At 68.0% G+C, this 55,275-nt stretch carries 60 protein-coding genes, 1 tRNA gene and 2 pseudogenes (1 of these 63 only partly in view); 42 read left to right on the top strand and 21 right to left on the bottom strand.

The genetic code is table 11. The annotated features are described in order from the left end of the window. Together COA17_RS14085 and epsC are read right to left on the bottom strand one after the other, a co-directional pair. Positions 1-97, bottom strand: the start of a protein-coding gene (locus COA17_RS14085) for a DUF2794 domain-containing protein (protein ID WP_096613295.1). The gene continues 248 nt to the left of window position 1, outside the view; only the first 97 of its 345 coding nucleotides appear in the window; its start codon is at positions 95-97; its stop codon lies beyond the left edge, outside the window. Continuing rightward, complete coding sequence (gene epsC, locus COA17_RS14080; protein WP_096613293.1) at positions 97-792, bottom strand: serine O-acetyltransferase EpsC; 696 nt, start codon at positions 790-792, stop codon at positions 97-99. The genes COA17_RS14085 and epsC overlap by 1 nt, the downstream gene beginning before the upstream one ends. Positions 793-1,003: 211 nt before the next feature. Here epsC and COA17_RS14075 point away from each other — a divergent pair, with 211 nt between their 5' ends. Next, complete coding sequence (locus COA17_RS14075) at positions 1,004-1,774, top strand: sulfite exporter TauE/SafE family protein (protein ID WP_066489513.1); 771 nt, start codon at positions 1,004-1,006, stop codon at positions 1,772-1,774. A 12-nt stretch (positions 1,775-1,786) separates the two neighbouring features. Here the strand turns inward: COA17_RS14075 and ahpD are convergent, their stop codons facing one another. Both ahpD and COA17_RS14065 read right to left on the bottom strand, forming a co-directional pair. Further along, positions 1,787-2,308 carry an alkylhydroperoxidase, AhpD family gene (gene ahpD, locus COA17_RS14070; protein ID WP_066489527.1) on the bottom strand — a complete coding sequence of 174 codons (522 nt, stop codon included), beginning with the start codon at positions 2,306-2,308 and terminating at the stop codon, positions 1,787-1,789. A gap of 150 nt (positions 2,309-2,458) precedes the next feature. Continuing rightward, positions 2,459-3,004 (bottom strand): peroxiredoxin, encoded by a 546-nt coding sequence (locus tag COA17_RS14065; protein ID WP_066489512.1) that lies wholly within the window; start codon positions 3,002-3,004, stop codon positions 2,459-2,461. A gap of 153 nt (positions 3,005-3,157) precedes the next feature. Here COA17_RS14065 and COA17_RS14060 point away from each other — a divergent pair, with 153 nt between their 5' ends. Further along, positions 3,158-4,057, top strand: a complete 900-nt coding sequence (locus tag COA17_RS14060) for a hydrogen peroxide-inducible genes activator (RefSeq protein WP_096613291.1) — start codon at positions 3,158-3,160, stop codon at positions 4,055-4,057. Between the two features lie 109 nt (positions 4,058-4,166). Then, entirely contained in the window at positions 4,167-5,489 is a 1,323-nt protein-coding gene (locus tag COA17_RS14055; RefSeq protein WP_096613289.1) for a dicarboxylate/amino acid:cation symporter, read from the top strand. A 272-nt stretch (positions 5,490-5,761) separates the two neighbouring features. On the opposite strand, the gene COA17_RS14050 is transcribed toward COA17_RS14055, so the two are convergent. Next, entirely contained in the window at positions 5,762-7,270 is a 1,509-nt protein-coding gene (locus COA17_RS14050; RefSeq protein WP_096613287.1) for a YifB family Mg chelatase-like AAA ATPase, read from the bottom strand. Positions 7,271-7,362: 92 nt separating this feature from the next. Between COA17_RS14050 and COA17_RS14045 the strand changes: the two genes are divergently transcribed. From COA17_RS14045 to yihA, 6 genes are all read left to right on the top strand, one after another. Beyond that, positions 7,363-7,650, top strand: coding sequence for a hypothetical protein (locus COA17_RS14045; protein WP_231738866.1), 288 nt, complete (start codon positions 7,363-7,365; stop codon positions 7,648-7,650). Between the two features lie 85 nt (positions 7,651-7,735). Continuing rightward, positions 7,736-7,870: a 50S ribosomal protein L34 gene (gene rpmH, locus COA17_RS14040; protein ID WP_028056723.1), complete on the top strand. Its 135-nt coding sequence runs from the start codon at positions 7,736-7,738 to the stop codon at positions 7,868-7,870. Positions 7,871-7,896: 26 nt separating this feature from the next. Beyond that, positions 7,897-8,256 (top strand): ribonuclease P protein component, encoded by a 360-nt coding sequence (gene rnpA / locus COA17_RS14035; protein ID WP_096613285.1) that lies wholly within the window; start codon positions 7,897-7,899, stop codon positions 8,254-8,256. Continuing rightward, positions 8,253-8,465 (top strand): membrane protein insertion efficiency factor YidD, encoded by a 213-nt coding sequence (yidD, locus tag COA17_RS14030; RefSeq protein WP_066489505.1) that lies wholly within the window; start codon positions 8,253-8,255, stop codon positions 8,463-8,465. The genes rnpA and yidD overlap by 4 nt, the downstream gene beginning before the upstream one ends. Before the next feature lie 19 nt (positions 8,466-8,484). Continuing rightward, positions 8,485-10,188 (top strand): membrane protein insertase YidC, encoded by a 1,704-nt coding sequence (yidC, locus tag COA17_RS14025; protein WP_066489504.1) that lies wholly within the window; start codon positions 8,485-8,487, stop codon positions 10,186-10,188. A 26-nt stretch (positions 10,189-10,214) separates the two neighbouring features. Then, on the top strand, positions 10,215-10,865 hold the full coding sequence (gene yihA / locus COA17_RS14020; protein ID WP_096613448.1) for a ribosome biogenesis GTP-binding protein YihA/YsxC: 651 nt from the start codon (positions 10,215-10,217) through the stop codon (positions 10,863-10,865). 21 nt (positions 10,866-10,886) lie between these two features. Here the strand turns inward: yihA and COA17_RS19450 are convergent, their stop codons facing one another. Next, complete coding sequence (locus COA17_RS19450; protein ID WP_156445806.1) at positions 10,887-11,054, bottom strand: hypothetical protein; 168 nt, start codon at positions 11,052-11,054, stop codon at positions 10,887-10,889. Positions 11,055-11,225: 171 nt separating this feature from the next. Between COA17_RS19450 and COA17_RS14015 the strand changes: the two genes are divergently transcribed. Then, the gene (locus tag COA17_RS14015) at positions 11,226-11,888 is read left to right on the top strand and encodes a glutathione S-transferase family protein (RefSeq protein WP_096613283.1); all 663 of its coding nucleotides are present in this window, start codon (positions 11,226-11,228) and stop codon (positions 11,886-11,888) included. Between the two features lie 8 nt (positions 11,889-11,896). Here the strand turns inward: COA17_RS14015 and COA17_RS14010 are convergent, their stop codons facing one another. Further along, positions 11,897-12,331 carry a cupin domain-containing protein gene (locus tag COA17_RS14010; protein WP_096613281.1) on the bottom strand — a complete coding sequence of 145 codons (435 nt, stop codon included), beginning with the start codon at positions 12,329-12,331 and terminating at the stop codon, positions 11,897-11,899. A 14-nt stretch (positions 12,332-12,345) separates the two neighbouring features. Here COA17_RS14010 and dapE point away from each other — a divergent pair, with 14 nt between their 5' ends. Further along, positions 12,346-13,470 (top strand): succinyl-diaminopimelate desuccinylase, encoded by a 1,125-nt coding sequence (gene dapE, locus COA17_RS14005; protein WP_096613279.1) that lies wholly within the window; start codon positions 12,346-12,348, stop codon positions 13,468-13,470. Here the strand turns inward: dapE and COA17_RS14000 are convergent. The 4 genes from COA17_RS14000 to COA17_RS13985 all read right to left on the bottom strand — a co-directional run bounded on the left by COA17_RS14000 (position 13,445) and on the right by COA17_RS13985 (position 17,676). Further along, on the bottom strand, positions 13,445-15,064 hold the full coding sequence (locus COA17_RS14000) for a putative bifunctional diguanylate cyclase/phosphodiesterase (protein ID WP_176484924.1): 1,620 nt from the start codon (positions 15,062-15,064) through the stop codon (positions 13,445-13,447). The two genes, dapE and COA17_RS14000, sit on opposite strands and share 26 nt — an antisense overlap. Before the next feature lie 94 nt (positions 15,065-15,158). Beyond that, positions 15,159-15,707, bottom strand: a complete 549-nt coding sequence (locus COA17_RS13995; RefSeq protein WP_096613446.1) for a Smr/MutS family protein — start codon at positions 15,705-15,707, stop codon at positions 15,159-15,161. Then, the gene (gene mltA, locus COA17_RS13990) at positions 15,682-16,998 is read right to left on the bottom strand and encodes a murein transglycosylase A (RefSeq protein ID WP_096613275.1); all 1,317 of its coding nucleotides are present in this window, start codon (positions 16,996-16,998) and stop codon (positions 15,682-15,684) included. The genes COA17_RS13995 and mltA overlap by 26 nt, the downstream gene beginning before the upstream one ends. A gap of 33 nt (positions 16,999-17,031) precedes the next feature. After that, positions 17,032-17,676, bottom strand: coding sequence for a Tim44/TimA family putative adaptor protein (locus COA17_RS13985; protein WP_141397107.1), 645 nt, complete (start codon positions 17,674-17,676; stop codon positions 17,032-17,034). A 157-nt stretch (positions 17,677-17,833) separates the two neighbouring features. Here COA17_RS13985 and secB point away from each other — a divergent pair, with 157 nt between their 5' ends. The 5 genes from secB to COA17_RS13960 all read left to right on the top strand — a co-directional run bounded on the left by secB (position 17,834) and on the right by COA17_RS13960 (position 22,131). Then, complete coding sequence (gene secB, locus COA17_RS13980) at positions 17,834-18,343, top strand: protein-export chaperone SecB (protein ID WP_066489488.1); 510 nt, start codon at positions 17,834-17,836, stop codon at positions 18,341-18,343. Between the two features lie 27 nt (positions 18,344-18,370). Continuing rightward, positions 18,371-19,960 carry a murein biosynthesis integral membrane protein MurJ gene (murJ, locus tag COA17_RS13975; protein ID WP_096613271.1) on the top strand — a complete coding sequence of 530 codons (1,590 nt, stop codon included), beginning with the start codon at positions 18,371-18,373 and terminating at the stop codon, positions 19,958-19,960. 5 nt (positions 19,961-19,965) lie between these two features. Continuing rightward, on the top strand, positions 19,966-20,973 hold the full coding sequence (gene trpS, locus COA17_RS13970) for a tryptophan--tRNA ligase (protein WP_066489520.1): 1,008 nt from the start codon (positions 19,966-19,968) through the stop codon (positions 20,971-20,973). A 125-nt stretch (positions 20,974-21,098) separates the two neighbouring features. Then, positions 21,099-21,653: a DUF922 domain-containing protein gene (locus COA17_RS13965; protein WP_096613269.1), complete on the top strand. Its 555-nt coding sequence runs from the start codon at positions 21,099-21,101 to the stop codon at positions 21,651-21,653. 187 nt (positions 21,654-21,840) lie between these two features. Continuing rightward, positions 21,841-22,131: a PspC domain-containing protein gene (locus tag COA17_RS13960; protein WP_096613267.1), complete on the top strand. Its 291-nt coding sequence runs from the start codon at positions 21,841-21,843 to the stop codon at positions 22,129-22,131. Positions 22,132-22,147: 16 nt separating this feature from the next. Here COA17_RS13960 and dnaA read toward each other — a convergent pair whose 3' ends face one another. The 3 genes from dnaA to mutM all read right to left on the bottom strand — a co-directional run bounded on the left by dnaA (position 22,148) and on the right by mutM (position 25,198). Beyond that, positions 22,148-23,572 (bottom strand): chromosomal replication initiator protein DnaA, encoded by a 1,425-nt coding sequence (gene dnaA / locus COA17_RS13955; protein WP_096613265.1) that lies wholly within the window; start codon positions 23,570-23,572, stop codon positions 22,148-22,150. Between the two features lie 449 nt (positions 23,573-24,021). Continuing rightward, complete coding sequence (gene rpsT, locus COA17_RS13950) at positions 24,022-24,285, bottom strand: 30S ribosomal protein S20 (RefSeq protein WP_066489475.1); 264 nt, start codon at positions 24,283-24,285, stop codon at positions 24,022-24,024. A gap of 97 nt (positions 24,286-24,382) precedes the next feature. Beyond that, positions 24,383-25,198, bottom strand: coding sequence for a bifunctional DNA-formamidopyrimidine glycosylase/DNA-(apurinic or apyrimidinic site) lyase (mutM, locus tag COA17_RS13945; RefSeq protein ID WP_096613263.1), 816 nt, complete (start codon positions 25,196-25,198; stop codon positions 24,383-24,385). Positions 25,199-25,244: 46 nt separating this feature from the next. Here mutM and COA17_RS13940 point away from each other — a divergent pair, with 46 nt between their 5' ends. From COA17_RS13940 to COA17_RS13905, 8 genes are all read left to right on the top strand, one after another. After that, entirely contained in the window at positions 25,245-25,976 is a 732-nt protein-coding gene (locus COA17_RS13940) for a class I SAM-dependent methyltransferase (protein WP_066489470.1), read from the top strand. After that, positions 25,973-27,511 carry a 2-polyprenylphenol 6-hydroxylase gene (ubiB, locus tag COA17_RS13935; protein ID WP_096613261.1) on the top strand — a complete coding sequence of 513 codons (1,539 nt, stop codon included), beginning with the start codon at positions 25,973-25,975 and terminating at the stop codon, positions 27,509-27,511. Before COA17_RS13940 ends, ubiB begins: the two co-directional genes overlap by 4 nt. Before the next feature lie 13 nt (positions 27,512-27,524). Beyond that, a complete protein-coding gene (locus COA17_RS13930) occupies positions 27,525-28,556 on the top strand; it encodes a hypothetical protein (RefSeq protein WP_096613259.1) in 1,032 nt (343 codons plus the stop codon). After that, the gene (coaBC, locus tag COA17_RS13925; protein WP_096613257.1) at positions 28,553-29,740 is read left to right on the top strand and encodes a bifunctional phosphopantothenoylcysteine decarboxylase/phosphopantothenate--cysteine ligase CoaBC; all 1,188 of its coding nucleotides are present in this window, start codon (positions 28,553-28,555) and stop codon (positions 29,738-29,740) included. The genes COA17_RS13930 and coaBC overlap by 4 nt, the downstream gene beginning before the upstream one ends. Positions 29,741-29,801: 61 nt before the next feature. Further along, the gene (locus COA17_RS13920) at positions 29,802-30,191 is read left to right on the top strand and encodes a VOC family protein (RefSeq protein ID WP_342746882.1); all 390 of its coding nucleotides are present in this window, start codon (positions 29,802-29,804) and stop codon (positions 30,189-30,191) included. 24 nt (positions 30,192-30,215) lie between these two features. Then, positions 30,216-30,662 carry a dUTP diphosphatase gene (gene dut, locus COA17_RS13915; protein WP_096613442.1) on the top strand — a complete coding sequence of 149 codons (447 nt, stop codon included), beginning with the start codon at positions 30,216-30,218 and terminating at the stop codon, positions 30,660-30,662. Continuing rightward, positions 30,659-31,033: a hypothetical protein gene (locus COA17_RS13910; RefSeq protein WP_066489869.1), complete on the top strand. Its 375-nt coding sequence runs from the start codon at positions 30,659-30,661 to the stop codon at positions 31,031-31,033. The genes dut and COA17_RS13910 overlap by 4 nt, the downstream gene beginning before the upstream one ends. Beyond that, positions 31,030-31,806: a HesA/MoeB/ThiF family protein gene (locus tag COA17_RS13905; protein ID WP_096613255.1), complete on the top strand. Its 777-nt coding sequence runs from the start codon at positions 31,030-31,032 to the stop codon at positions 31,804-31,806. The genes COA17_RS13910 and COA17_RS13905 overlap by 4 nt, the downstream gene beginning before the upstream one ends. A 9-nt stretch (positions 31,807-31,815) precedes the next feature. Here the strand turns inward: COA17_RS13905 and galU are convergent, their stop codons facing one another. Then, positions 31,816-32,685 carry a UTP--glucose-1-phosphate uridylyltransferase GalU gene (gene galU, locus COA17_RS13900; RefSeq protein ID WP_096613253.1) on the bottom strand — a complete coding sequence of 290 codons (870 nt, stop codon included), beginning with the start codon at positions 32,683-32,685 and terminating at the stop codon, positions 31,816-31,818. Between the two features lie 149 nt (positions 32,686-32,834). Here galU and COA17_RS13895 point away from each other — a divergent pair, with 149 nt between their 5' ends. The 3 genes from COA17_RS13895 (at position 32,835) to COA17_RS13885 (ending at position 35,185) form a co-directional block, all read left to right on the top strand. After that, positions 32,835-33,596 carry a metallophosphoesterase family protein gene (locus COA17_RS13895; protein WP_096613251.1) on the top strand — a complete coding sequence of 254 codons (762 nt, stop codon included), beginning with the start codon at positions 32,835-32,837 and terminating at the stop codon, positions 33,594-33,596. Between the two features lie 170 nt (positions 33,597-33,766). Further along, entirely contained in the window at positions 33,767-34,012 is a 246-nt protein-coding gene (locus COA17_RS13890) for a hypothetical protein (protein ID WP_066489883.1), read from the top strand. 330 nt (positions 34,013-34,342) lie between these two features. Further along, a complete protein-coding gene (locus COA17_RS13885; protein WP_245857816.1) occupies positions 34,343-35,185 on the top strand; it encodes a gliding motility protein GldB-related protein in 843 nt (280 codons plus the stop codon). Positions 35,186-35,474: 289 nt separating this feature from the next. Here the strand turns inward: COA17_RS13885 and COA17_RS13880 are convergent, their stop codons facing one another. The 3 genes from COA17_RS13880 to COA17_RS13870 form a co-directional block, all read right to left on the bottom strand. Continuing rightward, positions 35,475-36,032, bottom strand: coding sequence for an FKBP-type peptidyl-prolyl cis-trans isomerase (locus tag COA17_RS13880; RefSeq protein WP_096613249.1), 558 nt, complete (start codon positions 36,030-36,032; stop codon positions 35,475-35,477). Positions 36,033-36,137: 105 nt separating this feature from the next. Beyond that, a complete protein-coding gene (rpsU, locus tag COA17_RS13875) occupies positions 36,138-36,344 on the bottom strand; it encodes a 30S ribosomal protein S21 (RefSeq protein ID WP_007404630.1) in 207 nt (68 codons plus the stop codon). A 103-nt stretch (positions 36,345-36,447) separates the two neighbouring features. Next, positions 36,448-37,281 (bottom strand): carbon-nitrogen hydrolase family protein, encoded by an 834-nt coding sequence (locus COA17_RS13870; protein ID WP_066489891.1) that lies wholly within the window; start codon positions 37,279-37,281, stop codon positions 36,448-36,450. A gap of 68 nt (positions 37,282-37,349) precedes the next feature. Here COA17_RS13870 and cysS point away from each other — a divergent pair, with 68 nt between their 5' ends. From cysS to COA17_RS13825, 10 genes and pseudogenes are all read left to right on the top strand, one after another. Next, positions 37,350-38,789, top strand: coding sequence for a cysteine--tRNA ligase (cysS, locus tag COA17_RS13865; protein WP_096613247.1), 1,440 nt, complete (start codon positions 37,350-37,352; stop codon positions 38,787-38,789). Positions 38,790-38,886: 97 nt separating this feature from the next. Continuing rightward, positions 38,887-39,825 (top strand): D-2-hydroxyacid dehydrogenase, encoded by a 939-nt coding sequence (locus tag COA17_RS13860; RefSeq protein WP_066489895.1) that lies wholly within the window; start codon positions 38,887-38,889, stop codon positions 39,823-39,825. A gap of 167 nt (positions 39,826-39,992) precedes the next feature. Then, positions 39,993-40,133: a hypothetical protein gene (locus tag COA17_RS19445; protein WP_176484923.1), complete on the top strand. Its 141-nt coding sequence runs from the start codon at positions 39,993-39,995 to the stop codon at positions 40,131-40,133. A gap of 12 nt (positions 40,134-40,145) precedes the next feature. After that, positions 40,146-40,475 (top strand): EamA family transporter, encoded by a 330-nt coding sequence (locus COA17_RS20125; RefSeq protein ID WP_342746887.1) that lies wholly within the window; start codon positions 40,146-40,148, stop codon positions 40,473-40,475. 119 nt (positions 40,476-40,594) lie between these two features. Further along, positions 40,595-41,374 (top strand): SDR family oxidoreductase, encoded by a 780-nt coding sequence (locus COA17_RS13850; protein ID WP_096613245.1) that lies wholly within the window; start codon positions 40,595-40,597, stop codon positions 41,372-41,374. Between the two features lie 70 nt (positions 41,375-41,444). Continuing rightward, a complete protein-coding gene (locus COA17_RS13845; protein ID WP_096613243.1) occupies positions 41,445-42,815 on the top strand; it encodes a class II 3-deoxy-7-phosphoheptulonate synthase in 1,371 nt (456 codons plus the stop codon). Positions 42,816-42,997: 182 nt separating this feature from the next. Continuing rightward, positions 42,998-43,073: transfer RNA gene (locus tag COA17_RS13840), tRNA-Glu, on the top strand. 156 nt (positions 43,074-43,229) lie between these two features. Next, a pseudogene (locus COA17_RS20155) lies at positions 43,230-43,280 on the top strand (hypothetical protein); the annotation flags it as partial. A gap of 475 nt (positions 43,281-43,755) precedes the next feature. Next, positions 43,756-44,052, top strand: a complete 297-nt coding sequence (locus COA17_RS13830; RefSeq protein WP_096613239.1) for a hypothetical protein — start codon at positions 43,756-43,758, stop codon at positions 44,050-44,052. Between the two features lie 165 nt (positions 44,053-44,217). Beyond that, on the top strand, positions 44,218-45,009 hold the full coding sequence (locus COA17_RS13825) for a site-specific integrase (protein WP_176484922.1): 792 nt from the start codon (positions 44,218-44,220) through the stop codon (positions 45,007-45,009). A gap of 252 nt (positions 45,010-45,261) precedes the next feature. Here COA17_RS13825 and COA17_RS13820 read toward each other — a convergent pair whose 3' ends face one another. After that, positions 45,262-46,656, bottom strand: coding sequence for an aminotransferase-like domain-containing protein (locus COA17_RS13820; protein ID WP_096613235.1), 1,395 nt, complete (start codon positions 46,654-46,656; stop codon positions 45,262-45,264). An 88-nt stretch (positions 46,657-46,744) separates the two neighbouring features. Continuing rightward, positions 46,745-46,900: a hypothetical protein gene (locus COA17_RS19440; RefSeq protein WP_176484921.1), complete on the bottom strand. Its 156-nt coding sequence runs from the start codon at positions 46,898-46,900 to the stop codon at positions 46,745-46,747. Between COA17_RS19440 and COA17_RS13815 the strand changes: the two genes are divergently transcribed. From COA17_RS13815 to COA17_RS13795, 5 genes are all read left to right on the top strand, one after another. Then, on the top strand, positions 46,887-49,544 hold the full coding sequence (locus tag COA17_RS13815; protein WP_176484920.1) for a M16 family metallopeptidase: 2,658 nt from the start codon (positions 46,887-46,889) through the stop codon (positions 49,542-49,544). The genes COA17_RS19440 and COA17_RS13815 overlap by 14 nt on opposite strands. Positions 49,545-49,616: 72 nt before the next feature. Next, a complete protein-coding gene (locus COA17_RS13810) occupies positions 49,617-51,914 on the top strand; it encodes a TonB-dependent siderophore receptor (RefSeq protein ID WP_176484919.1) in 2,298 nt (765 codons plus the stop codon). 16 nt (positions 51,915-51,930) lie between these two features. After that, positions 51,931-53,733 carry an ABC transporter ATP-binding protein/permease gene (locus COA17_RS13805; protein ID WP_245857814.1) on the top strand — a complete coding sequence of 601 codons (1,803 nt, stop codon included), beginning with the start codon at positions 51,931-51,933 and terminating at the stop codon, positions 53,731-53,733. A gap of 39 nt (positions 53,734-53,772) precedes the next feature. After that, positions 53,773-54,099, top strand: a complete 327-nt coding sequence (locus COA17_RS13800) for a thioredoxin family protein (RefSeq protein ID WP_245857832.1) — start codon at positions 53,773-53,775, stop codon at positions 54,097-54,099. After that, positions 54,096-54,935, top strand: coding sequence for a hypothetical protein (locus tag COA17_RS13795; RefSeq protein ID WP_096613227.1), 840 nt, complete (start codon positions 54,096-54,098; stop codon positions 54,933-54,935). Before COA17_RS13800 ends, COA17_RS13795 begins: the two co-directional genes overlap by 4 nt. 16 nt (positions 54,936-54,951) lie before the next feature. On the opposite strand, the pseudogene COA17_RS20150 reads toward COA17_RS13795, so the two are convergent. Then, positions 54,952-55,038, bottom strand: a pseudogene (locus tag COA17_RS20150) (IS5 family transposase); the annotation flags it as partial. Positions 55,039-55,275 lie beyond the last annotated feature (237 nt).

Raw genomic sequence — 55,275 nt, 5'->3', positions numbered from 1 at the left:
GGCCGTACAGGTCGAGGATGCGGGTCAACTCGATCCGGTCGAAACCGATCTGGCCGGGTTGATGCCCGTTCGCGGGGAAAGGGGTGACGATGCCCATCAGGCGCGGTCGCGAACCTCTTCATCGGGCGCCGCGCCCTGCTCGCCCAGCAGCGCGTCAAGCCGCCGCTTCATCGCCTCCAGTTCGCAACGCAGCAGCTCGACCTTCTGCGTCTGCGGATCGAACGTCTCGCTGCACGGCGTACCATAAGGAACGAAGCGCCGCTCCGGGGCCGCCCCGCCCTCCACGATCGTCGGCCGTGCGGGGATACCGACCATCACGGCACCCGCCGGCACGTCGCGCGTCACCACCGCATTGGCGCCGACGCGCGCGCGCGGGCCGACGGTGATCGGGCCGAGCACCTGCGCGCCCGAACCGATGATCGCCCCGTCCGCGATCGTCGGATGCCGCTTGCCCGGCACGCCATCGTCCGGACTGGTCCCGCCCAGCGTCACGCACTGATAAATGGTGACATCGTCACCGATCTCCGCGGTCTCGCCGATCACGACGAAGCCGTGGTCGATGAAGAAATTGCGCCCGATCTTCGCCCCCGGATGGATGTCGATCGCGGTGGTCGCGCGCGAGAAGTGGTTGACGATCCGCGCCAGCAGGTACAGCCGCGACCGGTACAGCCGGTGCGCGACGCGATGCCACGCCAGCGCCCACACGCCCGGGTAGCTCAGGATTTCCAGCCGTGAATGCGGCGCCGGGTCGCGCGATCGGATCGAATCGAGATAGTCGGTCAGTCGCGACATAGCGTGCCCCATGTTCCTGCGCCCACCTTCCCATGCGTGGTTCGCGCATCCGCCGGCACCCGCCGGTCGTGTCCATCTGCCGCCATGTAATCATGGCAGGCGACGGTTTCCATAAGCAACGCTTTGCCGCGCTAAACCGTATTTCCCTATCGCGTTCGTGGGGTATGCCGCATGAACGCGAAACGGGCATGTCCGCCCGCCGGAGACCTTCATGCCGACGTTCGCCGACATCGATCTGTCCGCGCTGCTGCCGTTCATCGCCGTGGGGTTCGGTGCGCAGGTGGTCGACGGCGCGCTGGGCATGGCATTCGGCGTCATCTGCAACACGCTCCTGGTGGCGGTGATCGGGCTGCCGCCCGCGCGCGCCTCGGCGAACGTACATATCGTGGAAACCTTCACGACCGCGGTATCGGGGATCAGCCACGCGCTGCACGGCAATATCGACCGGAAACTGTTCCTGCGCCTGCTGGTGCCCGGCGTGATTGGCGGGGTCACCGGCGCCTATGTGCTGACCAACATCAACGCCGCGACGGTCAAGCCGTTCGTGCTCGCCTATCTGGTCGCGATCGGCCTCTACCTGCTGATCCGCGGGCTGCTGTTCCCGCCCAAGACGCAAAAGCCGCGGGTGGTGGAGCCGCTGGGGCTGATCGGCGGGTTCATGGATGCGGCGGGCGGCGGCGGCTGGGGGCCGATCGTCACCTCGAACCTGCTGGTGCAGGGGGTGGAGCCGCGCAAGGTGGTCGGCACCGTCAATTCGGTGGAATTCTTTCTGACCGCCACCGTGTCGGCGGCGTTCATCTATCACTTGGGGCTACGGGATTTCGCTACCGCGACGATCGGCCTGCTGATCGGCGGCGTGCTGGCCGCGCCGCTGGGGGCGTTCATGGCCAAGCGGATCCCGACCAAGGTCATGCTGGTCATGGTCGGGATCGTCCTGACGGTCACCAGCACCTACGGCTTCATCCGTGCGGTGCTGATGTAACCGGCCGGTGCGTCAGGCGACGGCGGCGTGGACCGTCGCCACGGCCTTCATCACCGATGCGATCCGCACCGACGACTGGATCACCTCGGCGGTGACGCCCGCCTTCTTCAGCACCTGTTCGTGGCTGTCGATGCACATGCCGCAGCCGTTCATCGCGCTGACCGCCAGGCTGAACAGCTCGAAATCGACCTTGTCGATGCCCGGCGCGCCGATCACGTTCATCCGCAGCTTGGCGGGCATCCGGCTGTATTCCTCGTTCCCGGCCAGGTGGGTGAAGCGATAATAGACGTTGTTCATCGCCATCACCGCCGCCGCGGCGCGCGCGGCATTGGCAGCTTCCGGCGACAGCTTGTCGGCGACTTCCGCCTCGGTCGCCTCGACCAGCGGCTTATGGCCCGAACCGTGCGCGCAGGCGAGCAGCAACCCGTACTTGCGCTGGTCGTTCAGCACCGTCTCGTTCAGCAGCGAGCCGACGTTGAGGCGAATGTCCTTGGCGAAATCGGGCAGCGTGCCTGCGAATTCCTTGAGCGCCATCATCATTCCTTCAGGCGAAAAGCGTCACCCCAGCGGAAGCTGGGGTCTCCCGGTTATGGAGAGACCCCAGCTTCCGCTGGGGTGACGACGGGACGTATGGGTGACGTAAGATTGAACGGGGCGGGAGCCGCTGCCCCCGCCCCGCTCGGATCAGGCCGCGACCTTCAGCACGTCGTCGCCCTTGTTCCAGTTGCACGGGCACAGTTCGTCGGTCTGCAGCGCATCGAGCACGCGCAGCGTCTCGGCCGGGTTGCGGCCGACGTTCAGACCGTTGACCTGCACCGCCTGGATGACGTTGTCCGGATCGACGATGAAGGTGGCGCGGAACGCGACATGCTCGTTCTTGTCGAGGATGCCCAGCGCCTCGGCCAGCTTCGCGCCATTGTCGGCCAGCCACGGGAAGTCGGCGGCGGCGAGGTCCGGGTCCGACTTGCGCCATGCCAGGTGGACGTGCGCGGTGTCGGTCGACGCGCCGATCAGCACCGCGTCGCGATCCTCGAAATCGCCCTTGATCTGGCTGTAGCCGACGATCTCGGTCGGGCAGACGAAGGTGAAGTCCTTCGGCCAGTAGAACAGCACCTTCCACTTGCCCGGATAGGCGGTGGTCAGGTCCAGCGTCTCGCCGGCCGGCAGCGCGTCGGTGCCCTGCTGGACGGGAACGGTGATGGCGGGGAAGGTATCGCCGATGGTCAGCATCGAATGGCTCCTCTTGGAAAACGGGTTTCCAGCCATCCTCTCCGCTCGGCGGCGCCGTTCGTGCGGCATCGTCCTTGTCATACGGGGATATAGGGATTTGGCCTGATTGATCCAATCGACTATGACAAGACTAGTGATCGACCGGAGCGATGAATGGCCACCTACCTTCCGACGTTGAAACAGCTGCAATATCTCGTCGCGCTCAAGGACCACGGTCATTTCGGCCGCGCGGCGGAGGCATGTTTCGTCACGCAATCGACGCTGTCGGCGGGGCTGCGCGAACTGGAAACGCTGATCGGCGTGACGCTGGTGGAGCGGACGCGCCGCGTCGTCCGCTTCACGCCGCTGGGCGAACAGATCGCCGCCAAGGCGCGCGTCGTCCTGCGCGAGGCGGAGGAACTGGGCGACATGGCGCGCGCCGCCGGGCGTCCTTTGTCGGGGGAAATGCGGATGAGCGTCATCCCCACGATCGCACCGTTCCTGCTGCCGCGCATCCTGCCGCGCCTGCGCCGCGACTATCCCGACCTGAAGCTGTTCCTGCGCGAGGAGCCGAGCGGCCCGGCATGCGAATCGCTTCACAACGGCCGCACCGACTGCGTGCTGCTGGCGCTGCCCTATGCCTGCGGCGAGGTGACGTCGATGAAGCTGTTCGACGATCACCTGTTCCTCGCCTTTCCCGAGGGCGAGATGCCCGCCGATCCCGCGCCGGTGCGCCCCGCCGATATCGACGAGACGCGGCTGCTGCTGCTGGAGGACGGCCATTGCCTGAAGGAACATGCGCTGGCGGCGTGCAACCGCGCCGAATTGCGCGCGGAAGCGACGATGCTGGGCACCTCGCTCCACACGATGGTGCAGATGGTCGACAACGGGCTGGGGGTGACGATGCTGCCCAAGATCGCGCTCGACGCCGGCATCCTCGATCACACCAATGTCGTCGCCCGCCCGCTCGCCGCCGATCATCCCAGCCGCACGCTGGCGCTGGTCTGGCGCCGCGCCTCCCCGCGCGAACGCGATTTCCGGCTGCTGGGCGAGGTGCTGACGGCCGCGGCGTGAGGGGCCGCGCCGCGCCTGCGTCATGATGACAAGCGGCAAACCGTCGACAGGCGCTTGACCGCGCCCGCGCAATCTCCTTTCCCTCGCACGCATCAAGCGGGAGCATCGAATGGCCAAGCGGCTGACCTTGTACATCCTTGCCGGGCTGGCGCTCGGCCTCGTCACCGGCCTCATCCTCAACGGCTGGCTCGACGATGGCTCGCCCGCGGGCAAGGAACTGGTGACGCGGATCGCGGGCTATTTCTCGATCATCACCACGATCTTCCTGCGCCTGATCAAGATGATCATCGCGCCGCTGGTCTTCGCCACCTTGGTGTCGGGGATCGCGCAGATGGGCGATACGGCCGCGCTGGGGCGGATCGGCGCACGCAGCCTGGGCTGGTTCATCGCCGCCAGCCTGCTCTCGCTGTCGCTGGGGCTGCTGATGGTCAACCTGTTGCAGCCCGGCGTCGGGCTGGGGCTGGCGCTGCCCGCGGCCAACAGTTCGGCGGGGCTGGAAACCGCCGCGTTCAACCTGAAGGATTTCTTCGCGCATATCGTCCCCGCCTCGATGATCGACGCGATGGCGAAGAACGAGATCCTGCAGATCGTCGTCATGTCCGTCTTCGTCGGCGTCGCGATCACCGCGGTCGGGGAAAAGGCCGCGCCGCTGGTCCGCGCGGTCGACGCGCTGGTGCATGTGATGTTGCAGGTCACCGATTACGTCATGCGCGTCGCCCCGCTGGCGGTGTTCGCCGCGGTCGCGGGCACGCTGACGGAGCGCGGGCCGGCGGTGATCGGGCAGCTGGCCTATTTCATGGGCAGCTTCTACCTCGCGCTGATCTGCCTGTGGGCGATCCTGCTGACGATCGGCTTCCTGTTCATCGGGCCGCGCATCCGCGACTTGATCCGCTACGTGCGCGAACCGTTGCTGGTCGCCTTCTCGACCGCCTCGTCGGAGGCCGCCTATCCGCGGATGCTGGAGGCGCTGGACCGGTTCGGCGTGCCGCCGCGCATCGCCAGCTTCGTGCTGCCGCTGGGCTATTCGTTCAACCTCGACGGGTCGATGATCTACATGACCTTCGCGTCGATCTTCATCGCCCAGGCCTATGGCATCGACATGTCGCTGGGGCAGATGGTGACGATGCTGCTGGTGCTGATGGTCACGTCGAAGGGGATCGCGGGCGTGCCGCGCGCCAGCCTGGTGGTGATCGCCGCGACGCTGCCGATGTTCAATCTGCCGGAGGCCGGGCTGCTGCTGATCCTGGCGATCGACCATTTCCTCGACATGGGCCGCACCGCCACCAACGTGATCGGCAATGCGGTCGCCAGCGCGGTGATCGCCAAATGGGAAGGCGGGTTCGACACGAAGGAACCCGTCGCGATCGAACCGCCCGCAGCGCCATCGGGCGCCGGCCCGGCCCGCGACGTCGACAGTTTTCGCAAGCTTTAGGGTTCGCCAGAGCTAAGAAGAAGGTTGGCGCGAGCAGCGACGCGAAGGCGCACAGGCGTTGCGAGTGGGGCCAGGGTGCGAGCCGTCAGCAGCGGCTCGCCGGTATGGCCGGTGACGTGAGACACGCGCTGCGCGTCGGGCACGACATCTGCGCCTCCGCGTCTCTGCGCGAACCCACCTTCTTTCCGCCCAGCCAGATCGACGATCGTAGGCGCTACACACAGCATAGTTGCGTAGATAAGCAACGGCCGAGGTTGGGGCCGACGCGGCCATCAGTTCGTTGGAGGTCGGCGCCGATAGCTCAAAGCCTCCGCAACATGGATCCGCATAACCTGCTCGGAACCGGCCAGATCCGCGATCGTCCGCGCCACCCGCAGGATCCGCGTATAGCCCCGCGCCGACAGCTTCATCGCCGCTGCCGCCTGCGCCAGTAGCGCGCGCCCGGCCTCGTCCGGCGACGCGAAGCGCTCCAGCACTTCCCCCTCCAGTTCGGCATTGGTGCGCGCGCCCGTCCCCGCCAGCCTCGCCGACTGCACCGCGCGCGCCGCCGCGACGCGCGCGGCGACCTCGGCCGATCCTTCCGCCGCCGGCGGCAGCGTCAGGTCTAGCGCGCTCACCGCCTCCACCTCGACATGCAGGTCGATGCGATCCAGCAGCGGCCCCGACACCTTCGCCTGGTAATCCGCCGCGCAGCGCGGCGCCCGCGCGCACGCCAGCGACGCATCGCCCAGATGCCCGCAGCGGCACGGGTTCATCGCCGCGATCAACTGCACCCGTGCCGGATAGGTGACATGCGCATTGGCACGCGCGACGCTGACCGTCCCCGTCTCCAGCGGCTGGCGCAGCGAATCGAGCACCGCGCGCTGGAATTCGGGCAGTTCGTCGAGGAACAGCACGCCCATATGCGCCAGGCTGACCTCGCCCGGCTTCACCTTCAACCCGCCGCCGGTCAGCGCTGCCATGCTGGCCGAATGGTGGGGGCTGCGGAACGGCCGCGTCCGCGTCAGCGTGCCGCCCGGCAACGCGCCCGCCACCGACTGCACCATCGACACTTCCAGCGCCTCCGCCGGATCAAGCGGCGGCAGGATGCCCGGCAGGCACGCCGCCATCAGCGATTTGCCCGCCCCCGGCGGCCCGACCATCAGCAGGTTGTGCGATCCCGCCGCGGCGATCTCCAGCGCGCGCTTGGCGACCTCCTGCCCCTTCACCTGGCGCAGGTCGGGGCCGGCGGCACCCTCGCTCACCGCGCCCGGTTGCGGCGCGGCGAGCAGCCCCTGCCCCTTCAGATGGTTGAGCAGCCCCAGCAGGTCGGGCGCGGCGACCACCTCGATCCCGCCGCTCCACGCCGCCTCCGGCCCCTGCGCCGCGGGGCAGATCAGCCCCTTGCCCTCCGCCCCGGCGTGGATCGCGGCCAGCAGCACGCCCGGCGACGGCGCCAGCCGCCCGTCCAGCCCCAGTTCGCCGACGATCACGTAATCGGCCAGCGCCTCGGCATCCACCACGCCCATCGCCGCCAGCAGGCCGAGCGCGATCGGCAAGTCAAAATGCGATCCTTCCTTGGGCAGGTCGGCGGGCGACAGGTTCACCGCGATCCGCTTGGGCGGCAGCGACAGTCCCATCGACGCGATCGCGCCGCGCACCCGCTCGCGGCTCTCGCCCACCGCCTTGTCCGCCAGCCCGACGACATTGAACGCCGGCAGGCCGGGGATCAGCTGCACCTGCACCTCGACGCTGCGCGCCTCCAGCCCCAGATAGGCTACCGTCGATACGATCGCGACCATGTTCCCCCCCCGTCACGCATCGTTCATAGCCGCTTTGGCAGGGTTGGGAATGTCGCCCGAACTGTCTTGCGGGTTTAACACACGTATACCACATGGACGCCATGGCCGTTCGCCACCCCGTTTCCCGCTATGCGCAACTGTCCGCCGGCATCCTGCTGATGCTGGCCGCACCGATCGTCGCGCCGCTGCCGGGGCCGGCGGGTACGCTGGCTTTTGCGGGCGGACTGGTGCTGGTACTGCGCAATTCGCACGCCGCGCGAGTGCGGTTCGCGCGGATCAAGCGGCGCTGGCCGCGCGCCGGTCGGCTGGCCGATCGGGCGATGCGGCGGCGCAGCGCGCTGCGGCGGCGCGCGCGCGACCGGGCGGCGGCGGCGCGTTGACTTTGGCCGGCACTTCGCTTAGGCGCCGCCATCTACAGGCCGTCCTTGTGGCGGCCTTTTGACATTTGAATTCGGGATATGAACCATGAAGCGGACCTTTCAGCCGAGCAATCTGGTGCGCGCCCGCCGTCACGGCTTCCGCGCGCGGATGGCGACGGTCGGCGGCCGTGCGGTGATCCGGGCGCGTCGCGCACGCGGTCGCAAGAAGCTGTCGGCGTAATTCGGCGTCCGGCCGTGATCGGCCGGATGACGAAGCGATCGGATTATCTGGCCGCGAATGCCGGGCGTCGGTCTCCGATGCCCGGCTTCGTGCTTCTGGTGCGCCCGCGCGAGGACGACGATCCCGCGATGCGCATCGGCATCACCGTCACCAAGAAGATCGGCAACGCCGTGGTGCGCAACCGCATCAAGCGGCGGTTCCGCGCGCTGGCGCGCGACGTGCTGCCGACGGCGGGCATGGCGGGCGCGGATCATGTGCTGATCGGCCGGGCGGCGGCGCTGGACCGGGACTGGTCGGCGCTGGTCGCCGATCTCGGCAAGGCGCTGGCGCGTGCAATCTCCGGCGATCTGCCGCCGCGCCGCCCGCCGGGCGCGCGCAAGCGATGATCGCCCGCCTGCTGATCCTCCTGGCGCGGGCATGGCAATTGGGGCCGTCGCTGGTCCTGCCGCCGTCGTGCCGGTTCCAGCCGTCATGTTCCGCCTATGCAATAGAGGCGCTTGGCCGCTATGGCGCGATAAAGGGTGGATGGCTGGCCGCGCGGCGTATCGCGCGCTGCCATCCATGGGGCGGGCACGGCCACGATCCGGTGCCGTGACAACAGAATTGGGGTCCAGGTGAAGGACGAGACCAAGAATTTCGTGCTGTTCGCGGTGATCGCGGCGCTGATCCTGTTCGGATGGCCGCTGGTGCAGAGCCGCTTTTTCCCCACGGCCAATCCGCCGGCGACGAAGATGGTCGACGGGAAGAACAAGCCCGTCGCCAATCCGGCGGCGGACCCGACCGCCGACGCGCCCGCCGCGATTCGCAGCCGCCAGGTCGTGCTGGCCGAAACGCCGCGCGTGGCGATCGACACGCCCGCGCTGAAGGGATCGATCAACCTCAAGGGCGCGCGCCTCGATGACCTGGTGCTGACGCGGTACAAGGAAACGGTGGCGAAGGATTCGCCGCCGATCCGGCTGTTCTCGCCCGCCGGTACGCCCGATGCCTATTTCGCCTCGTTCGGCTGGCGCGACGCCGGGCTGGCGCCCCCGGCCGCCGATACGGTGTGGACCGCCTCCGCCCGGGTGCTGACCCCGCGCTCGCCCGTGACGCTGACCGCCGCCAACGGGAAAGGCCAGACGTTCGCGATCGAGATCGCGGTCGACAATGATTACCTGTTCACCGTGAAGCAGACCGTCGCCAACGCCGGCACCGCCCCGGTGCCGGTCGCGGCCTATGGCCTGGTCAACCGGATCGGCGTGTCGAAGGATCCGGACAGCTGGACGATCCACACCGGCCCCATGTCGGTCAGCAACGGCGCCGCGCACTACAATCCGAACTTCACGGATGTGGACAAGGCGCCGACCAGCTTCACCACCACCGGCGGCTGGCTCGGCTTCACCGACAAATACTGGCTGGCGGCGCTGGTCCCCGATCAGACGCGCGCGTTCGACGGCCAGTTCCGCGCCGGCGCCAACAACGCCTATCAGGCCGATTTTACCAGCGCCGCGCAGCTGCTGCCACCCGGCCGCCAGGTGACACAGACCGCGAAGATGTTCGCCGGGGCCAAGGAAGTGAAGCTGCTCGATCGCTACACCGATACCGGCGCGGTGGTGAAGCTGGACTATGCGATCGACTGGGGCTGGTTCCGCCTGGTCGAAAAGCCGATCTTCTATTATCTCGACTGGCTGTTCCGCCTGATCGGCAATTTCGGCGTCGCGATCATCATCCTGACGCTGACGATCCGCGCGCTTGTCTTCCCGATCGCGCAGCGCCAGTTCGCCAGCATGGCGGCGATGCGCGCGCTCCAGCCGAAGATGAAGGCCATCCAGGAACGCTACAAGGACGACAAGCAGCGCCAGCAGCAGGAGATCATGGCGCTGTACAAGGCGGAGAAGGTCAATCCGCTGGCGGGCTGCCTGCCAACCCTGATCCAGATTCCGATCTTCTACGCGTTGTACAAGGCGCTGATGCTGACGATCGAAATGCGCCACCAGCCGTTCATCCTGTGGATCAAGGATCTGTCCGCCCCGGATCCCGCGACGATCCTGAACCTGTTCGGCTATATCCCCATCACGCTGCCGCATTTCCTGACGATCGGCGTCGTGCCGGTACTGCTGGGCATCTCGATGTTCTTCCAGTTCCGCCTGAACCCGCAGCAGATGGACCCGACCCAGCAGCAGGTGTTCGCGATCCTGCCATGGGTGCTGATGTTCGTGATGGCGCCGTTCGCGGTCGGGCTGCAGATCTACTGGATCACCACCAACTGCGTCTCGATCGCGCAGCAGAAGTTCCTGTACAGCCGCCATCCGCAGCTGAAGGAAGCGGCCGCCAAGTGACCGACGATACCCCCCAGCCCGCTCCCGTGCCCGTTCCCGACGATGATGCCGCGGCGGCGCGGATCGAGGCAGGGCGCCGGCTGTTCGCGGGGCGGATCGACTTCCTGAAATCGGCGCCCGCGCTGCAATTTCTGCCCGCGCCCGACGCACCAGAGGTGGCGTTCGCCGGCCGCTCGAACGTCGGCAAGTCCTCGCTGCTCAACGCGCTGGCGGGGCGCAAGGCGCTGGCGCGCACGTCGGTCACGCCGGGTCGCACGCAGGAGCTGAATTTCTTCGACGTCGGCGCGCCGCTCACCTTCCGCCTCGTCGACATGCCCGGCTACGGCTTTGCCAAGGCGCCGAAGGACATGGTCAAGAAGTGGCGCTTCCTGGTGAACGACTATCTGCGCGGGCGGCAGGTGCTCAAGCGCGCGCTGGTGCTGATCGACAGTCGCCACGGCATCAAGGATGTCGATCGCGAGGTGCTGGAAATGCTGGACAAGGCGGCGGTCGGCTATCGCCTGGTCCTGACCAAGGCGGACAAGGTCAAGGCGACCGATCTGGCCGCCGTGACGCAGGCGACCGCGGACGAGGCGCGCAAGCACCCCGCTGCCCACCCGGAGATCATCGCGACGTCGAGCGAGCTGGGGATGGGCATCCCCGAACTGCGCGCCGCGGTCATCGACGCGATCGTCTGACGACCGCGTCGAAGCCGCGGATCAGCGCCGCATATCCTGGGCCGCGACGATCTGCGCGCGCAGCTGTTCGGAACGGCTTGGCACCGGCACCGGGCGCTCGAACACGAAGCTGGGTTCCCGCAGGAAAGCGGGCGCGCGCGGCGACAGCGATGCGGTGCAGGCGATGGTGTCGTTGGTCGCGTTCAGCATGGCAGGATCGTCCCCCTCAATGGTCCTGATGACGGGGCAAAGGCTATCTGCGGGTCTCTTCCGCCCGGTGGAGAAGCGCGGTTAACGGGCGCGTCACCAGCGGCGACGCTACCCGAATTGACGACATGGCGCGTGTTGCCCTGCCGCGCGCCACCGCCTAACCCGGCGGTCATGAAGCTCATCATCGGCAACAAGGCCTATTCCTCCTGGTCGCTGCGCGGCTGGCTTGCCTGTCGTCAGTCCGGCCTGCCGTTCGAGGAAGTCGTCGTGCCCCTCTATGACGAGGAATGGGACCGCCGCCGCGAAGGCGCCGAGTTCGCGCCTTCGTCCGGCAAGGTCCCGATCCTGTGGGACGGCGACGCGGTGGTGTGGGACAGTCTCGCGATCGTCGACTATCTCGCCGACAAGGTCGGGCGCGACCGCTTCTGGCCGGCGGACGATGCGGCGCGCGCGATGGCGCGGTCGATGGCCGCCGAAATGCACTCCAGCTTCGTCGCGCTGCGCCGCAAGCACAGCATGAACATCCGCCGCGCGTTCGATCCGGTGCCCCCGGACGCCGACGTGCGCGCGGATCTGGCGCGACTGTTCGAACTGTGGGCGCAGGCGCGCGCGCGGTTCGGCGGCGAGGGTGATTTCCTGTTCGGCACGTTCGGCGCCGCCGACATCATGTTTGCGCCGGTGTGCACGCGCATCGTCACCTATTCGCTGCCCGCCCCGCGCTTTGCCCTCGCCTATATCTCCGCGGTGCTGGGTCACCCCTTCCTGCAGGACTGGATCGCCGCCGCGCAGGAAGAGGAATGGGTGATCGAGAAGTTCGAGCAGCCGCTCGCCTGATGCCGGATCTACGATTCGCGGGAATAGCCCGTATCGGGGTGCCAGCGCATCGCGATATCCGGGTAATGAACGGTCGACGCCTCGGGCCGGCTGACCGCGAACAGCACGCACGGTTCGTCGCTGTCGTTGCGCAGGTGGTGCGCGTTGCCGTCCCCCTTGGGAAACACCGCGATGTCGCCGGCGCGCATCGGATGGGTGCCATGATCGTCGACCAGCACGGCCGCGCCGGACAGGATGACGACGATCTCGTCCTCCCCCTCGTGCCAGTGCCGCTGCGACGACCAGCCGCCTGGCGGCACCACGACATGCGTCGCGACGATATCGCGCAGCCCGGCCGCCGACGACAGGTCGCGGACGAGGCGGTCGGAGGCGGCCGCCGCGAACGGTTCGGGATAGTCGCTGCCTTCCGCCGGCGGGATGGTGTCGAGCACAATTTTGGGCACGGGAACCTCCGAACATGATCGATGTCGTCCGATTGGCAAGCGATCTGATCGCCGCCGACAGCGTAACGCCCGCACGCGGCCGTGTGTTCGACGTGCTGGAGGCGGCACTCGTCCCGCTCGGCTTCGCGGTGGAGCGGTTCGTCGCGGGCGAGGCGCCGGACGGCCCGGTCGAGAACCTGCTGGCCACCCGTGGCGATTCCGGCCCGCACCTCGCCTTTGCCGGGCATGTCGACGTGGTCCCGCCGGGCGATGGCTGGACCGCCGGGCCGTTCGTCCCCGACGTGCGCGGCGGGCTGCTTCACGGGCGCGGCGCGGTGGATATGAAAGGGGCGATCGCCGCCTTCGTCGCCGCGATCCGGCACGCCCCCGATACCGGGCGCCTCACCCTCATCATCACGGGCGACGAGGAAGGGCCGGCGACGTTCGGCACCGTCGCGCTGATCGAACGGATGCGTGCACGCGCGATCGCCCCCGACATGTGCGTCGTCGGCGAACCGACCAGCGTCGCCGCACTGGGGGATATGGTGAAGGTCGGCCGGCGCGGATCGGTCAACATCTGGATCGACGTGCCCGGGCGCCAGGGGCATGTCGCCTACCCGCATCTGGCCGACAATCCGATCCCGCGGCTCGTGGCGATCCTGCGCGATCTGGACGCGCTGGTGCTGGACGACGGCACCGACTGGTTCCAGCCGTCGAACCTGGAAATCACCGACATCACCGTCGGCAATCCGGCCACCAACGTGATCCCGGCACGCGCCGGCGCGCGGATCAGCATCCGCTTCAACGACCGGCACACCGGCGCGGCGCTGGCCGAACGGATCGCCGCGATCGCCCGTGCGCACGCGCCCGAGGCGATCGTCACCCCGCGCATCTCGGGTGAGGCGTTCCTGACCGAGCCGGGCGCGCTGTCCGCGCTGGTATCCGCCGCGATCGAGGCGGAAACGGGCCGCGTCCCCGATCTGTCGACCACCGGCGGCACGTCCGACGCGCGCTTCCTGCGCGCCCTGTGCCCGGTGGTGGAATTCGGCCTCATCAACGCCACGATGCACAAGGCGGACGAGGCGGTGGCGATCGCCGATCTGGAACAGCTGACCCGGATCTACACCGGCATCGTCACGCGCGCGCTCGCGCCGCGTTGACGCCGATCCACCGCGCCAGCGCCTCGTCCTCCATCGGGCGCGCCACGGCATAGCCCTGGATCGCGTCGCACCCCATCACGCGCAGCACGTCGATCTGCGCGTCGGTTTCCACACCTTCCGCCACCGCGTCGCACCCCAGGCCATGGACCAGCCCGACCAGCGCGTGCAGGATCGTGCGCGCGCCATGATCGACCGCCACGTCGCGCACCAGCACGCGGTCCAGCTTGATTCGGTCGACCGGCAGCGCACGCAGCCGCTGGACGTTCGATTCGCCGATCCCGAAATCGTCGATCGTGATCCGCGCCCCCGCGCGCCGCAACGTCGCGAGCATGTCCAGCGCCGCACGCGAACAGGACATGGCGACGCTTTCGGGCAATTCCACCTCCAGCCGCGCGAGCGGCGCGCGCGCCTCCAGGAACGCTTCCATCAACCGCGTCAGGAATTCCGTGTCGTCCACCTGCTGACGCCCGACGTTCAGCGCCAGTCGCCCCGCCCGCCCCTCTCTGTGCCAGCGCGCGGCGGTGTCGGCGGCATGGTGAGCCACCCAGTCGCTGATCGCGCCCATCTGCCCGGTGATCTCGGCACGCGACAGGAATTCGGCCGCCGGGCGCAGCCCCTGCGTCGGGTGGCGCCAGCGCAGCAGCGCCTCGCTCACCAGCAGCGCGCCGTCGGCCAGCGCGATCTGCGGCTGGAACGCCAGCGCGAACTGCTCCTGGCGGACGGCGGCGCGCAACTCGCGGTCCAGCCGGTTGCGGTCGTCCAGCTCGGACGCCAGCTTCGCATCATATTGCGACACGCGCCCGCGCCCGCCCGCCTTCGAATGGTACATCGCCGCATCTGCCGCGGCCATCAGGTCGCGCAACGTCGCGCCATGGTCGGGATAGCGCGCCACGCCAACCGACGCGCCCACCGCGATCGACGCGCCGTCGATCGCGAACGGCGCCTCCAGCGTCGACAGGATCGCCTGCCCGATCGTGTCGATGGTCGCATCGTCGTCCAGCGTGGGGCACATCAGCGTGAATTCGTCGCCCGCCAGCCGCCCGATCAGCGATCCGTCCGGGCACACGGTGGAGGTGATCGCGCGCAGCCGGTCAGCCACCTTCGCCAGCAGTCGGTCGCCGCAGGCATGGCCGCGCGTGTCGTTGATCGCCTTGAACCGATCGAGGTCGACGAAGAACAGCGCCGCGCCGCCATCGCCTGGCATCCGCTCGATCATCTCGTCGACCTCGCGCAGGAAATGCGAACGGCTCGCCAGCCCGGTCAGCGGATCGCGTGCCGCGCTGTCGTTGGCCTGCGACAGATCGTCGCGAAGCCGCGCGAACAGCGTATCGATCGCATAGGCCAGCTTCGGGGTGATCGCCGCGGCCTCCGCCGGGATCGGCGTCGTCAGATCGCCGCCCGCCGCGGTTTCCACGCGCGCGACCGCCGCCGAAATGCCGCTGCGCACCCGCACCAGCCAGTACACCGTCACCAGCCAGCCGACCGCCATGAACGGCAGGGTCGCGATCAGCATATGGTCCAGCCGATGATCGGGCATTGCGATCGCCGCAACCAGCGGCAAGACGAGCGCGGTCGTCGTTCCCAGGCCGAGCAATGTCAGCTTTCTATGCCCGGCAATCGCCATTGATGTCGCGGCCCCCTCGTCACCAACCGTCGTGGCAGTGGCGCAGGGGTTTGACAGCAAAAGGTTAAGAGTTGGTCGCGCGCGGCCGGCGAAGAATGACGTAAAGCGCGCCCGAACCGCCGTGGCGGGGATGGGCGCTGCGGATCGCCGCGATCGCCCCGGCATGGCGCGACAGCCGCAACCAGTCTTCGATCGACGCGCGGATCGCGCCGCGCGCGTGCGGGCGGTGGCTGTCGGGGCGTGGCGGCTTCCCCGTCACCAGCAAGATCACGCGGTCGCCGTGTGCGATCGCCTGCGCCACCCCGCGGTCCAGCGCGGCATGGGCGGACGACAGCGTGTGGCCGTGCAGATCGATCGTCCGGTCGGGCGCGACCACCCCGCTGGCAAGACGCCGATCCCAGCCACCGTCCAGCGTGTGGCCGGGCGCGCGCGTGGGAAAGGATGCGACGGGCGCCGTTGCCGGCGCCGCGACGCGCGGTGGCCGTGGTGCGGGCAGCGACGGCGGTGCCGCCGTGGCCGACTCGGCGCTACGCCGTCCCGGCAGGGCGCGCACCGTTGCGCGCACCCGCGCCCACAACGCCTCCTCGTCAGCGCCGAGGCGTCGACCCGCCACCGCTGCCTCCGGTTGCCGCCGCACTGCCGCCGCGCGCCAGCCAGCGGTCGTAACTGCCGATCGGCAGCAGCACGAAAGCGGTGCCGCGCGCGCTCATCCCGCCCGCGATCGCACGTGCCTCCTCGCCCGCGCCCCAGAAGGTATCGACGCGGTTGGCGCCCTTGATCGCGCCGCCGGTATCCTGCGCGATCCACACGCCATTGGCGTCGGCGCGGTCCATCGACAGGAACACCGGCGCGCCCAGCGGAATGAACGCCGGGTCCGCGGCGACGGTGGCGCCGCCGCTGACCGGCAGGCCCAGCGCCCCGAGCGGCGCGCCCGACAGTTCGCGGAAGAACACGTAGCTCTTGTTCTCGCGCATGATCGCGCGCCCTTCCTCGGGATGGGCGTGCAGCCAGGCGACGATCCCCTGCATCGACGTCTGCCCCGGCTGGAGCAGCCCGCGGCTCTTCATCAGCGCGCCGATGCCGGTGTAGTCGCGGCCGTTCTGGCTGTCGTAACCGATGCGCAGGATCGACCCGTCCGGCATCCGCACCAGCCCCGATCCCTGCACCTGCAGGAAGAACAGCTCGACCGGATCGACCGCATAGCCAAGGATGCGCGCGCGCCCGTTCAGCGCGCCCTGTTCGATCGCGGTGCGATCGTAATAGGGCACCAGCTTGCGTCCCGCCACGCGCCCGCGGATCGACTTGCCCGCCAGCGCCGGGGAAAAGGCCCCCAGATCGACGTCGATCAGGTCGTCCGGCCGCGCGTAGATCGGCGCATAGCCGGGCCGCGACTCGCGCGACCCGGCGATCTCCGGTATGTAATAGCCGGTGGCGAAGGCGCGGCCGTCGCCGACCTGCACCGGCTCGAACCACCGCTGGAAGAAGGCGGCGGCATCGCGCGGCGCGGTCTGCGCCGCGGCGGCGCAGGCCGGCTGCCAGTCGGCCCCGTTCGCCAGCCCGGAGGTGTCGGCGCGGACGATCAGGCTGGGGCAGCTCACGCGGAACGCCGCCAGCGCCCCCGCCGCCTGCGTCGAATCGAACGGCAGACTCAGCGCGTCGGGACCGCGCATCAGCCCCGCCGCCGCCGCGTTGGTCGCGGCCGCGGGAATCACGCCGCCCGCCACCGGTGGAAGCGGGACGGAAGGCATCGGCTGACGGACGGGGATATGCGATGGCGTCCAGGGGCGGGTCGTGCCGGCGTGCGGCGGGGGCGCGTTCCCGGTCGTATCGGGCAGCGTGCCGCCGCCGACACAACCGCCCAGCGCCAGCGCCCCCGCCAGCGCGATCATCCCGCTTCTCGTCATCGATCCCCCTTGTCGCCGCGCCCGCGGGTCGTTCTACGCCTCGTCGGTGTCGGCGAGCAGCCAGTTGGGATCGGTACTGCGCATCGTGCGCACGAACGTCCATTCGTCATGGGTTTCGATCGCGTCGCTGGTGGAACCGGCGATCACCTGTCCCTCGCCATCGCGCGTCACCGCGGCGATGTCCGCATCGAACCGCACCGTGATCCGCGCCTCGCCGTTCTGCACCGACGCGGCGGAGATCACCGCCCGTTCGATCGTCACCAGCCGGTTGTCCAACACATGCCCGGCCTCTCGCCGCTCGGCGATCGCCTGGGAGAAACTGGCGAAGACGTCGTCGGTCACCAGCGTGCGCAGCGCCTGTTCGTCGCCGCGCCAGAACGCCTCCAGCACCATACGGTACGCGCCCTTCGCCCCTTCGACGAAGCGGGCCACGTCGAACCCCGGCTCGGCCTGTACGATCGCGCGCAGCCCAGCTTCGGCCGCCCCCTCGAACGGGCGCGCCGCCGGCTCGCGCACGTCGGGCGCGGCATCGACGGGGCGCGGCATCACCGGCGCGGCAACCCGCTCCTCGGCGGCGCGCGGCAGGGGCTGTTCGTGCCCGCCGCGCTTTCCCAGCACCGAATACAGGCGCAGCGCCAGGAAGGCCGCGACCATGGCGAGTACGACAACGTAGAACACGGCAACTCCACTATGCTGGACGTATCACATAGGCGTCGGCGCGCCGACTTTCAAATCATCGACGCTCGCATTGTATCCCGCCGGTCGCGCTGCTAACCGCCCGTCACTTACGCGCCGCCCGCCGGACCGGGCGTGCCGCCATGCGAAGGGACGAAAAATGGACGAACAGGGCTATCCGAACGCCACCGGCGGCGAACCGCTGGCGAACGGCGCCGACACCGCGCCGGCGGCCGGGCTGATCTCGCAATATGTGAAGGACCTGTCGTTCGAAAATCCGAACGCCCCGGCGATCTTCCAGGAACAGCAGCCGCCCGAAATCAACGTCCAGTTCGACATCGCCGCCGCGCAGGTCGGTGACGAAGTCCACGAAGTGACGCTGAAGATCGAGGTGCGTGCCACCTCCGCGGGGAAGACCGCGTTCATCGCCGAACTGTCCTACGCCGGGCTGTTCGGGCTGCGCAACGTGCCGGCCGAGCATGTCCAGCCGTTCCTGCTGGGCGAAGGGCCGCGCCTGCTGTTCCCCTTCGCGCGCCGCGTCGTCGCCGATGCGATCCGCGACGGCGGCTTCCCGCCGCTGCTGCTGGAGCCGATCGACTTCAACGCCTTGTTCCTCCAGCAGGCGCAGGCCCAGGGCATCCAGTTCGGTGACGAGGTCGGCCACGCCTGATCGCGATCGTCGCGGCGGGCGCTCGGCATGAACCTCGTCAAGGCGCTGGGCTCGGTCGGCGGGCTGACGCTCGCCAGCCGCGTGCTCGCGCTCGTCCGCGATACGTTGCAGGCCAGCTATGTCGGTGCGGGCTTCGCATCCGACGCCTTCTTCGTCGCGTTCCGCCTGCCCAACATGTTCCGCGCGCTGTTCGCGGAGGGCGCCTTTTCCGCCGCGTTCATCCCGCTGTTCAACCGCAAGGTGGCCGAGGGCGGCGGGACGGCGGCAGGGGTCGATTTCGCGGAGCGCGCGCTGGCGCTGCTGCTGCCGGTGCTGCTGATCTTCACCGCCGCGATGCTGATCGCCGCCTGGCCGATCACCTGGGCGCTGTCCGGCGGGTTCGAGCGCCAGCATCCCAGCGCGGAGCAATTCGCCTTCGCGGTGATGCTGTCGCGCTTCACCATCCCCTATCTCTTGCTGATCTCGCTGGTCTCGCTGCTAGGCGGGATCCTCAATTCGCTGCACCGTTTCTGGGTCAATGCCGCCGCGCCGATCCTGCTCAACGTCGCGATGGTGAGCGCGCTGATCTTCTTCCACGGCGGTGATCCCTATGCCACCGCGCGGGCGCAGGCGGTTTCGGTCACCGTCGGCGGCGTGCTGCAACTCGCCTGGCTGTGGTGGGCGTGCCGGCGCGCCGGGGTCAGCCTGCGGCTGCGGCGCCCGCGCATCGACGACGACGTGAAGCAGATGCTCAAGCTGATCGTGCCCGCCGCCACCGGCGCGGGCGCGGCGCAGATCAACCTCGCCATCTCCACCGCGCTGGCCGGCGGGCTGCTGTCGGCGGGATCGATCTCGGCGATCTATTATGCTGACCGGCTCAACCAGTTGCCGCTCGGCCTGATCGGCATCGGGCTGGGCACGATCCTGCTGCCGGTCGTCTCGCGCCTCCTGTCGGAGGGCCGCGAGGCAGAGGCGATGGAGACGCAGAACCGCGGGCTGGAACTGGCGCTGTTCCTCACCCTGCCCGCCACCGCCGCGTTCGTCTTCGCCGCCGAACCGATCGTGCGCGGGCTGTTCCAGCACGGTGCGTTCGGCGCGGCCGACACCACCCGCGCGGCGCAGGCGCTCGCCGCCTTCTCGATCGGGCTGCCCAGCTACGTGCTGGTCAAGGTGCTGACCCCCGGCTTCTACGCGCGCGCCGATACGAAGACGCCGGTGCGCCTCGCGCTCTGGTCGGTGGCGATCAACCTGGTCGGCAACCTCATCCTCATTCCGACACTGGCGCATTGGAACATCGGGCAGATCGGCCCGCCGCTGGCGACCGCGCTCGCCTCCACGGTCAACGTCGCCTCGCTGTACGTCGTCCTGTCGCGCCGCGGGCATTTCGCGCTCGATCCGCAGGTGAAACGCAAGGTGCCGCGGCTGATCCTCGCCGCGCTGCTGATGGGCGCGTCGCTGCTGCTGGTCACGCCGTTCGTCGATCCGTTCCTGACCGGCGCGCTCGTGCGGCGCGGCCTCGCGCTGACGGGGCTGGTCGGCGCGGGCGTCGCCATCTATGTCCTCGCCTGCTTCGCCACCGGCGCCTTCCGCGTGGCGGACCTTCGTTCCCTCCTTCGTCGCAGAGCCACGTCCCGATGACCAACATGCGCGTCGTTTCCGGTATCAAGCCGACCGGCAACCTTCACCTCGGCAACTACCTGGGCGCGGTGAAGCAGTGGGTGGCGATGCAGGACGATATCCAGTCGTCGGGCGGCGAGACGATGTATTTCATCGCCGACCTCCACGGCCTGACCGAATGGATCGCGCCCGATCAGCTGCGCGAGAATAGCGTGGAGATGACCGCGACCCTGGTCGCCGCCGGGATCGACCCGGCGCGCTCGATCCTGTTCAATCAGGCGCGCGTGCCCGCGCACAGCGAGCTGTCGTGGCTGCTCAACAATGTCGCGCGGGTCGGCTGGCTGAACCGCATGACGCAGTTCAAGGACAAGGCGGGCAAGAACCGCGAGGGCGCCAGCGTCGGCCTGTACGACTATCCGGTCCTGATGGCCGCCGACGTGCTGCTCTACAACGCCACGCATGTGCCCGTGGGCGAGGACCAGAAACAGCATCTGGAGCTGGCGCGCGATATCGCGACGAAGTTCAACAACGACTATGCGACCGAGCTGTTCACCCTGCCCGAACCGCTGGTCAGCGCCGCCGCGCCGCGGATCATGTCGCTGCGCGATGCGTCGGCGAAAATGTCCAAGTCGAACCCGTCCGAACAGTCGCTGGTCAAGCTGGTCGATTCGGACGACACGATCGCCGACAAGTTCCGCAAGGCCAAGACCGACCCCGACCTGCTCCCCGCCACCATGGCGGAGCTGGCGGACCGGGCCGAGGCGCGCAACCTCGTCACCATCTTCGCCGCGCTGGCGGATCGCACGCCCGACGACGTGCTGGGCGAATTTGCCGGAAAGGGCTTCGGCCAGTTCAAGCCCGCGCTCGCCGATCTGGCGGTCGCGAAGCTCGCGCCGATCCGCGACGAGATGCTGCGCCTGCTGGCGGATCGCAGCGCGATCGACGCGATCCTGCGCGACGGCGCGGAAAAGGCCGCAACCCTCGCCGCCCCGATGCTGCGGCGCACACAGGAGGCGATGGGGCTGCTGGTGTAGGGCCGCGCGACGGTCGATATCCCTGGCGACGGTTCTGGGTTGCAGGGAAAGGCCGTCAGGTCTGGTGTCGCGATCGGCCGCGGCCCGGCTTGCCTCCCCCGACACGGCGGCTAGTCTGCGGTGCGATGCAGATCGCCCTCGCCGTTTCCACCCTTCTCGTCCCACTCGTGGCGCTCGAAGGCTCGACTGCCGCGTTCGAGGGTGTCCCCCATGTGCGGATCGAGGAATATGCGGTCAGCGGTCGCAGCGTCGCAGCGATCCGCCGGTCGATCGACGCCGCGCGCCCAACCGATCCCAATGACGGCACGCGGGTCGATGGCCTGTCCCGCTGGAACATCAGCTGGCGCTGGCGGCGGGATGCGACCGGCCGTTGCAGCGCGACGCTCGACGATATCGTCTTCTCCGCGGTAGTCACCGTACCCCGCCTTGCGAACACCGACGTGCCCGCCAGGGTCCGCGAGCGGTTTGACCGGTTCCGCGCGACGTTGCTGGCGCATGAGGACGGTCACGTCCGCTACGCTTGGGATCATCGCGGCGACGTGGCCGACGCGCTGAATGCCGCGGGATGTGACCGCATCAACGAGGCCGGCATGGCAGCGCTGCGCAAGATCGGTGAACATGACGTCGCCTATGACAAGGCGACCCGTCACGGCGCGGATATCATCACGCCGTTGCGCTGAGCGGAGCGGTCATCGGCGACGACCGACCCGGCGCGGAGCACCGGCGTGGCTTGCCAACATCTGGCGCGCCGCGCCTACGGGCGACCCGTTGCTCCCGCGGGCCGGGGCACGATGCCTTATGATTCCGTAGCTTAACGAAATTGGCACGCCGCCTGCTTAGCGATGCGCAGCAACGGAGTTCGCCATCATGACCGCCACCACCCACCCGGCCCCCAAGGATCATCTGTTCGGCGTGTGCGCCGCGCTGGGAGAGGATTTCGGGTTCAACCCGCTGTGGCTCCGCATCGGCTTCGCGGTGGCGCTGCTGTTCGATCTCGAACATGTGCTGATGGCCTATGCCGCGCTCGGCCTGCTGGTTCTGGTCAGCCGCCTGATCGCGCCCTCGCGCCGCCGCGCGAGCGCAGCCGAACCGGTCACCGCCGGCGCGGTCGTGGAAACCGCGCCGCTGCCGGCCCCGGAATTCCGCCAGGCGGCCTGAGCGCCGCCGTGCCGGGTCAGCCTTCCAGCTGGCCCAGCAGGACGCGCACCGCGCCGTCGACGTCGCGGTCGGTGTCGCGCAATTCCTCGATCCGGCGCACCGCATGGATCACCGTCGAATGGTCGCGCCCGCCGAACTTGCGGCCGATCTCGGGCAGCGAGCGGGTGGTCAGCCGCTTGGCCAGGTACATCGCGATCTGCCGCGGGCGCGCCACCGCGCGGGCGCGGCGGGCCGATACCAGGTCCAGCGGCTTCATCTCGAAATGGTCGGCGACCGCCTTCTGGATCTGGTCGATCGTCACGCGCCGTTGCGCGCCGCGCAGCATGTCGCCCAGCGTCGCCTGCGCGAACGCCATGTCGATCGTCTCGCCGGTCAGCATCGCATAAGCGGTGACGCGGGTCAGCGCTCCCTCCAGCTCGCGGATGCTGCTGGTGATGCGCGACGCCAGCATCTCGATCACCTCGGCCGGCACCTTAACGTCGGGCATATCGGCGATGCGGCGCAGCAGCACCGCCCGGCGCAGTTCGGGCGAGGACGGGCGGATATCCGCAACCAGCCCCGCCGACAGCCGCCCGAGGATGCGCGGCTCGACCCCGTCCAGCGCCTGTGGCGCGCGGTCGGCGGCGATCACCAGCCGCTTGCCCGCCGCCATGATCTCGTTGACGGTGTGGAAGAATTCCTCCTGCGTCGCGTCCTTGCCGGCGATGAACTGCAGATCGTCGATCAGCAGCAGGTCGCAGCTGCGCAGCCGCGCCTTGAACGCGAACGTGTCGCGCGCGCGCATCGCCGCGACGAATTCGAACATGAACCGCTCGGCCGACATCAGCATCACCCGCGCGTTCAGGTGCGACGCCAGGAAATCGTGCGCGATCGCGTTCATCAGGTGGGTCTTGCCCTGCCCGGTGCCGCCGTGGAGGAACAGCGGGCTGAACCGCACCGGCCCCGGCTGCGCCAGCGCGCGCGCGGCGTTCAGCGCGACCATGTTCGACGGGTCGACCACGAACCGGTCGAACGTCAGCCGCGGGTCGAGCGCCGGGCGCTCCCCCGCCTCGCCGGCGTCCTGCACGATCGGGGCGGCGGCGACCGGCGCCACCGCGACCGGCGCGGGAACGGGCGCGGATGCGGCCACCGGGGCGGCGATCACCTGCACCGATGCCGTGCGCGGCGCCGTGTCGATCTCTACGCTGCGCACGCCCGGCAGCACCGCGCGGAATTCATGCAACAGCCGGTCAGCATAGTGGCTCTTGACCCAGGTGGTCATGAACGCGGACGGCAGCGTCAGGCGGATGTCCTGCGTGTCCGCGCCATCGACCAGCGCGATCGGCGCCAGCCACTGATCGAACAGCCGCGCACCGGCGGACAGGCGCAGGTTCGCGCGGACGCAGGCCCATGCCTGTGCCAATGCGCTCGTCCCGCCATCCTGATCCCGCTCTGACGCCACGCACTACTCCTCCGCCGGCGCAAGCCCGCTGCCTGCGCCGTCCCACGTCGACAAAACAATCTTCCCCCGGCCCGCGAATACATCGCGGTCGTCATCAGACGTTACCCTGTTCCCAGAACGACGGTCGTCGTCGGGAGCACAGGATTAGGAACAGCGGCGTGAGTCGATCAAGCCCGCTGGCGGACACAAAAACGAAATAAAGCGCATTGACTCGTCATCAGCCGCACAAATCCGTCGAATTTCTGATAACCACTTGTTTTCATTGGACGATATTGAGGTGGCGCGAAAGCGGCCGATCGCGAATCGCGAGAATTCCGGGGCTTTCGAAGCGGTGGCATTTTGTTCCGCCGCGGGGTCGCCGCAACCGTCCGGCGGCGCGGGCCGCGCACACGCGAAAACGCCCGCCGGGACGAACCCGGCGGGCGTTTTCCACCGTCAGTGATGACGGATCAGGCCAGCGCGGACACGCGCTTGGTCAGCCGCGCGAACTTGCGCGAGGCGGTGTTCTTGTGAAGCACGCCCTTGGCCACGCCGCGCGCCAGCTCCGGCTGGGCCGCCTGCAGCGCGGTCGCCGCCGCCGCCTTGTCACCCGACGCTAGCGCCGCTTCGACCTTCTTCACGAAGGTGCGGATACGGCCGACACGGATACCGTTGATTTCGGCCCGACGCTCGTTGCGACGGATGCGCTTCTTGGCTTGCGGCGTATTCGCCATGAACGTCCTCTGATCTGTTCGAAACGATGAAAAAGGGCGCAGCGGATGACCCGTTGGCCCTCGAAGGCGCCGCCCATAGCGAGACTGGCGGCGCGCGTCAACGTTTCTGGCACGCCGGACACCAGAAGGTGGAACGTCCCCCTTCCGCATAGCGCGCCACCGTCCCGCCGCATCCGCACGACTGGCCTTCCCGGCCGTAGACCGCGAACTGCTTGGAGAAATAGCCCAGTTCGCCATCGGGCCGCGCATAGTCGCGCAGGCTCGATCCGCCCGCGTCGATCGCCGACAACAGCACGTCGCGCACCGAGACGACCAGCCGTTCCAGCCGCGCGCGCGATATCTCGCCCGCGGCGCGCTGCGGCGCGATTCGTGCGTGGTACAGCGCCTCGCAGACATAGATGTTGCCCAGCCCGGCGACGATCCGCTGGTCCAGCAGCGCCAGCTTGATCGACACCCGCTTGCCCGCCAGCACCCGCGCCAGATGCGCGGCGGTGAAGTCCGCGCCCAGCGGCTCGGGCCCCAGCGCGGCGAACGCGGGAAAGTCGGGCATCTGCGCGGTCGGCGACAGGTCCACCGATCCGAACCGCCGCGGATCGTTGAGCGCCAGCCGCCGCCCCGCGCCCGTTTCGATCAGCAGGTGATCGTGCGGCAGGATCTCCGCCGGATCGACGCGCCACCGCCCCGACATGCCCAGGTGGAAGATCATCGTATCGTCGCGGTCTGTCGCGATCAGCCCGTATTTGGCGCGCCGCGACAGCCCGGTCACGCGCGCGCCGGTCAGCCGCTGGCGCAGGTCGGCCGGAAACGGACGGCGCAGGTCGCCGCGCCGCGGCGCGACCAGCGTCAGCACCTGCCCGTCGAGCACGGGGGCCAGCCCGCGCACGGTCGTTTCCACCTCTGGCAATTCCGGCATGTCCGCCCCCTAGCCGCTCGGCCCGCGCCTCGCTAGAGCGTGGCGCATGAGCGATACCGTGTCCTTCGGTTACGAAGATGTCTCCCCTGTCGAAAAGACCGCCCGCGTCCGCGGCGTCTTTTCCAGCGTGGCCAGCCGCTACGATGTGATGAACGATGCCATGTCGGGCGGGATGCACCGATTGTGGAAGGACCGCTTCGTCCGCCGCGTGAAGCCGCGCGAGGGCGAACAGATCCTCGACATGGCCGGCGGCACCGGCGACATCGCGTTCCGACTGGCGGCGAGCGGCGCGTCGGTGACAGTCGCGGACATCAACCCGGAGATGCTGGAGGTCGGGATCGGCCGCGCGCAGCAGCGCGGCATCGACGGGCTGGTGTGGACCGAGGCGAATGCCGAGGTGCTGACCTTCCCCGACCGCTTCTTCGACGCCTATACGATCGCGTTCGGCATCCGCAACGTGACCGACATCCCCGCCGCCTTGCGTGAGGCGCACCGTGTCCTGCGACGCGGCGGGCGGTTCTTCTGCCTCGAATTCTCGACCACGCTGTGGCCCGGCTTCGCGGAGGTCTACGACGCCTATTCGCATCGTCTGGTGCCGAAGCTGGGGCAACTGCTGGCGCAGGATGCCGACAGCTATCGCTATCTGGTCGAATCGATCCGCCGCTTCCCGGACATGCCGACGTTCAAGCGGATGATCGAGGACGCCGGGTTCGTGCAGACGCGCGTCGAACCGATGCTGGGCGGGCTGGTCGCGATCCACAGCGGCTGGAAGATTTGACCTCCCCGATCGTCCACACCTGGCGGCTCCTGAAATGGGGCCGCACGCTGGCGCGGCACGGCGCGCTGCGCGGGATCGAGCGCGATCCGCACACGCCCGCCAACCTGCGCCGGCTGCTGCGGCTGGCGCGGCTGGGCGCGCGCGTTCCCGACGTGCCGCGCTACGCCGATGCGTTCGAGGCGCTGGGCCCGGCCGCGATCAAGCTGGGTCAAACGCTCGCCACCCGCCCCGACATCGTCGGCGAGGCGGCGGCGACCGACCTGCTGCGCCTTCAGGATGCGGTGCCGCCGGTCCCGTTCGAGGCGATTCGCGCGGTGATGCAGCAAAGCTTCGGCCGCCCGCTCGACAGCCTGTTCGCGCAGATCGACGAACAGCCGGTCGGCGCCGCCTCGATCGCGCAGGTCCACCGCGCGGTCACCACCGACGGCCGCCACGTCGCGGTCAAGGTGCTGCGCCCCGGCGTCGAGGATGATTTCGCCCGCGCGATCGACACCTATGAATGGGCCGCGGCACAGGTGGAGCCGATGGGCGGAGAAATCGCCCGGCTGCAACCGCGGCTGGTCATCGAAACGTTCAAGCGCTGGACCGCGCGCGAGCTGAACTTCACGCGCGAGGCCGCGTCGGCGTCCGAACTGGCCGAGACGATGACGGCGGAGCCGGACTTCGTCGTCCCCGCGGTCGACTGGGCGCGCACCACCGGCCGCGTGCTGACGATCGAATGGATCGACGGGATCAAGCTGTCGAACCGCGCCGCGCTGGTCGCCGCGGGCTACGATCTGCCCGCGATTGCGCGTACGCTGGTCCACGCCTTCCTGCGACAGGCGATCGCCGACGGCTTCTTCCATGCCGACATGCACCAGGGCAATCTGTTCGCGCTGCCGGGCAACCGCGTCGCCGCGATCGATTTCGGGATCATGGGGCGGATCGACCGGCGCGCGCGGGTGTGGCTGGCGGAAATCCTGTACGGCCTCATCACCGGCGACTATCGCCGCGTCGCCGAAATCCATTTCGAGGCGCAATATGTCCCCGCGCACCACAGCGTGGAGGAATTCGCCACCGCGCTGCGGGCGGTGGGGGAGCCGATGCGCGGCCTGCCGGTCAAGGACATGTCGATCGGCATGATGCTGGACGGGCTGTTCGGCATCACCCGCGATTTCGACATGGTGACGCAGCCGCACCTGCTGCTGCTGCAAAAGACGATGGTGATGGTGGAGGGCGTCGCGACCGCGCTCGATCCCGACATCAACCTGTGGGTCACCGCCGCGCCGCTGGTGGAGGACTGGATCCGCACCGAACTGGGGCCGGAAGCGGCGATCGCCGACCGGCTCGTCGCCGATGTGCGCACGCTCGCGCGGCTCCCCGATCTGGTCCGCCGGATCGAGGCGCGCTTCCCCGCCCCCGGCGGCGCGCCCCCCGCCCCGCCGCTGCGCGATATCCAGGTCGTCCGCGTCGGCGGCGGCTGGCGCTATGCGCTGGTCGGGATGCTGGGGGTCGCGGCGGGCGTCGCCGGCGCGCTTGCCGCGCTCTGGCGGTAACGGGCGGGCCGAGATGACCGCGCCCTTGTGGCAGGCCGGGGCGACGCGGCTGGCCGCGCTGCCCGCGCGCCAGCGGCGCTGGGCGTTGTTCGCGCTGCTCGTCATGCTGTTGCTGGCGGCCGTCGCCGCGCCGCGTGGCGATGTGCCGGGCGAGCCGCTCTATGCCGCGCTGCTGTCGGGGATGCGCTACGCCAGCGGTTTCTACGACGGGCTGGCCGATCTGTTGCGCGCCGATCCCGCGGCGCGGCCGCTGGGGCTGTTCCCGCCCGCGCTCGCGATCTTCGATTCGTCGCTGCCCGGCTGGGCGACGATGCTGCTGCTGGCGGCCGCGCTGACCGGCTGGCTGTGGATCGGCATGTTGCGCCTCGTCCCGCTGTTCGCGCGCGGCGGCGCGCAGGCGCTGGCGATCGCGCTGCTGGCGCTCGGCGCGGTCGCGGGTGCGTTGCTGTGGACCGATGCGCCGCACGCCGGCTGGGCCGCGCTGCTGGTCGCGCTGGCGGTGCTGGTGCGGCGCGCCGATCGCTGGGTCGGCGCCGCCGCGCTCGGCGCGCTGGCCGCGATGGTCGATCCCGCCGCGATCCTCGCCACCGCGATCCTTGCGCTGCTCGCGCTGGTCGACGGGTCGCGGCGCGAGGCGGCGGGCTGGGCCGCGGCCGCCGCGCTGGCGCTGGCTGTCCTGGGTGCGCACCTGTTCGCGCTGGGGCGGCTCGGCCTGCCACCGTCACAGGAACTGGCGACGATGCCCGCCGACGGCGCCGCGCGGCTGATCGCCGCCGCGCTGCCCGGCGTCCCCGCCGCGCTCGCCGCGCCGCTGCTGCTGCTCGCCGCGCTCGGGTGGGGCACGCTGTCGCGGCCGTTGGGGCTGCGCGTGCTGGCGATCCTTGCCGCGGGCGTGGCGTGCGACGGGCTGTTCGGCGCGGGCACCGCGACGCTGGCGGCGCTGCTGGTCGCCCCCGGTCTCGCGCTCGCACCCGATGCGGTGGCCGATCTCTATCGCGGCGCGCTCGACAGACGCCGCTTCACCGTGACAAGGTTCCCCCGATGAGCCGTATCCTCCTGATCGTCGGCGGCGGCATCGCCGCGTACAAATCGTGCGAGATCGTCCGCACGCTGCGCCGCCGCGGCCATGCCGTGCGCTGCGTCCTGACCGAGGGCGGCAGCCATTTCGTCACCCCGATGACGCTCGCCGCGCTGAGCGAGGATCAGGTCTTCACCACCCTGTGGGATCTGAAGGACGAGGCGGAGATGGGCCATATCCAGCTCAGCCGGCAGGCCGATCTGGTCGTCATCGCCCCCGCCACCGCCGATCTGCTGGCGCGCATGGCCGGCGGGCTGGCGAACGATCTGGCCACCACATTGCTGCTCGCCACCGACAAGCCGGTGCTGGCGGCGCCGGCGATGAACGTGCGGATGTGGCAGCACCCGGCCACCCGCCGCAACGTCGCGCAATTGCGCGCCGACGGCGTGACGGTGATGGAGCCGGACGAGGGCGCGATGGCCTGTGGCGAGTTCGGCCCCGGCCGCCTGCCCGAACCCGATGCGATCGTCGCGCGCATCGAACAGATGCTGGCAGGAAACGCCGCCAAGCTGCTGTCCGGGCGCCACATCCTGGTCACGGCCGGCCCCACGCACGAGCCGATCGACCCGGTCCGCTACATCGCCAACCGCTCGTCGGGGAAACAGGGGTTTGCGATCGCCGGGGCGCTGGCGGCGCTGGGCGCGCGCGTCTCGCTGGTGGCCGGGCCGGTGCCGCTCCCCACCCCCGCCGGGGTCGATCGCATCGACGTCGAATCGGCGCAGGACATGGCCAATGCGGTCGCTGCCGCGCTGCCCGCCGATGCCGCGGTGATGGTCGCCGCGGTCGCCGACTGGCGCGCCGAGGATGCCGCCGGGCAGAAGATCAAGAAGCGCCCCGGCGAACCGCCCGCCCCGCTGCGGCTGGTGGAGAATGTCGACATCCTCGCCACGCTGGCGCGCAGCCCGCGCCGCCCCGCGCTGCTGGTCGGCTTCGCCGCGGAAACCGAGCATGTCGTAGACCACGCCACCGCCAAGCGCGCGCGCAAGGGCGCGGACTGGATCGTCGCCAACGACGTGTCGGGAGACGTGATGGGCGGCGACGCCAATACCGTCCACCTCATCACCGCCGATGGCGTCGAAAGCTGGGAACGGCTTCCCAAGGATCAGGTGGCGGCACGGCTGGCGGAACGGATCGCCGCCGCGTTGCGCTAAGGCATTTTTGTTCTTTTAATGTTCTCTTTTTTGTCGCATCCTACCCGCACAGGACGGGAGGATGACGATGGATCCCTATATCACGCTCGGCACGAATGACCTCGATGCGGCGCCGCGCTTCTACAATGCCACGCTGGCGACGATCGGCTGGTCGTCGCATGCGCAGTTTCCCGGCTGGCGCGCCTATTCGGCGGGGGGCGCGGGCACGGGACTGACCTTGTGGCTGGCGGCGCCCTTCGATGGCGCCGCTGCCTCCGCCGGCAACGGCACGATGATGGGCTTCCCCGCCACCTCCACCGATCAGGTCCATGCCTTCCACGCCGCCGCCATGGCGCACGGCGGCAACGACGAAGGCGCGCCGGGGCCGCGCGCGCATTACGGCCCGGGCTGGTATGCCGCCTATGTCCGCGATCCCGACGGCAACAAACTCGCGATCGTCTTCAATACGTGATGATGGTGCACTAGATTGCGCGCGATGACCCAATTGATGACGATTGCGATCCGGCGCCTGCCCCATGGCGCTGGCCTGCCGCTTCCCGCTTATGCCACCGCGGGGGCCGCGGGGATGGACGTGGTGGCGGCGGAGGACGTGACGCTCGCCCCCGGCGCGCGCCATGCGGTCGCCACGGGTTTCGCGATGGCGATCCCCGATGGCTATGAGGTGCAGGTGCGCCCGCGCTCGGGCCTCGCGCTCAAGCACGGCATCACCTGCCTCAACACCCCCGGCACGATCGACAGCGACTATCGCGGCGAAGTGAAGGTGATCCTCGCCAATCTGGGCAGCGAGCCGTTCGCGGTGGTCCGCGGCGAACGCATCGCGCAACTGGTGCCCGCGCCGGTGCTGCGCGCGACGCTGGCGGAGGTCGCGTCGCTGGACGATACGCCGCGCGGCGCGGGTGGTTTCGGGTCGACCGGCCGATGATCGGCGCCCTGCTCGCGCAGGCGGCGATGGTCGCCGCGATCAATCCGCCGGGGGACTGGAGCGGGCTGGCCCCGCTGCCGATCCAGCGCCCCGCCGCGCCCGCCCGGGCGCTGTCGCAATTCGTGCGGGACGAAGTCGCCGCCGGGCGCTGCGCCGCCGCGGTGGCCACGCCGCGCGGCTACGCTCTGTCGGTCGATCTGGCGGTGCTGGTCGGCGCCGGCGGGCAGGTGCGCCGCATCGTGCCGCGGGCGATCGGCTGCGCCACGGTCGAACAATATGCCTCCGGCATCGCGCTCAACCTGACCCGCACCGCGCTGCGGGCGCCGGGCGCCGATACCTGGTATCGCACCACTGTCGACTTCGCCTGGTGACGGCGTTTTCCGCCGACGAACTGGCGCGCTACGCCCGGCATATCGTCCTGCCGGAAATCGGCGGCGCCGGGCAATTGCGGCTGAAGCGCGCGCATGTCGTGGTGATCGGCGCGGGCGGCATCGGATCGCCGGTGCTCCAGTATCTCGCCGCCGCCGGCATCGGGCAGCTGACCGTGATCGACGACGACCGGGTCGAGGCGAGCAACCTGCAACGCCAGACATTGTTCAGCACCGCCGACGCCGGCACCGCGAAGGTCGCCGCCGCCGCCGCCGCGCTGGCGCGCCTCAACCCGCATGTCCGGGTGGTACCGCACGCGGTCCGCATCGACGCCGCCACCGCGCCCGCGCTGCTGCGCGACGCCGACGTGGTGATCGACGGGTGCGACAATTTCGACACCCGGCTGGCGGTCGCCGATGCCGCGCTGGCGGCGCACGTACCGCTGGTATCCGCTGCGGTCGGCCGGTTCGAGGGGCAGCTGGGCGTGTTCCGCGGCTGGGAGCCGGCGCGCCCCTGCTACCGCTGCTTCGTCGGTGACGCGCCCGCGCGCGACGGGCTGACCTGCGCCGAGGAAGGCGTGCTCGGCCCGGTCACCGGCATCCTCGGCAGCCTCGCCGCGCTGGAGGCGATTCGCCAGATCGTGCCGTTCGGCGACGACGACAGGGGGGACGGCGCGGGGCGGCTGGTGTTGCTGGACTTCCTGTCGCTGCGCTTCCGCACGCTGGCCCTGCCTAAGGATCCGGGCTGCCGCGCGTGCGGCGGCGGGGCGGACTGACCGCGCGCTTCAGCCGACTCGCGCTTTCGCGAACGCGCGCACCGCCGGGCCGATGTCGGCGCGGTCCAGCGCCAGCGCCAGATTCGCCATGATGAACCCGGTCTTGTCGCCGCAGTCGAACCGCTCGCCGTTGAACGTGAAGCCGTGAAACGGCTGCTTGCCGATCAGCTTGGCCATCGCGTCGGTCAGCTGGATCTCGCCGCCCGCGCCGGTTTCCTTGGCGTCCAGGATCCGCATCACCTCGGGCTGCAGGATGTAGCGGCCCGGGATCATCAGGTTCGACGGGGCGCTGCCCTTCGCCGGCTTCTCGACCAGCGCCGCCACCTCGGTCAGCGCGCCGTCGCGCGCGCCGGGGGAGATGATGCCGTATTTGTCGGTATCCTCGGGCGCGACTTCCAGCGCACCGATCACATTGCCGCCGACCTCGTTATAGGCCGCGACCATTTGCGCCATGAAATTGGGGGTGCCGACCATCAGTTCGTCGGGCAGCAGCACCGCGAACGGTTCGTCGCCGACGATCTCGCGCGCGCACCACACCGCATGGCCCAGCCCCAGCGGCTCCTGCTGCCGGACATAGACGGGCGATCCGGGCTGCTGGCGGATATTCTCGATCACTGACAGGCTCTTGCCGCGCGCGCGCATCGTGGTTTCCAGTTCGAACGAAATGTCGAAATGGTCCTCCAGCGCGCCCTTGCCGCGCCCGGTGACGAAGATGATCTGCTCGATCCCCGCCTCCAGCGCCTCTTCGACCGCATATTGGATCAACGGCTTGTCGACGACGGTCAGCATTTCCTTCGGCATCGCCTTGGTGGCGGGCAGGAAGCGCGTGCCCAGCCCCGCGACGGGGAACACGGCCTTGCGGATCGGCTTGATCGTCATTCGTCCCTCCTGTGTGGCGGCGGCTCTGTACCCATAGTGATGATCGGCTGCAATTGCTTCCGCTGTGCACCGCAGCATGCTTCGCTTGCCGCGGCGCGGCAGCGGGGGTAGGAACCGCCGCCTCGCTCGTTCGTTGCGGCCACTCATCCATGTTCACCAAGTTCCTGCGCGCGCGCCGCGCCCCCCCACCCGCCGTGCCCGCCGTTGCGGATGGTACGCGCATCTACGCCATCGGCGACATCCACGGCTGCCTGACACAGCTCGACCAGCTGCTGGCGCTGATTGACGCGGACGACGCGGCCCGTGGCGCCGACGCGCAGACGCAACTGATCTTCCTGGGCGACCTGGTGGACCGCGGGCCGGATTCGGCGGGGGTCGTGTCGCGGCTGCTCGACCTGTCGCACGCCCGCCCGGGCACCCGCTTCCTGAAGGGCAATCACGAGGAGATCTTCCTGCGCGCGCTGGAAGGCGACGCGGAGGCGCTGCGGCTGTTCTGCCGGATCGGCGGGCGCGAGACGATCCTCAGCTACGGCCTCGACAGCGCGGAATATGACGGGCTCGACTACCCCGAACTGGCCGCGCGGATGGAAGGGATCGTCCCGGCCGCGCATCGCGATTTCCTGACCGCGTTCGAGGACATGGTCGTGTCGGGGGATTATGCCTTCGTCCACGCCGGCGTGCGCCCGGGGGTCCCGCTGGAACAGCAGCATGCGGCCGAGCTGCGCTGGATCCGCGGCAGCTTCCTCACCTATCGCAACGCGCATCCCAAGATGATCGTCCACGGCCACACCATTTCGGAGGAGGTCGATCGCCAGCCCAACCGCATCGGCGTCGATACCGGCGCCTATTCGACCGGGCGCCTGTCGGCGCTGGGGCTGGAGGAAACGGAAAGCTGGGTGCTGAACACCTGATCCACCATCGCGATCGGCGCGAGGCCGCGCGATCGTTACGGTTTCATGTCAGCGATACTGTACGAAAGTGCCGCCGAAACAGCCGATTTTCGCGGCGTCGGGGCATCGGGGACTATTGATCTTTAATACTTTTGACGTAAGAGGAGACTCGAACGCAAAGGGAGTTTCACATGCGTCTTGCGAAGTACATGCTCGCCGCCGCCGCCGCCACGATGGCGGTTGCTCCGGCGATGGCCGCTCCGGCCAACCCCGCCGCCAGCCTGTCGGTCGCCAAGTCGGCGCGTGCGTCGACCTCGTCGGCCAAGAAGAATGACGTCGCCGGTGGCGGTGTGATCGTCGCGATCCTGGCGGCTGCTGCCGTTGTCGCCGGCATCGTCGTCGTCGCCGACGAAGACTCGCAGGCGGATAGCAACTAAGAGTCGCGCCGTTCCTCCGGGACGAAGGAATAGCGGCCCCCGGGCCGCTATTTTTTTGTCCGTGCGCGGCGGTGCGGTCAGCAACGCTCCGTTTCGTGCGCGACGACCGGCCCGAGCGGCCGCAGGGCGGCCCGATCATCCGGAGCGGAAAATGCCTCCACGACAAATGCACCTGGCCGCTGCGCTGGTCCTCGCCCTGTCGAGCATCACCCCAACGGCGCATGCCCAACCCGCCGGCGGCCCGCCGCCGTCCGCCGGATCGGTCGTGAACGCCGGCGCTGATCCGCTGACAGTGCGGATCCACGTCGAAGATGTCGAACGTTTCGCAACATGTTGTCCGCCACGAACGCACGACCCAGCGCGGCCGACGTTCAACGCGGCTATCTGGACCACGCCTCTTATGGCGTGTCGGTCTTCACACCCGGCCGGATCGGGGATGCAGCCCGACTTGCCGACAAGATCCGCGCTGACCCGGATCTCTATCGTCGAGCGGTCAGCGATTGCCTTCCGCGTGTAAAGGCTGCGACCGCCGATCTCCGGGCGATCTACCTGGCCTTGCGCGGATTGCTTCCGGACCGGCCGCTGCCGCACATCTATGTCGTGATCGGTGCCGGCAATTCGGGCGGTACGGCCGGCCCCGGCGCGCAGGTGATCGGGCTTGAGGTGCTGTGCCGGGAAAACCCCTCCCCCGCGGGGTTCAGAACGGCGCTCCGCCGTTTCTTCGCACATGAAACCGTCCACACGTTCCAGCAGAATATTTCAGTCATCGAGGCGTCGCCTCTGCTGGGCGAAGCCCTTGTCGAGGGGGCGGCGGACTTCATCGCAGCGCTTGTGACAGGAGAGATACCCGAGCCAGAACGGGCGCGATGGGCCTTGCCGCGTGAAAAAATCCTGTGGGCGCAGTTCGTGAAAGACATGCCCGCCAGCCTTCCGACCGCTCGGGACGATCCGCCGGCTGAGGCGGTCGAGGCGGTCAACAGATGGCTGCACAATTACGGATCGGCACCACCGGGGTGGCCCGGTGAAGTCGGCTATTGGGTCGGGATGCGGATCTGGACGGCATATTATGCGAACGCCAGCGACAAGCATCGTGCCATTGCGGACATGCTGACGTGGCATGATCCCGAACTGATCCTGCGCAAGAGCGGGTATCGACCGGCAATCCCCGAATAATCGCGAGAAGCGCCCGGTGCCTGTCGCGACCGGACAAGCGCCCGCCGCGCGCCACCGGGGTCCTGGCGATGTGGCGCGGTCCCGATCCTCCACCGATCGCGTCGCTGCCGGATCATCGCGAACGATCGACGGCCCCGCCGTGGCGGCGCGGCAAGGGACCTGCGGCCCGCGACCCACCCGGACCTTGTCGCGCAGCCCTCGACATTGCAGGCCCCGATCGCGAAAGGGGCGCCGCCGAATCCATCGGCAGCGCCCCTTGTCTCAACACCCGCACCGAAATGCGGTCGGCTCAATTCCCGGCGGGCGGCGCCCCCGCACCCGGCGCACCCGGCGCGCCGCGCGGCGGCATGCCGCCCATCATCTGCTGCTGCATCTGCAACTGGCGCAGCGTCGCCTCGGGGATGAAGTCCTGCAGTTCGACGTCGAACACCAGCGTCGAATTGGCCGGGATCGGGCCGTTCGCCTTCGCGCCGTAGCCCAGGTTCGGCGGGATCCAGAAGCGGTACTTGGCGCCCTTGTGCATCAGCTTCAGCCCTTCGGAGAAGCCCGGCACCGCGCCCGCGACCGGCAGCGGCGTGGGCTGCTGCGACTTGTCGAAGGTGGTGCCGTCCATCAACTTGCCTTCGTAGTTGATGAGCGCGACGTCGGCGTCGGTCGGCTTGGCGCCGGTCACGTCACCGGGCACGACCACCTTGTACCGCAGGCCCGACGGGGTGCTGACGATCCCGGTGTCACCGGCGCGCGCCAGCGCGACCCCGGCGATCGCCGCCAGCACCAGCCCCACGACCAGCCACAACACATAGGCCCGCTTCACGGGCTGGAGCGGAACGGCGGTCACGGTCGACATGGTGCGGCAAACCCCGGTTGGCGCGGCCGGGATCGGCCGCCGGTCGGCAATGGGAAGGGCTCGTCACCGGCCGCCGTCAACGCGGCGGCCGGCGCGGCGCGGGTCTTACCGTGCGCCGTCGCGCTCGGCGCGCTTGCGCTCCAGCTTGCGGGCGCGACGCACCGCAGCCGCACGCTCGCGGGCGCGCTTTTCCGACGGCTTCTCGTAATGACGGCGCAGCTTCATTTCGCGATACACGCCCTCGCGCTGCAGCTTCTTCTTGAGCGCGCGAAGGGCCTGGTCGACGTTATTGTCGCGAACGATGATCTGCATAAAACCGTCACACTCCGGGTAAAACGAGTAAAGCGGCGGCGGGCATGGCCCGCGCCGAACGAACCGCCTCTAACAGCAACCCGCCCGCATCGCAACCCACACGTCAGCCGATCAGCTTGGGCGCGGGGATCGCGCGGCGGTGGCGCAGCGCGGGCACGCGCGCCCGCACCTCGTCCACGCGCGCGGGATCGATCGTGGCATAGCCGATCCCGGGCGCTTCGCCCATGTCCAGCACCACCTCGCCCCACGGATCGACCACCAGCGAATGGCCGAAGGTGGCGCGCCCGTCCGCATGCACCCCGGTCTGCGCCGCCGCGACGACATAGGCGCCGGCCTCGATCGCCCGCGCGCGCAACAGGACGTGCCAGTGCGCCGCCCCGGTCGGCCGCGTGAACGACGACGGCACCGACAGCACCCGCGCGCCGGCATCGCTCAGCGCGCGGTACAGGTCGGGGAAGCGCATGTCGTAACAGATCGACAGCCCCATCGCGCCCACCGGCGTGGTGACCAGCACCGGGCGGTCGCCCCCGGCATAAGCCGCCGATTCGCGCCAGCTTTCGCCGGTCGGCAGGTCGACGTCGAACAGGTGCATCTTGTCATAGCGGGCGCGGATATGCCCCTGCGCGTCGATCACGAAGCCGCGGTTGGCCATGCGCGGATCGTTGCGGCGCAGCGCCAGCGATCCCAGGTGCACCCACACCCCCGCCTCGGCCGCCGCCTCGCGCACCGCCCGCAGCACGCGGTCCTCGTCCTCCTTGACCAGATGCGCCGCGGCGCGCGCGCGGTCGCGGTCCAGCAACCCGGACATCTCCGGCGTGAACACCATCGCCGCGCCGTTGCCCGCGGCCTCGCGGATCGCGGCGACCAGTTCGGCGGCATTGGCGTCGGGGTCGATGCCGGTGGTGGTCTGGACGACGGCGATCTTCGTTACGTGCACTCTACTCTCACCCTTCCCGACGTCGCATGGGGTTGCGCCGGTCCGCCCGCGCTCGCATGACGCGGGCCATGACCTCGACCCCGCTCGTCCTCTACAACAGCCTGACGCGCCGTTTGGAGCCGTTCCGCCCGCTCGATCCCGCCAATGTCCGCGTCTATTCGTGCGGCCCGACCGTCTATCATTACGCGCATATCGGCAATCTGCGCGCCTATGTCTTCACCGATACGCTGTCGCGCGTGCTGACGTGGAAGGGATGGCCGCTGACGCATGTCGTCAACATCACCGACGTCGGCCATCTGACGTCGGATGCCGATGCGGGCGACGACAAGATGGAGGCCGCGGCGCGGCGCAGCGGGCAGGATATCTGGGCGATCGCCCGGCATTATACCGATGCCTTCACGCGCAACCTCGACGACCTGAACATCCGCCGCCCGACGCACATGCCGCTGGCGACCGATCATGTCGCGGAGATGATCCAATGGGGCGTCGCGATCGCCGAGCGGCATTGCTACCTGTTGCCCGACGGCCTGTATTTCGACACCAGCACCGTCCCCGACTACGGCCGGCTGGCGGGCGCGGCGGACGATGCCGCCCATGCGCGGATCGATGCGGTGGCGGGCAAGCGCCAGCCGCAGGATTTCGCGATCTGGCGTACCACCCCGCCGGGCGAGACGCGGCAGATGGAGTGGGATTCGCCCTGGGGTCGCGGCGCGCCGGGCTGGCACCTGGAATGCTCGGTGATGAGCCGCAAATATCTGGGCGCGGCGTTCGACATCCACACCGGCGGGATCGACCATCGCGAAATCCACCACCCCAATGAAATCGCGCAGAACCAGGCGTATTGCGAATGTGAAGACACGGGCGCAACCTTCTGGATGCACAACAATTTCCTCGTCGATCGTACCGGCAAGATGAGCAAGTCGTCGGGCGAGTTCCTGACGCTGCAACGCTTGGTCGACCGCGGTTTCCACCCGCTCGCCTACCGGCTGATGTGCCTGCAGGCGCAGTATCGCAGCGAGCTGGAATTCTCCTGGGACAATCTCGCCGCCGCGCAGGTGCGGCTGAAGCGGCTGGTCCACGCCGTCACCGCGCTGAAGGCGCGGGCCGAGGCGCCGACCGGCAAGGATATCTCGGCCTATCGCGCCGAGCTGGACGCCGCCGTGTCGGACGATCTGGCGACGCCGCGCGCGCTGCCGGTGCTCGACGCGCTGCTGGCCGACAAGAAACTGGCCCCCGCCGACCGGCTGGTCGCGCTGGCCGATTTCGACGCGGTACTGGGCCTCGACCTCGCGACGCTCTCGCGTGAGGCGCTGCGGGTCCGTCCCGCCGATGCGACGATCGACGAGGATACGATCGCGGCGCGGCTCGCCGACCGGCGCGAGGCGCGCGCGGCGAAGGACTTCGCCCGGTCCGACGCGATCCGCGACGAACTGGCCGCCACGGGGGTGGAGGTGATGGACGGCGATCCGCTCGGCTGGGACTGGAAGATAACGATCTTAACGGTTTAAAGGCACAGGCTCGCACCGGCACTCAGCAACCGGGCGACACGATGAGGAGAGCAGGCATGGCAGCACGGATCACGCCCAGCACGACGGCACCGCGCCGGTGAAGGCCGTCCTCCCCGCGCTCGCCCGCCCGCTGCTGGAACCGGCGCTGCCCGCCGACCTCGACGTCGCGTGGTTCCGCACCCCGGACGATGCCGCCGCGATGATCGCCGACGCGGATATCGCGTGGATCGACATGTCGCCGGTGACGCATATCGCCGCCGCGATCCGCGGCGCCGGGCCGCAGCTCAAATGGGTGTCGACGCTCTACGCCGGACTGGACGCCTTCCCGCTCGACGACCTGCGGCGGCGCGGCGCGATCGTCACCAACGGCGCGGGGATCAACGCGATCGCGGTCGCCGAATATGCGGTCATGGGCGTGCTGGTCGGCGCCAAACGGTTCGACACGGTGCTGCGCGCGCACGACCGGCACGAATGGCTCGCCGACGCCCCCGGCAAGATCGAGCTGTTCGAATCCCGCGCGCTGATCGTCGGCTATGGCGCGATCGGGCGGCTGATCGGCGAACGGCTAGCGGCGTTCGGGGTGGCGGTGACCGGCGTCACCCGCTCCGCGCGCGACGGCACGATCGCCCCCGATGCGTGGCGTGCGCGGCTGGGCGAGTTCGACTGGGTGATCCTCGCCGCCCCCTCGACCGACGCGACCAGGGCGATGATCGGCGCGGACGAACTGGCCGCGATGAAGCGCAGCGCCTGGCTCATCAACATCGCGCGCGGCGACATGATCGACGACGCCGCGCTGATCGCCGCACTGACCGACGGCACGATCGCGGGCGCCTTCCTCGATCCGACCACGCCCGAGCCGCTGCCCGCCGACCATCCGTTGTGGGATGCGCCCAACGCGATCATCACCATGCACCTGTCGGGGCGCGCCCAGACGAAGATGTTCCAGCGCACCGCCGCGCTGTTCCTGCGCAACCTCACCGCCTTCCGCGCCGGGGCCGCCATGGAGAATGTCGCCGATCTCGATGCCGGCTATTGACGGCCGGCATCCATGACGGCCCCCGACGGCGGCACGATCCACCGCGCGTCGACCACGAATCATCCGCTTTTCATCGTTCCGGGCATGTGCGGCGCGCGCGTCGATTGAAACGATGAAATCACGCTGCCATAGCAACGCGATACGGGCCGACCGAGTGGGAGTAGATGGTGGAACTGCGACTGGTCATCGCTTACGCGATTTTGGCGGTGCTGGTGGTGGCGACCGCGGTGGGCCTAGCGCTGTTGCAGCGCCGCCGCGCGGCCCGGCGCCTGCGGATGCGCGGGATCAAGCTCGACCAGCGCCGCTAGGGTCGGGACCCCATTGGCGGCAATGATCGTGATGGAGCCGGAAAAGGCGCAGCGTCGGTTTGTATTGACTGCCGGCACGTCGCTCCGCTTGTTCATCGTCGCCGACGTCAATGGACCACCGCCAGCGCGCTGATCCAGCTGACCATGAACTGGGCGCAGAAGTCGGTGTCGCCGACGCGCGCGACGATCATCTACGCCAGCGAGCCGGTATGGGGCGGCGTCGTCGGCCGGACGGCGGGCGATCGCTTGCTGGGGCTGGCGCTGCTCGGTGCCGCATTGATTGTCGCCGGCGTGGTGGTCAGCGAACGCAGGCCGCGCCGCTCGAACGTGCAGAAACGTTGATCCCCGGCGGCCATCCGACCGCCATCCCCCGCATCTCCGCACGAACCGACCTTCTTCTTCCCCGCTTCCCCGCGTAAACCATATGGTCCGCACCACCAGCATCGGAGCCACCGACCGCCATGGATCTTCGCCTCGCCCGCCGTACCGCGATCGTCTGCGCCTCCAGCCACGGACTGGGCCGCGCCTGCGCCACGTCGCTGACTGCCGCGGGGTGCGATCTCGTGCTCAACGGCCGCGACGCGGCCGCGCTCGCCGCCGCCGCGGCCGATCTGCGCGCCGCCGGGGCCGGGGTGGAAACCGTCGCGGGCGATATCGCCGACGACGGCGTGCAGCGCGCGCTGGTCGATGCCGCAGGCGGCGCGCCCGACATCCTCGTCAACAACAACGCCGGCCCGCCGCTGCGCGATTTCCGGCAGCTGGATGCGGAAGCGATCCATGCCGGGCTCGACGCCAACATGGTGGTGCCGATCCGCATGGTGCAGAAGGTGATCGACGGCATGATCGAGCGCCGTTTCGGCCGGATCGTCTGCATCACCTCCGGCTCGGTGAAATCGCCGGTCGCCGGGCTGGACCTGTCGAGCGGCGCGCGGATCGGGCTGACCGGCTTCCTAGCCGGGGTGGCGCGGCAGGCGGCGGGCGCGAACGTCACCATCAACTTCCTGTTGCCCGGCCTGTTCGCGACCCGCCGGCTGGAGGGGGTGCACGCCTTCACCGCCAAGGCGCAGGGGATCAGCGCGGAGGAGGCCGAACGACGCGCCCGCGCGCGTATCCCCGCTGGGCGCTTCGGCGATCCGGCCGAGTTCGGCGACGCCTGCGCCTTCCTGTGCTCGGCGCAGGCCGGGTTCATTACCGGGCAAAGCCTGCTGATCGATGGCGGGGCGTATCCGGGGGTTCTATAAACCGGAACTTGTTTGCGCGGCGCGCACGATTCGTTCATGGCGGCGCCCGCATTGGTAAGGAAGATGACGTATGGCCACGAATTGGGCCCCCGACAGCTGGACCGCGGCAGAGGCCCGCCAGCTCCCCGACTATCCCGACGCCGCCGCACTGGCGCATGCGACGCAGCGGCTGTCGTCCTATCCGCCGCTGGTCTTCGCGGGGGAGGCACGCAACCTGACCACTGATCTGGCGCGCGTGGCGGAGGGGCAGGCGTTCCTGCTCCAGGGCGGCGACTGCGCGGAAAGCTTTGCCGAATTCCACCCCAACAACATCCGCGACACGTTCCGCGTCATCCTCCAGATGGCGGTCGTGCTCACCTATGCCTCGAAGCTGCCGGTGGTGAAGGTCGGCCGCATGGCGGGCCAGTTCGCCAAGCCGCGCTCGGCTCCGACCGAGACGATCGACGGCGTGGAACTGCCCAGCTACCGCGGCGACAATGTCAACGATATCGGTTTCACCGCCGAATCGCGGCTGCCGGACCCGGAACGGATGCTGCGCGGCTATTCGCAGTCGGCCGCCACGCTCAACCTGCTGCGCGCCTTCGCGCAGGGCGGCTATGCGAACCTCCACCAGGTCCATCGCTGGACGCACGATTATATGGGCCGCAGCCCGTGGGCCGCGAAATATGCCGAGACCGCCGATCGCATCGGCGAGGCGCTGGATTTCATGGCGGCGTGCGGGATCAACCCCGATACCGTGCCGCAGCTGTCGCAGACCACCTTCTACACCAGCCACGAAGCGCTGCTGCTGCCGTTCGAACAGGCGATGACGCGGCAGGATTCGCTGACCGGCGACTGGTACGATACGTCGGCGCACTTCCTGTGGATCGGCGATCGCACCCGCTTCGACGGGTCGGCGCATGTCGAATTCCTGCGCGGCATCGGCAACCCGATCGGCATCAAGTGTGGCCCCTCGCTGGAGCCGGACGCGCTGCTCAGGATGCTCGACACGCTCAATCCGGGGCGCGTGCCGGGCCGGATGACGCTCATCACCCGCTACGGCTATGACAAGATCGAGGCGCATCTGCCGCGGCTGGTGCGCGCGGTGACCCGCGAAGGGCATCCGGTGATCTGGTCGTGCGATCCGATGCACGGCAATACGGTGAAGGCGGCGACCGGGTACAAGACCCGCCCGTTCGATCGCATCCTGGCGGAGGTGCGCGGCTTCTTCGCGGTGCACCGTGCGGAGGGGACCCATGCCGGCGGCATTCATGCCGAAATGACCGGGCAGAACGTCACCGAATGCACCGGCGGCGCGATCGACGTCACCGAACAGAGCCTGGCGGATCGCTACCACACCCATTGCGATCCGCGGCTCAACGCCGGGCAGAGCCTCGAACTGGCGTTCCTGCTCGCCGAAATGCTCAATGCGGAGATGGCGGAGCGCCGGAAGGCCGCCTGAACGGCTTTGATCGCGCGATAAGGGGGCACGGATCACGTCCGCACCGCGGCCGTTTTCGTGCCCCTCCTCGTGCGCACCGCGCGCTTTTGCCGCCCTATCGACGTCCGGGGCGCTTCCCACCCCCGCAAACCGCTTGACGCCCCCCGCCCCACCCCCTAACAGCGCGCCTCCACACCGCACACGGCCCCTTCGTCTAGCGGTCTAGGACGTCGCCCTCTCACGGCGAAAACACGGGTTCGAGTCCCGTAGGGGTCACCAACGGCGCTGCCATTGGCAGAAATCCAAGATTTACGGCGTCTTCACCGCCCGCTGGTACAGCGAGACGCGAATGGTGCAGATCGCCACCCCCCCTGGAAACACAAGAGCGGCATATACTATCTCCGGCGACAGATTCCGGAACCGCTCCGGCCCGAGATGGGCGGACGACCATTCTACAAGGAATCTCTCGGTAAGCGGGACCGCGCCGAAGCCGCGCGGCTCTTCGTTGCGGCGAACGCGCGACTTCAGGTCGAAATGGACGAGGCCGAGAAGCGGCTTCTCGCCGCTCGGACCATCGACGAGATTTCGGCCGAGCGTGCGACGGACATCGTGAACCGCTTCCTGGCGACCTACCGTCCCAATAATCTGTTCTACCCCTTCTACGCGCTCGAACTGACGTTCTGGGCCGAGGGGACGTGCGTTCGCCTGCATGGCTTCGATGCCGGGCGCCTGACGCCGGCCCCCTTGGAAAATCCGGACGACCTCTCCTGCAAGCGGGGGAAGCTGCTGGTGGGGACCAGTGGCTCGACTTCGTGCGCGATCGCCCGCGGTCGGTATGGATCAAGGCATGCGACGAGATCCTCATGCCTCTCTTCAAGTTCGCGACGCCGCCGGTCAGACGGATCCCTGAGACGCCTGGAACGCCAGGGTGCTCGAGGACAGCTGACGCTTCCACGACGCCGTGAACAATCCGCCGGTCGTCGAATCCCGATCGCGCCTGGAAACGGACCTCCGCTTCGACGAGCTCGTCGAGCGCTGGGCCGTCGACCGCTCGCCAAGGCCGCAGTCGGTTCACGACACCAAGGTGGCCGTGAAGGACCTGATCGCCTTCTTCGGCGACGTCGCCGTCGCCACGTTCACCAAGGACATGCTGCTCGACTACCGCGATGCGGCCCGCGTGATGCCGATCGACATGCCGCGCGCGGATCGGGCGCTTCCGTTCCCCGATCGCTTCGCCAAATACAAGGGCAACACCTGAAACCGGATCGGCGCGACCCCCGTCAAGAAACGGATCGGCGCGATCCAGGCGCTCCTCGCCTATGCAAGCAAGGAGGGCTGGATCGTAAGCAACGTCGGAGCCGGGGTGTCCGTGGAAGGTGCCGGGAGAGCCAAGACGCCCCGGCGTTCCTTCCAGAGCGAGGAAGTGACGACGTTATTCGGGAGCGACATCTTCCTCCAGCCGAAGCTGTTACTCCATCGGAAGACCAAGGTCAGCGACCTCACCCTCTACTGGCTGTTCCTGATCGGCGTGACCTCGGGCGCGCGCCTCGAGGAGATCGGACAGGCCCATGTCGCCGACATCAGGCGTCGCGACGGCGTTCTGCACATCGACATCGACGTCTACGTCGCGAACGACGGCACAAGTGATCAGATTCAGGGAAAATCGATCAAGAACGACGACTCGCGGCGTCTCGTGCCCATCCACGACCGTGTCATGGAGATCGGCTTCGAGCGATACGTCTACGGGCTTCGGAACGCCGGGCTGCCGCTGCTCTTCCCGGATCTGGCGCCGAACGGCTTCTTCGAGCGATACGTCTACGGGCTTCGGAACGCCGGGCTGCCGCTGCTCTTCCCGGATCTGGCGCCGAACGGCTTCAGCAAGGTGACGCAGGAAGCCAGCCGACGCGCCAATCGGCTCATCGACGCCGTCGTGACCGACGATCCCCGCCTCGTGTTCCACTCGTTTCGGCACACCTTCAAGGACGTCGGCCGCGAGGCCGATATACAGGAGCGCATCCTCGACCAACTATGCGGTCATTCCCCGACCAGCGTCGGGGGCGCGTACGGCAGCGGCGTCGGACTGCCGTCGCTGAAGCGCAACCTCGACAAGCTCGCGTTCGATGCTGTCGACTGGAACGCTATCGTCACGGCAGCCGCGTTCATCGACTGGGATGACGTGATCGGCAAGCTCAAGGCGAGGGTCACTGACTCCTGAGGAGTGGAAAGCCGCCATTCCTATCCGTTTCTGGATGGCTCCCCGCCTCAGTGCGAACTTTATCGGTTCTTCGCGCTCGACCCCTTTTTTGTTAGGTCTACAAAAAAACTCCGTCTATACATTTACAAGAGCGTGCGGATGGCCCGTTATTCAATATTTTGCTAGAGATATACCGGCTATTTATAAAATATATCGCCGGTACGTTCTCGTCTGCCCAAGTATTAAGCAGGTAGCTATTATCTTGGAACGCTATCATAGCTTTTGCAGGCAGGCGACCAGTGCGTCGATCGCGGCAGGCGTGGTGGTCGTCACGTTGAAACGCATGAACGGTCGGCCAATCTTTGGCATCAGGAAATGAGATCCTGGCGCAGTTAGATAACCCTTAGTTAGCATCCGTTTGGCGACTTGGCGTGAATCATTGCCCTCCCCGAGATCAGCCCACAGAAAGGTGCCCCCGGTGGCCGTCGGATGTGCTGGCTTGACCGGCGTCGAAGACAGCAAATGGCGCAGCGTAACGCCGCGGCTCAGCAACTGGGATCGGACCCGTTCGCAACGCCGCCGATATATTCCGTCGTGAAGGAAACGATAGAGAACACGCTCGGGGATCAGCATGTTTCCAAGGCCTTGAACGGGCCGGAATAACCGCAACAACGGCATGAAGCGTTCACCCGCAACGATATAGCCGACGCCCATCTCCGGCGCGAGGATTTGGGAGAAGCCGCCGATGTGGATCACATGCTCCAACTGATCCAGCAGGATCAAAGGCACCGCGGGGCGACCACCGGTCGCTGGCGCCAAATCGGCGTAACTGGCGTCGTCGACCAGCGCCATATCAAACTCGGCCGCAATCTCGAGCAGCTTTCGAGCCTTGTGCAAAGAGATGCTGGTGCCTGTCGGGTTCTGAAGCAGCGATGACAGCAGAAACATTTTCGGGCGGTGGCGCTCGCACATCAGGCGCAGCACTTCCAAGTTCGGGCCGTCCGCCTCACGCGGGATGCGGTAGATCTCCGCTCCTTGTGCCAGCAATGCCGCTACATGGGCAAAGGACGACGGATCCTCTATGAAGACCGACGTACGGTACCGCACGAACGAGCGAATAAACAGGGTCAAACCAGCGATGCAGCCCGGCACCGTCATGATCGAGTTGATCGGTGCGTCGACGCCGTCCATCCGCAGCTTGTTCTGCAACTCTTCGCGCAGCGGTAGATAGCCCGCCGGGTCGCTATATCGGCCCAGCCGCTTGCCTAAGGTCGCTGCCCCTTTGAGCACACGGGCAAGCTCGTCAATCGAAGCATCATCGTGATGCAGCACGCCGCTTCCAGGCACACGATCGCGCGGCAGATCAGAATGAATCAGCTGGAAGGCTTCGAGGTCGACAGTCGGCGGCGTTCTGTCGCGAGCGGGAGGTAGCGCCGTGACGGCGACGTAAAAGCCAGCCCCGCGCCGCGGATGGATGTTTCCAACGGCCACCAGCTTGTCATACGCGCGCTGTACAGTGTCGCGGCTAACGCCATGCTCGGCCGCCATGCCCCGTATCGAGGGCAAACGTTGGCCAGGCGTGAGACGGCCATCGACCATCGCGTCACTGACGGCCTGGACGATGCGCTGCACTTTGTTGCCTTCAGCCCCTGACTGGTCTGCTTCCATCACTAAAGTGTCCTAGTCAAACAGTTGGGACAGGCCGGTCATTTTTCGCTGTTTTGTCTGCAAGCCACCATCACAGCAATCGCTAATGTCACATGATGACAAAGAACTTCCCATTTGTTGCGCTGTCGATGATAGCGATGTGCGGAACCGTCACGGCCGAGGGCTCTGCGCGAAAGAATGTACGGCTTTCAGATCGGCGGATGACGATCCAGAGCCCGCAAGCGGTGATCATGCCGCCCGTCATCAGCGACCCCGTCACGCGCTTCACCCTGCCCAACGGGCTGAAGGTCATCGTACAGACCAGCAAGCGCGTTCCGCTCATCACCGCAACCGTTGTCTATGATGTCGGATCGAAGGACGAAAGAACGGGCCAATATGGCTATGCGCATCTGTACGAGCACCTCCTGCTCGATGGCAGCGCGCATTGGAACCAGAACGCGTTCGTCTCTCTGCAGGATCTTGGGGCAACGAACGCCAACGCCAGTACGAATCAGGATACCACGACGCTGTTCGAAACGTTCCCGCGCGCCGCGCTGGAGCGGGTCCTGTTCCTCGAAGCGGATCGGATGGGCTATGTCGGCGATGCGCTGACGTCCGAGCGGATCAAGCGCGAGGTGGGGGTCGTGCTGAACGAGAAGCGCCTGCGCGGCAGCCGCCCCGATGGCACCGATGAAGCGACCACCCTGGCGGACATGTATCCTGCGGATCACCCCTACCACCACAGCGTAATCGGCGAGGATGCCGACCTGGAGGCGGTCACTGTAGATGTCGCTCGCCAATGGTTCGACACGCATTACGGGCCTTCCAATGCGACGCTGATTTTGGCGGGCGATGTCTCTGCGGACGAGGCGAAGCGGCTGGTCGAGAAGTATTTCGGCGGATTGGCACCCCGACAGCCGCTCGACCGGCTGCTGACGCGCACGGCGCCGATGACCGGGCCGGTACGGCGCGAGATTTTCCGGTCGGTCCCGCTGGGGCGCATCTACGCCACCTATATCGCACTGCCCCAGGGTTCGCCGTCGATCGCCGCGCTGGACCTGACCGCGCACATCATGGCGGCGGGGGCGCGCTCGCGGCTCAACCGGCGTCTGATCGAGGAACTTGGCATTGCCCGTTCCGCCTTCGTCACCTTCAACGAAGGACAGCTATCGAGCCGGATGGGCTTCGTCGTCGACGGAATCCCGGCCGACCAGATTTCGCGCGCCGAGGCGGAAATCGATGCCCTCATCGCCCGCTACGTCGCCGAAGGTCCGACACCCGACGAGCTGGAACGTGCGCGGGCGGCCCGCACGCAATATATGTTCGGGTTGCAGGACAGCACGTCGGGCAAGGCGTTCCTGCAAGCTCGGGCGGTGAACCAGACGAGCGATACCGACTATGCCACAACCTATTTGCGTGAGCTGCGCACGGCAACGCCGGAAAGTGTCCGACATCAGGTCGAGGCAGTCTATGGCCGCCCCGGTTACCGGCTAATCGTCCGCCCGAAGCCGACGGCGCAGGCGACGCCGGGGGGCTATGACCTGACCCAGGGGCCGCCGCCGATGGGCCAGATGACGCCGATCGTGTTTCCCGCGGTGGAGCGCGCGCGCCTGTTGAACGGGTTGAAGGTGGTGCTGGTCCCCCGGCCTGGCGCGATGACCGACAGTGTGTTGCTCCGCCTCGACGATGCGGGTCTCGCCGGTTCCTCGCGGGTGGTTGCGCCGATCGCGCTCGACCTGCTGGCCGGAAACGGCACCACCCCGGATCAGCGCTCCCGCGCCGAACGCGCCGAGACGCTGAACGGGTGGATCAACAAGACCACCGACCTCGACCATGCCGACCTGAGCGTCGGGTGGGATGCGAAACGACTGGCGGACGGGCTCGCTTTCCTGGGCGATGTGCTGACCCGGCCCGGCATCACACCGGAGACGATCGGAGCGCTGAAAAAAGCGCGCGTCGAGCAACTCGCCGCCGGGCGATCGAGCAATTCCGCGCTCGCCGATAGGGTGCTGTTCAACGCCATATACGGCACCGGTCATCCCTATGCCCCCGCGCCGGATTTTTCGACGGACATCCAGGCGACGGAGGCGATCGATCCCGCTTCCTTGCGCGAATGGTATCGCGGTCATGTACGGCCCGATCGCGCGACACTGTACATCGCGGCGGATACCAGCATGGCAGTCCTGAAGCCGCTGCTGGAAAAGGCGCTGGCCGGATGGAGCGCCCAGGGTCCGGCCGCCCCCGCCCCGACCATACCGCCCGCGCATGGCAGCGCGACACCGTCCCTGACGGTGATCGACAAGCCGGGGGCGGCTCAGACCTTCATCATGGCGGGCAAGGTCATCCCGGCCGCCACGCCGGGTAGCGCAGAGGCGACCGCAGCCTGGACCGTCAACGAGGTCTATGGTGGCAATTCGACCGCCCGGATCGGCAGCAACCTGCGTGCCGACAAGGGCTGGACCTATGGCATCGGCTCGGGCCTGTACGACGCGCGGGGGGGGCGTCGCTGGATCCTCGCGGGCTCGGTTAGCCGAGAGCACAGCGGGGAGTCGGTCGCGGAACTGATCAAGGAAATGCGCGACCTTAACGGCGATCGTCCGCCCGAGCAGCGCGAGCTGACCCGTATCGCGACCAGCGTGGCCAACCAGAGTGCGGTCAAGCTGGAGGGGAATGCTAACCTGCTGCAGGCCATGGCGGACGCCGAAGCCGACGGGCTGCCGCACGACGATGTCGTGCGCGAGCCGATCCGGCTTCAGTCGCTGACGCTGGGGCAGCTGCGGGGCGCCACCGGAGCGCTGTCTGATCCGGAGACGGTCCATTGGGTGCTGGTCGGCGACTGGCAGCGCATCCGCGACCAATTCGCGAATCTCAAGCTTGGCACGCCCGTGGTGATCCCCACGGCGCGCTGAAGGGGGCCGCGCGGACTGCCCGGCAAGGCAGGCGCGCATTGTTATCCATCAATGACATGGGGGGAATTGAATATGGGTACACGTCATTATGCGGCCGCCAGTCTGTTGGCGCTGGTGGCCGCCACCGCACCGGGTGTCGCGTCGGCGCAGGACCGCGTGGTATCGCAACCCGCCTTGCCGCTGAGCGAGGCGCTGCAGCGGATCGCGGCGGAATGGGGCAAGCCGCTGAACATCGATCCCGACGCGGTGCGCGGGATCACCGCCAGGCCCGTCGTCAATGCCCGGTCGGAGCGTGACGCCGTCGCCCAGGCGACGCGCGGCCTGCCCGTCGCGGTCGAGGTCAGCGATACGGGAGCGATCTCCATCCTGAACGACGTCATCGTTACCGCGCAGCCCAACGAAGCAGAGAATAGCGTACTCGTTCGCGGCGCGACCAGTTCGTCGCGGACAGGCCAGTCGCTGCGCGAACAGCCGCGCAACACGCAGGTCATCTCGTCCAAGCTGCTCGAACGCCAGCAGGCGCAGACGATCGCGGAGGCGCTAGCCAACGCCGGCGGCGTCGTCGTCAACACCGCCACAGTGCAGGGCGGCGTCAGCTATTCGGTGCGAGGCTTCGACTCCAACGGCGCGGTCAACGGCCTGCCTTCGGTTTCCAGCTCCAGCTTCGCGGCGGGTACGACTCAGTCGCTGGTCAATATCGAGCGGATCGAGGTGCTGAAGGGCCCCGACGCGATCCTGCTGGGCGGCGACAATCTGGGCGGCACGATCAACATCGTCACCAAGAAGCCGAACGCCAACGAACGGCTCTATGCGTCGATGGATACCGGATCGTTCGGCCTGGTCCGGGGAACCATCGACGCCAATCGGGCCCTGACCGACGACAATCGCCTGAGCGCGCGCATCATCGCCACGGCGGCGACCGCCGACCGCAATTTCGGCGGCTATCGCGGCAACGAGGATTATCTGTTCGCGCCCTCGCTGCGGTACAAGAACGCGACGACCGATATCATCGTCTCGGCCGTGGCCGGCACGCAATATTTCGGCATGGTGCCCTATACCGTGTTGAACAAGGCTACTAAGACGCCTTACGACGTCGCCTGGGACCGGCCGCTGGTGGGTGGCAAGGGGCAGTTCGTCCGCAACGGCACGACGCAGATCAATGCCGAGGTGACGCAGAAGCTGACCGACTGGCTGACCGTCGTGCTGCGTGGCCAGCATCAGAACGCGACGTTCGCACTGTCGCAATATTCCCCGTTCGCCGTCCTGAACAACAGCGGCCTGCTGCTCGTATCGCGCAGCGGGGTGCGCCAGACGTCGACCACCGACGCGGTGGACGGCTTTGCCCGGATCGCCTTCGACACCGGTCCCGTGAGCCACAAGATCGTCGTCGGCGCGACCAATGTGAAAAGCGATACCGACGCGATCTATGCCGCCAATGGGGGCATGTTCCCGTACAACTTCCTCACCCCCAGCGGGACGCTGCCGCCGCTCGCATCCATCTATAGCGAACGCTCGACGGTGATCGGCAAGCAGCGTGGCTATTACGGCCAGTATTTGGTCGGCTTCGGCCCGATCCACTTGATGGCTGCGGTCCGGCGCAACGTCACCGACTTCACCTCGATCGTCGCACGCTTCGGGGCAAGCTCGACCCATGCAGCGACGACCGTGCCCAATTTCGGTGCGGTGGTCGACATCACCGACAAGCTATCGGTGTTCGGCACCGTGGCCTATGGCTATACGCCGACCTTCTCGCTCAACGCGGCGGGCAATAAGCTGCCCGACATCCGCAGCCGCAATGCCGAAACCGGCGTGAAGTGGGATTTGTTCGACAAGCGTGTCCTGATCAACGCATCCTATTTCAGCATCCGTCAGAGCAATCTCCTCGACCGCGACCCGGCCAATCCGCGCTTCTCAATCGCGCTGCCCGGACAGCTGGGCGAAGGCGTCGACCTGAACATCAGCGGCACGCCGGTGACCGCCCTGACCGTGTCCGCCGCATTTACGCGCACCGACTACAAGTTCCTGCAGCCGACACCGACGATCGGCAACACGCTCAACGGCCAGCCGCGCGACGTGTACAACTTCTATGCCTCCTATGAGCGCAAGATCGGCGACGATATGCGTGCGGGTCTGGGGGGCGGGGTCGCGGGCCGGTCTAGTTCTGCGATCGACCGCCTGAACACCTATCGGATCGCCGGTGCGGCACTCGCCAATCTCAACGGGTTCCTGTCGATCGGCGACCTCGACATCAATATCGGCGTCCGCAATCTGTTCGACCGCAAATCCTATGCGCCGACCCGGTTCGACAGCTATATTCCGCTTGGCGAGCCGCGCAGCTGGCGGTTGACCGTCGGTTATCGCTTCTTCTGATCGAGGACAGCCGCCAATGATGCCGCAACCCTCCCAAAGCGGGGAGGTCCGTCGCGAGACGGGCCTCGCCCCACCCCAGGACGCCACCGCCCGCTGGGCGGACGCATGGCGGCTGGTCAGCGGTTATTGGCGGTCGTCCGACTGGAAGTTCGCTTGGTTCGCGCTGATTACTTTATTCTTTTTCCAGTTCGGCACCGCGTTCATCATGCTGCGCGCGAATCGCTGGCAGCAGCATTTCTTCGATGCGATTGAACAGCGCGACCAGGCGCAGATGGTGCCGCTGGTAATCGTGTTCCTGGGGATCATGGCGATGCAGATCGCCATGATCTTGGTCGAGAATCTGATCGACGGCCTGCTGTCGATCCGTTGGCGCACCTTTTTGACGCGCGACTATCTCGACCGCTGGATGAGCCGCAACCGCTATGCCGAGATCGAGCGGTTGCGGATCATCGACAATCCCGACCAGCGTATCGCCGACGATCTCAACGCGATCACCGCCGCATTGGGCATGACGATCGGCGCGCTGCATATCGTCATGCGGCTGGTCGGGTCGGTCGTGACCGGCGTCACCTTCGCGATGATCCTTCTGGAAACCGCGCCGCCGATCCGTTTCTCGCTGGGCGGAACCGCGATTTTCATTCCGGGCAGTACAGTCTGGTACGCCTTTACCTATGCGATCATCGGATCCTGGCTGACCGCCAGGATCGGCCAGCCCTTCGTCCGCGCGATGATGCGCCAGCAGCACCGCGAGGCGGATTTCCGCGCCGGACTGATCCACGTGCGGCGCAATGCGGCGCAGATCGGCCTCGCCGGTGCGGTCCCGACCGAGCGCGAGGCCCTGCGCCAGGCGTTCGACGCGGTGCGAACCAATTTCCGCTCGGTCATCTACACCTCGCTGGGTATCACGGCGGCGGGTAGCGTCTATGACCGGTTGGGCACTGTGCTGCCGCTGTTTATCATGGTGCCCGGCTATTTCGCAGGAAGCATGACCTTCGGCCAATTGATGGCGGGCCGCGACGCATTCGGGCAGTTGGGAATGCAGCTCGGCTATTTCGTGAAGAGCTATCAGTTGATCGGTCAGCAGGTCAGCTACTTCAACCGTATGAAGGGGCTGGACGACGCACTGGACGATGTGCAGCCCGCCGGAATTACCGTGGGCGCGGGCACCGCTCCGGGTGTCGTCCTCGCGACGCAGAGCCTGACACTCTACCATGCGCATGGCGAGGCGCTCGCGATCGTCGGCGACTGGACCGTGCGCAAGGGAGAACGCTGGGCGGTGCGGGGTGCCTCGGGCACCGGCAAGTCCACGCTCGTGCGCGCGCTGGCGGGGCTGTGGCCCGACGGGCAGGGCAGCGTTGCGCTAGCACATGACAGCCGGGCAATGTTTGTGCCGCAGCGGCTTTACCTGCCGCAGGGTACGCTCAAGGCGGCGGTCTGCTTCCCCGATCGGCCGGAAAAGCATTCCGATGCCGAAATCGTTGCATTGCTGGAACAGGTGCGCCTCGGCTATCTAGCCACGGAGATGCACGCGCTGCGCCTGTGGCAGGAGGAATTGTCCCCCGGCGAGCAGCAGCGGATCGCCCTCGCCCGTGTCCTCCTGCACCGCCCCACTCTGCTGGTGCTCGACGAGGCAACGAGCGCGCTCGACGCGGGCAATGCCCGCCACTTCTATGACAGCGTCCGCACGGGGCTGCCCGACGCCACAATCATCAGCGTGGTGCATGACGAGACGCTGCTGGCGCACCACAGCCATATGCTGACCTTCGCGGATGGCGGCACGATCGCCACCGCCGTCGACCGGACCAAGACCGGCGACTGAGATCGCCACGACGAGACGGCAGAGAGGATTTTGAAGATCATGACGGGCAAGGTTATCGACGTCGCGGGCTGGGACGTCGCCGCGGTCATCGCAGAGCAGCGCGGTTTAATCCTTTTCGATCTCTGGTCGCCGACATGCGCACCATGCCGGGCGCTGGCCCCGATCCTCGACGATCTGGCCGCTGATTTCGTCGACGAGTTGCGGATATGCAAGGTCAACGTCGCGGTGGATGAGGCGATCGCCAAGCCGTTCGCGGCGCGGACGCTGCCTACCCTGGCGCTGTATCGCGACGGCGTGGAGATCGACCGGGTGGTCGGCCTGAAGTCACGCGGGCATTTGACCGCTTGGCTAGAAAGCCATCTATGACTGGCGCCTTCGGGGGCAATCCGGCCATCAAGGCGGCACTGCTCACCCGACTAGAAAACCATATCGCCAATGGCACGCTTCGCTTCGGCGGCACCGTCTGGGACGGCTCTGGGGGGAGCGCACTGGGTGTGTCGACCGAAGGGGGGGATAGCGCCGACTATGCAAGCCGGTTCGGCTACCCGCTCCCGATGGCTGGCTTGCTCGATCCGCTGACCGCTTATGCTGGGTCTGATAGTGGCGGCGATGCCGCGTTGCGCTGGGTAGAGTGTGTCGAGGTGGGCGCCGACCTGTCGCGGGTGCCGCAGAGGATTGTCGACCATTTCCTGACTGATATGGGGGTTGAGCGCCTCGCGGCATCGTCCTACGCCGACGTACGAGCGCTGCACCGCGCGGAAGCATCAGGCGTTGTCATGCATCGCAGTGAGTGGACCGCAATACGTCGCCGCATTGAGGCGGCCGTGGAAACAACGTTACCGCACAGCCATGAGCGTGCCGCCCTGAACGCGTGCGCCACCGCGTGCTGGCCACTGCAAACGAGCAGCTCGATCTTGTCGACGCTGATCGCGGCTTGGCTCCAAGGGGTCAATCGTGAAGCCGATCCGGCGTTCGGAGAACTCAAGACTAAGCGCGCCATGGCCACGCTTGACGAAATTTACCAACAAACTCAGCCGATGCGCGAAAAAGGGGAGGCGGTCGACATTCCAGCCCTGTTCCGCATGCGCGATCCGATCCTCGCGGCAGGATTCGAGGCATCGCTGGAACGCGCGAATGCCCGCTACCTTGATCGTGCACAGTCCGTTCCTGGCATTGTGCTCGCCCATCTCGCCACTGCCTAGGGTCAGGACTCGTTGATCACAGCCAGAAGATGGCGGTGGCTGCGAGGGCGATGGCGGAGAAGAAGGCGGTTGGGCAGCGGTCGTAGCGTGTGGCTGTGGATCGGCGTGGAAAAAGGACCCCGGTAGCGGGGTGATCGGCGTCGAAAAGGGACCCCTCATCCCGGTGGTCTAGGCTGTTCGCTTGGCGGTGTGTCAGGCGGCGAGAGCGGGATGCTGGTATTGGAGACGGTGTTGAGGATCCGGCGCGAGCACGCGTCGGGGAAGGCCATCAAGGCGATAGCGCGGGACCTGCACCTGTCGCGCAAGGTGGTGCGCAAGGCGATCCGGGCACCGGAGGCGG

The organism is Sphingomonas ginsenosidimutans (genome assembly GCF_002374835.1).
GTDB lineage: Bacteria > Pseudomonadota > Alphaproteobacteria > Sphingomonadales > Sphingomonadaceae > Sphingomonas > Sphingomonas ginsenosidimutans.
Note: the sequence above shows the minus strand (reverse complement) of the source record. Positions and strands in the feature narration are given on the sequence as shown.

Coding starts and splice junctions, on each gene's coding strand:
- epsC (WP_096613293.1), bottom strand. CDS start 792: ATGTCGCGACTGACCGACTATCTCGATTCGATCCGATCGCGCGACCCG.
- COA17_RS14075 (WP_066489513.1), top strand. CDS start 1,004: ATGCCGACGTTCGCCGACATCGATCTGTCCGCGCTGCTGCCGTTCATC.
- ahpD (WP_066489527.1), bottom strand. CDS start 2,308: ATGGCGCTCAAGGAATTCGCAGGCACGCTGCCCGATTTCGCCAAGGAC.
- COA17_RS14065 (WP_066489512.1), bottom strand. CDS start 3,004: ATGCTGACCATCGGCGATACCTTCCCCGCCATCACCGTTCCCGTCCAG.
- COA17_RS14060 (WP_096613291.1), top strand. CDS start 3,158: ATGGCCACCTACCTTCCGACGTTGAAACAGCTGCAATATCTCGTCGCG.
- COA17_RS14055 (WP_096613289.1), top strand. CDS start 4,167: ATGGCCAAGCGGCTGACCTTGTACATCCTTGCCGGGCTGGCGCTCGGC.
- COA17_RS14050 (WP_096613287.1), bottom strand. CDS start 7,270: ATGGTCGCGATCGTATCGACGGTAGCCTATCTGGGGCTGGAGGCGCGC.
- COA17_RS14045 (WP_231738866.1), top strand. CDS start 7,363: ATGGACGCCATGGCCGTTCGCCACCCCGTTTCCCGCTATGCGCAACTG.
- rpmH (WP_028056723.1), top strand. CDS start 7,736: ATGAAGCGGACCTTTCAGCCGAGCAATCTGGTGCGCGCCCGCCGTCAC.
- rnpA (WP_096613285.1), top strand. CDS start 7,897: ATGACGAAGCGATCGGATTATCTGGCCGCGAATGCCGGGCGTCGGTCT.
- yidD (WP_066489505.1), top strand. CDS start 8,253: ATGATCGCCCGCCTGCTGATCCTCCTGGCGCGGGCATGGCAATTGGGG.
- COA17_RS19450 (WP_156445806.1), bottom strand. CDS start 11,054: ATGCTGAACGCGACCAACGACACCATCGCCTGCACCGCATCGCTGTCG.
- COA17_RS14015 (WP_096613283.1), top strand. CDS start 11,226: ATGAAGCTCATCATCGGCAACAAGGCCTATTCCTCCTGGTCGCTGCGC.
- dapE (WP_096613279.1), top strand. CDS start 12,346: ATGATCGATGTCGTCCGATTGGCAAGCGATCTGATCGCCGCCGACAGC.
- mltA (WP_096613275.1), bottom strand. CDS start 16,998: ATGACGAGAAGCGGGATGATCGCGCTGGCGGGGGCGCTGGCGCTGGGC.
- secB (WP_066489488.1), top strand. CDS start 17,834: ATGGACGAACAGGGCTATCCGAACGCCACCGGCGGCGAACCGCTGGCG.
- murJ (WP_096613271.1), top strand. CDS start 18,371: ATGAACCTCGTCAAGGCGCTGGGCTCGGTCGGCGGGCTGACGCTCGCC.
- trpS (WP_066489520.1), top strand. CDS start 19,966: ATGCGCGTCGTTTCCGGTATCAAGCCGACCGGCAACCTTCACCTCGGC.
- COA17_RS13965 (WP_096613269.1), top strand. CDS start 21,099: ATGCAGATCGCCCTCGCCGTTTCCACCCTTCTCGTCCCACTCGTGGCG.
- COA17_RS13960 (WP_096613267.1), top strand. CDS start 21,841: ATGACCGCCACCACCCACCCGGCCCCCAAGGATCATCTGTTCGGCGTG.
- rpsT (WP_066489475.1), bottom strand. CDS start 24,285: ATGGCGAATACGCCGCAAGCCAAGAAGCGCATCCGTCGCAACGAGCGT.
- mutM (WP_096613263.1), bottom strand. CDS start 25,198: ATGCCGGAATTGCCAGAGGTGGAAACGACCGTGCGCGGGCTGGCCCCC.
- COA17_RS13940 (WP_066489470.1), top strand. CDS start 25,245: ATGAGCGATACCGTGTCCTTCGGTTACGAAGATGTCTCCCCTGTCGAA.
- COA17_RS13930 (WP_096613259.1), top strand. CDS start 27,525: ATGACCGCGCCCTTGTGGCAGGCCGGGGCGACGCGGCTGGCCGCGCTG.
- coaBC (WP_096613257.1), top strand. CDS start 28,553: ATGAGCCGTATCCTCCTGATCGTCGGCGGCGGCATCGCCGCGTACAAA.
- COA17_RS13920 (WP_342746882.1), top strand. CDS start 29,802: ATGACGATGGATCCCTATATCACGCTCGGCACGAATGACCTCGATGCG.
- dut (WP_096613442.1), top strand. CDS start 30,216: ATGACCCAATTGATGACGATTGCGATCCGGCGCCTGCCCCATGGCGCT.
- COA17_RS13910 (WP_066489869.1), top strand. CDS start 30,659: ATGATCGGCGCCCTGCTCGCGCAGGCGGCGATGGTCGCCGCGATCAAT.
- galU (WP_096613253.1), bottom strand. CDS start 32,685: ATGACGATCAAGCCGATCCGCAAGGCCGTGTTCCCCGTCGCGGGGCTG.
- COA17_RS13895 (WP_096613251.1), top strand. CDS start 32,835: ATGTTCACCAAGTTCCTGCGCGCGCGCCGCGCCCCCCCACCCGCCGTG.
- COA17_RS13890 (WP_066489883.1), top strand. CDS start 33,767: ATGCGTCTTGCGAAGTACATGCTCGCCGCCGCCGCCGCCACGATGGCG.
- COA17_RS13885 (WP_245857816.1), top strand. CDS start 34,343: ATGTTGTCCGCCACGAACGCACGACCCAGCGCGGCCGACGTTCAACGC.
- COA17_RS13880 (WP_096613249.1), bottom strand. CDS start 36,032: ATGTCGACCGTGACCGCCGTTCCGCTCCAGCCCGTGAAGCGGGCCTAT.
- rpsU (WP_007404630.1), bottom strand. CDS start 36,344: ATGCAGATCATCGTTCGCGACAATAACGTCGACCAGGCCCTTCGCGCG.
- cysS (WP_096613247.1), top strand. CDS start 37,350: ATGACCTCGACCCCGCTCGTCCTCTACAACAGCCTGACGCGCCGTTTG.
- COA17_RS13850 (WP_096613245.1), top strand. CDS start 40,595: ATGGATCTTCGCCTCGCCCGCCGTACCGCGATCGTCTGCGCCTCCAGC.
- COA17_RS13845 (WP_096613243.1), top strand. CDS start 41,445: ATGGCCACGAATTGGGCCCCCGACAGCTGGACCGCGGCAGAGGCCCGC.
- COA17_RS13820 (WP_096613235.1), bottom strand. CDS start 46,656: ATGGAAGCAGACCAGTCAGGGGCTGAAGGCAACAAAGTGCAGCGCATC.
- COA17_RS13815 (WP_176484920.1), top strand. CDS start 46,887: ATGCCGCCCGTCATCAGCGACCCCGTCACGCGCTTCACCCTGCCCAAC.
- COA17_RS19440 (WP_176484921.1), bottom strand. CDS start 46,900: ATGACGGGCGGCATGATCACCGCTTGCGGGCTCTGGATCGTCATCCGC.
- COA17_RS13810 (WP_176484919.1), top strand. CDS start 49,617: ATGGGTACACGTCATTATGCGGCCGCCAGTCTGTTGGCGCTGGTGGCC.
- COA17_RS13805 (WP_245857814.1), top strand. CDS start 51,931: ATGATGCCGCAACCCTCCCAAAGCGGGGAGGTCCGTCGCGAGACGGGC.
- COA17_RS13800 (WP_245857832.1), top strand. CDS start 53,773: ATGACGGGCAAGGTTATCGACGTCGCGGGCTGGGACGTCGCCGCGGTC.
- COA17_RS13795 (WP_096613227.1), top strand. CDS start 54,096: ATGACTGGCGCCTTCGGGGGCAATCCGGCCATCAAGGCGGCACTGCTC.